This window comes from Bradyrhizobium sp. LVM 105, from assembly GCF_003957705.1.
GTDB classification, from domain to species: Bacteria; Pseudomonadota; Alphaproteobacteria; order Rhizobiales; family Xanthobacteraceae; genus Bradyrhizobium; species Bradyrhizobium frederickii.
Map to the genome: position 1 here is coordinate 1 of NZ_QZMV01000022.1, position 57671 is coordinate 57671.

General features: G+C 65.2%; 42 protein-coding genes and 4 pseudogenes (1 of these 46 running past the window's edge). 15 read left to right on the plus strand and 31 right to left on the minus strand.

Annotated features, from left to right (window positions below; all coding sequences use genetic code 11):
* Positions 1-10 precede the first annotated feature (10 nt).
* Both D6B98_RS35205 and D6B98_RS35210 read right to left on the minus strand, forming a co-directional pair.
* Positions 11-490 carry a YaaC family protein gene (locus D6B98_RS35205; protein ID WP_126261596.1) on the minus strand — a complete coding sequence of 160 codons (480 nt, stop codon included), beginning with the start codon at positions 488-490 and terminating at the stop codon, positions 11-13.
* A 200-nt stretch (positions 491-690) separates the two neighbouring features.
* Positions 691-4461: a vitamin B12-dependent ribonucleotide reductase gene (locus tag D6B98_RS35210; RefSeq protein ID WP_126261597.1), complete on the minus strand. Its 3771-nt coding sequence runs from the start codon at positions 4459-4461 to the stop codon at positions 691-693.
* 763 nt (positions 4462-5224) lie between these two features.
* Between D6B98_RS35210 and D6B98_RS35215 the strand changes: the two genes are divergently transcribed.
* Entirely contained in the window at positions 5225-6121 is an 897-nt protein-coding gene (locus D6B98_RS35215; protein WP_126261598.1) for a DMT family transporter, read from the plus strand.
* On the opposite strand, the gene D6B98_RS35220 is transcribed toward D6B98_RS35215, so the two are convergent.
* The 3 genes from D6B98_RS35220 to D6B98_RS35230 form a co-directional block, all read right to left on the minus strand.
* Positions 6087-8357 carry a CHASE3 domain-containing protein gene (locus tag D6B98_RS35220; RefSeq protein ID WP_126261599.1) on the minus strand — a complete coding sequence of 757 codons (2271 nt, stop codon included), beginning with the start codon at positions 8355-8357 and terminating at the stop codon, positions 6087-6089. The genes D6B98_RS35215 and D6B98_RS35220 overlap by 35 nt on opposite strands.
* Entirely contained in the window at positions 8354-8770 is a 417-nt protein-coding gene (locus D6B98_RS35225; RefSeq protein WP_126261600.1) for a response regulator, read from the minus strand. Before D6B98_RS35225 ends, D6B98_RS35220 begins: the two co-directional genes overlap by 4 nt.
* A 244-nt stretch (positions 8771-9014) precedes the next feature.
* Positions 9015-9713, minus strand: coding sequence for a BA14K family protein (locus D6B98_RS35230; RefSeq protein WP_126261601.1), 699 nt, complete (start codon positions 9711-9713; stop codon positions 9015-9017).
* Between the two features lie 236 nt (positions 9714-9949).
* Here D6B98_RS35230 and D6B98_RS35235 point away from each other — a divergent pair, with 236 nt between their 5' ends.
* Entirely contained in the window at positions 9950-10357 is a 408-nt protein-coding gene (locus D6B98_RS35235; RefSeq protein WP_126261602.1) for an NADH:ubiquinone oxidoreductase subunit NDUFA12, read from the plus strand.
* Positions 10358-10943: 586 nt separating this feature from the next.
* Positions 10944-11120, plus strand: a pseudogene (locus D6B98_RS35240) (IS110 family transposase); the annotation flags it as partial.
* Between the two features lie 335 nt (positions 11121-11455).
* Here the strand turns inward: D6B98_RS35240 and D6B98_RS35250 are convergent.
* Complete coding sequence (locus D6B98_RS35250; protein ID WP_126261603.1) at positions 11456-12142, minus strand: DJ-1/PfpI family protein; 687 nt, start codon at positions 12140-12142, stop codon at positions 11456-11458.
* 94 nt (positions 12143-12236) lie between these two features.
* Between D6B98_RS35250 and D6B98_RS35255 the strand changes: the two genes are divergently transcribed.
* Complete coding sequence (locus D6B98_RS35255; RefSeq protein WP_126261604.1) at positions 12237-13175, plus strand: GlxA family transcriptional regulator; 939 nt, start codon at positions 12237-12239, stop codon at positions 13173-13175.
* A gap of 71 nt (positions 13176-13246) precedes the next feature.
* On the opposite strand, the gene D6B98_RS35260 is transcribed toward D6B98_RS35255, so the two are convergent.
* The 3 genes and pseudogenes from D6B98_RS35260 to D6B98_RS35270 form a co-directional block, all read right to left on the minus strand.
* Positions 13247-13501 carry a PepSY domain-containing protein gene (locus D6B98_RS35260; protein ID WP_126261640.1) on the minus strand — a complete coding sequence of 85 codons (255 nt, stop codon included), beginning with the start codon at positions 13499-13501 and terminating at the stop codon, positions 13247-13249.
* 86 nt (positions 13502-13587) lie between these two features.
* Positions 13588-14595: a Na+-dependent transporter gene (locus tag D6B98_RS35265; protein ID WP_126261605.1), complete on the minus strand. Its 1008-nt coding sequence runs from the start codon at positions 14593-14595 to the stop codon at positions 13588-13590.
* 37 nt (positions 14596-14632) lie between these two features.
* Positions 14633-14920, minus strand: a pseudogene (locus D6B98_RS35270) (alpha/beta hydrolase); the annotation flags it as partial.
* Positions 14921-15129: 209 nt separating this feature from the next.
* On the opposite strand from D6B98_RS35270, the gene D6B98_RS35275 reads away from it, so the two are divergent.
* Positions 15130-16155 carry a DUF2155 domain-containing protein gene (locus tag D6B98_RS35275; RefSeq protein ID WP_126261606.1) on the plus strand — a complete coding sequence of 342 codons (1026 nt, stop codon included), beginning with the start codon at positions 15130-15132 and terminating at the stop codon, positions 16153-16155.
* A 27-nt stretch (positions 16156-16182) separates the two neighbouring features.
* On the opposite strand, the gene aat is transcribed toward D6B98_RS35275, so the two are convergent.
* From aat to D6B98_RS35325, 10 genes are all read right to left on the minus strand, one after another.
* Entirely contained in the window at positions 16183-16863 is a 681-nt protein-coding gene (gene aat / locus D6B98_RS35280) for a leucyl/phenylalanyl-tRNA--protein transferase (RefSeq protein WP_126261607.1), read from the minus strand.
* A gap of 56 nt (positions 16864-16919) precedes the next feature.
* Positions 16920-18023 (minus strand): sensor histidine kinase, encoded by a 1104-nt coding sequence (locus D6B98_RS35285; RefSeq protein ID WP_126261608.1) that lies wholly within the window; start codon positions 18021-18023, stop codon positions 16920-16922.
* Positions 18020-18460, minus strand: a complete 441-nt coding sequence (locus D6B98_RS35290; protein ID WP_126261609.1) for a response regulator — start codon at positions 18458-18460, stop codon at positions 18020-18022. The genes D6B98_RS35285 and D6B98_RS35290 overlap by 4 nt, the downstream gene beginning before the upstream one ends.
* Positions 18457-19983, minus strand: a complete 1527-nt coding sequence (locus D6B98_RS35295) for a sensor histidine kinase (protein ID WP_126261610.1) — start codon at positions 19981-19983, stop codon at positions 18457-18459. Before D6B98_RS35295 ends, D6B98_RS35290 begins: the two co-directional genes overlap by 4 nt.
* Positions 19984-20087: 104 nt before the next feature.
* Complete coding sequence (accC, locus tag D6B98_RS35300; protein ID WP_126261611.1) at positions 20088-21446, minus strand: acetyl-CoA carboxylase biotin carboxylase subunit; 1359 nt, start codon at positions 21444-21446, stop codon at positions 20088-20090.
* An 83-nt stretch (positions 21447-21529) separates the two neighbouring features.
* The gene (accB, locus tag D6B98_RS35305; RefSeq protein ID WP_028136676.1) at positions 21530-22018 is read right to left on the minus strand and encodes an acetyl-CoA carboxylase biotin carboxyl carrier protein; all 489 of its coding nucleotides are present in this window, start codon (positions 22016-22018) and stop codon (positions 21530-21532) included.
* 38 nt (positions 22019-22056) lie between these two features.
* Complete coding sequence (gene aroQ, locus D6B98_RS35310) at positions 22057-22524, minus strand: type II 3-dehydroquinate dehydratase (protein WP_126261612.1); 468 nt, start codon at positions 22522-22524, stop codon at positions 22057-22059.
* 227 nt (positions 22525-22751) lie between these two features.
* Positions 22752-23630, minus strand: a complete 879-nt coding sequence (locus D6B98_RS35315; protein WP_126261613.1) for a DUF1236 domain-containing protein — start codon at positions 23628-23630, stop codon at positions 22752-22754.
* Between the two features lie 211 nt (positions 23631-23841).
* Positions 23842-24609 (minus strand): DsbA family protein, encoded by a 768-nt coding sequence (locus D6B98_RS35320; protein WP_126261614.1) that lies wholly within the window; start codon positions 24607-24609, stop codon positions 23842-23844.
* 94 nt (positions 24610-24703) lie between these two features.
* On the minus strand, positions 24704-26104 hold the full coding sequence (locus D6B98_RS35325; protein ID WP_126261615.1) for a M48 family metalloprotease: 1401 nt from the start codon (positions 26102-26104) through the stop codon (positions 24704-24706).
* A gap of 191 nt (positions 26105-26295) precedes the next feature.
* Between D6B98_RS35325 and D6B98_RS35330 the strand changes: the two genes are divergently transcribed.
* The 3 genes from D6B98_RS35330 (at position 26296) to D6B98_RS35340 (ending at position 29551) form a co-directional block, all read left to right on the plus strand.
* A complete protein-coding gene (locus tag D6B98_RS35330; protein WP_126261616.1) occupies positions 26296-27483 on the plus strand; it encodes a pyridoxal phosphate-dependent aminotransferase in 1188 nt (395 codons plus the stop codon).
* Between the two features lie 92 nt (positions 27484-27575).
* The gene (locus D6B98_RS35335) at positions 27576-28133 is read left to right on the plus strand and encodes a biotin transporter BioY (RefSeq protein ID WP_126261641.1); all 558 of its coding nucleotides are present in this window, start codon (positions 27576-27578) and stop codon (positions 28131-28133) included.
* Positions 28134-28216: 83 nt separating this feature from the next.
* A complete protein-coding gene (locus D6B98_RS35340) occupies positions 28217-29551 on the plus strand; it encodes a dicarboxylate/amino acid:cation symporter (RefSeq protein ID WP_126261617.1) in 1335 nt (444 codons plus the stop codon).
* A 75-nt stretch (positions 29552-29626) separates the two neighbouring features.
* On the opposite strand, the gene D6B98_RS35345 is transcribed toward D6B98_RS35340, so the two are convergent.
* From D6B98_RS35345 to D6B98_RS35355, 3 genes are all read right to left on the minus strand, one after another.
* Positions 29627-30859: an NAD(P)/FAD-dependent oxidoreductase gene (locus D6B98_RS35345; protein ID WP_126261618.1), complete on the minus strand. Its 1233-nt coding sequence runs from the start codon at positions 30857-30859 to the stop codon at positions 29627-29629.
* 37 nt (positions 30860-30896) lie between these two features.
* The gene (locus D6B98_RS35350) at positions 30897-32393 is read right to left on the minus strand and encodes an amidase (protein ID WP_126261619.1); all 1497 of its coding nucleotides are present in this window, start codon (positions 32391-32393) and stop codon (positions 30897-30899) included.
* A gap of 104 nt (positions 32394-32497) precedes the next feature.
* On the minus strand, positions 32498-34810 hold the full coding sequence (locus D6B98_RS35355; protein WP_283810183.1) for an Rne/Rng family ribonuclease: 2313 nt from the start codon (positions 34808-34810) through the stop codon (positions 32498-32500).
* A 21-nt stretch (positions 34811-34831) separates the two neighbouring features.
* Here D6B98_RS35355 and D6B98_RS41545 point away from each other — a divergent pair, with 21 nt between their 5' ends.
* From D6B98_RS41545 to D6B98_RS35375, 5 genes are all read left to right on the plus strand, one after another.
* Positions 34832-35704, plus strand: a complete 873-nt coding sequence (locus tag D6B98_RS41545; protein WP_283810184.1) for a hypothetical protein — start codon at positions 34832-34834, stop codon at positions 35702-35704.
* A 616-nt stretch (positions 35705-36320) separates the two neighbouring features.
* Entirely contained in the window at positions 36321-37616 is a 1296-nt protein-coding gene (locus tag D6B98_RS35360) for an N-acetylmuramoyl-L-alanine amidase (RefSeq protein WP_126261621.1), read from the plus strand.
* 278 nt (positions 37617-37894) lie between these two features.
* Complete coding sequence (locus D6B98_RS35365; protein WP_126261622.1) at positions 37895-40396, plus strand: penicillin-binding protein 1A; 2502 nt, start codon at positions 37895-37897, stop codon at positions 40394-40396.
* A gap of 111 nt (positions 40397-40507) precedes the next feature.
* A protein-coding gene (gene prfB, locus D6B98_RS35370) for a peptide chain release factor 2 (RefSeq protein ID WP_126261623.1) occupies positions 40508-41639 on the plus strand; the annotation gives its coding sequence in 2 pieces (ribosomal slippage) (positions 40508-40576 and positions 40578-41639; 1131 coding nt in all).
* On the plus strand, positions 41540-42523 hold the full coding sequence (locus tag D6B98_RS35375; protein ID WP_245481525.1) for an NAD(P)-dependent oxidoreductase: 984 nt from the start codon (positions 41540-41542) through the stop codon (positions 42521-42523). Before prfB ends, D6B98_RS35375 begins: the two co-directional genes overlap by 100 nt.
* Before the next feature lie 141 nt (positions 42524-42664).
* Here D6B98_RS35375 and D6B98_RS35380 read toward each other — a convergent pair whose 3' ends face one another.
* From D6B98_RS35380 to D6B98_RS35395, 4 genes are read right to left on the minus strand one after another with little or no spacing between them, the layout of a single operon-like run.
* Complete coding sequence (locus D6B98_RS35380) at positions 42665-43036, minus strand: hypothetical protein (protein ID WP_245481524.1); 372 nt, start codon at positions 43034-43036, stop codon at positions 42665-42667.
* A gap of 27 nt (positions 43037-43063) precedes the next feature.
* Positions 43064-46183, minus strand: coding sequence for an efflux RND transporter permease subunit (locus tag D6B98_RS35385; RefSeq protein ID WP_126261625.1), 3120 nt, complete (start codon positions 46181-46183; stop codon positions 43064-43066).
* A 9-nt stretch (positions 46184-46192) separates the two neighbouring features.
* On the minus strand, positions 46193-47878 hold the full coding sequence (locus D6B98_RS35390) for an efflux RND transporter periplasmic adaptor subunit (protein WP_126261626.1): 1686 nt from the start codon (positions 47876-47878) through the stop codon (positions 46193-46195).
* A gap of 48 nt (positions 47879-47926) precedes the next feature.
* Entirely contained in the window at positions 47927-48310 is a 384-nt protein-coding gene (locus D6B98_RS35395) for a hypothetical protein (RefSeq protein WP_126261627.1), read from the minus strand.
* Positions 48311-48450: 140 nt separating this feature from the next.
* Here D6B98_RS35395 and D6B98_RS41060 point away from each other — a divergent pair.
* Positions 48451-48610: pseudogene (locus D6B98_RS41060) on the plus strand (ABC transporter substrate-binding protein); the annotation flags it as partial.
* A 16-nt stretch (positions 48611-48626) separates the two neighbouring features.
* On the opposite strand, the gene D6B98_RS35405 reads toward D6B98_RS41060, so the two are convergent.
* Together D6B98_RS35405 and D6B98_RS35410 are read right to left on the minus strand one after the other, a co-directional pair.
* Positions 48627-49979, minus strand: coding sequence for a M23 family metallopeptidase (locus D6B98_RS35405; RefSeq protein WP_205680550.1), 1353 nt, complete (start codon positions 49977-49979; stop codon positions 48627-48629).
* A 111-nt stretch (positions 49980-50090) separates the two neighbouring features.
* The gene (locus tag D6B98_RS35410) at positions 50091-50783 is read right to left on the minus strand and encodes a peroxiredoxin (RefSeq protein ID WP_126261629.1); all 693 of its coding nucleotides are present in this window, start codon (positions 50781-50783) and stop codon (positions 50091-50093) included.
* A 195-nt stretch (positions 50784-50978) separates the two neighbouring features.
* On the opposite strand from D6B98_RS35410, the gene D6B98_RS35415 reads away from it, so the two are divergent.
* A complete protein-coding gene (locus D6B98_RS35415) occupies positions 50979-54797 on the plus strand; it encodes a DUF3971 domain-containing protein (RefSeq protein WP_164719078.1) in 3819 nt (1272 codons plus the stop codon).
* Positions 54798-54865: 68 nt separating this feature from the next.
* Here D6B98_RS35415 and D6B98_RS35420 read toward each other — a convergent pair.
* From D6B98_RS35420 to D6B98_RS35430, 3 genes and pseudogenes are all read right to left on the minus strand, one after another.
* Positions 54866-56561, minus strand: a pseudogene (locus tag D6B98_RS35420) (methyl-accepting chemotaxis protein).
* 371 nt (positions 56562-56932) lie between these two features.
* Complete coding sequence (locus D6B98_RS35425) at positions 56933-57337, minus strand: DoxX family protein (RefSeq protein ID WP_126261631.1); 405 nt, start codon at positions 57335-57337, stop codon at positions 56933-56935.
* A gap of 209 nt (positions 57338-57546) precedes the next feature.
* On the minus strand, positions 57547-57671 hold the 3' portion of the coding sequence (locus D6B98_RS35430; protein WP_126261632.1) for an MFS transporter. It continues 1135 nt past the right edge of the window; the window shows 125 of its 1260 coding nt (coding positions 1136-1260); its start codon lies beyond the right edge, outside the window — the gene reads right to left on this strand; it ends in the stop codon at positions 57547-57549.

Sequence of the window (57671 nt, forward strand, 5' to 3'; positions counted from 1 at the left end):
GCACGGCAGCCTAACCCCGGCAGAGGCTCCACTTATCGACGCGGATATTCTGTTCAGACAACCGGGGCCAGCTCAGAGCGCGTATAGCATGAGCTGCAAATGACAAATCTGCTCCTCGTTTGGTGGAGCCCACAGTCATCGTGAGTCCGTGATGGCGATTTTCTTCCCTGGCTTTGTCAAGGCTGCTGTCGCCAGACTGCTTGAAGAGGATCTCTGCCAAAGCGAGACTCATGGTGCCGTAGTAGAGGAGATTGGGCCTTGTTGCTGTTGAAACGGAAGACGCGGCCGCAAAGTACTCTCGGGCTTGAATCAAGCAGTATCTGATCTGTTGGGCTTGCTTGCGTGCATCGTCATGATACTTGGTCGGGACTTGATGCATCTCGATAAGTATCTTGGCTAACAAGTCAATATTCTGGAATTTGCGAAGCGAAGACCAAGCAAATTCGGAGAGATTTCCAGTTCGGACTTTCTTTGCGCGCTGGATGATCATTTAAGGGCGATCCGGAGTCGCGTGAAGCTTCGTACTTCCATTTGGATTCTCTCGAATCGCCATGAAGTCTTGTTTGGATCGAGCGCCAAGGTCGAAGATCTTAGTGGGCTCTCCGAAAAAGGGACGGCCTCTCGGCCGCCCCCTTTTAGACGTCGGGGGGAAGCCCCCCGATATGTCGCACGTGGGCGAGAGCTAGAGCCTCACGAACACCCCGTCGTACTTCCGCACGTATCACACTTCATGCAGGTCCCATTCCGCACCAGCGTGAAGTTGCCGCACTCCGAGCACATCTCGCCCTCATAGCCCTTGGCCTTCGCCTCGGCGCGGCGCTCGGCCTTGCTGGGGACGGCGGTTGCGGCGGTGCCGGCCTTGCTCCATTGCAGCTGCTCGAGCTTCTCCGTGGGCGAGAGGTCGTGCTGGACTTCCTGCTTCAGGGCGACGGCGCCTTCGAGGACATCGCCGACGCGGGCGCTCGCGCTGTGCGAGGCCATCGCCGTGACCTTGCTGCCGCCGGAGGGCGCGCTGTCGTTTCCTTGCGTGACCGCGGCGCTGCCGCCGCGCATCACGACCAGGTTGTCGGTCCGCGAGCGGGTGAGGCCGCGCGAGACCAGGCGGGTGGCGTGGTGGCCGCCGTCCTCGTTCGGCTCCTTGCCTTCCTCGACGCCCTTGCCGAGCGCGTCAAAGCCGGTCTCGTTCGGATCGACGTGGGCGAGGTCGAACCGTGACATGTAGCTCACCGCGAGCTCGCGGAAGACGTAGTCGAGGATCGAGGTCGCGTACTTGATGCTGTCGTTGCCCTGCACCGGGCCCGCCGGCTCGAAGCGGGTGAAGGTGAAGGCGTCGACATATTCGTCCAGCGGCACGCCGTATTGCAGGCCGAGCGACACCGCGATGGCGAAGTTGTTGATGAAGGAGCGCAGCGCCGCGCCTTCCTTGTGCATGTCGATGAAGATCTCGCCGAGACGGCCGTCGTCATACTCGCCGGTGCGCAAGTACACCTTGTGGCCGCCGACGACCGCCTTCTGGGTGTAGCCCTTGCGGCGATCCGGCATCTTCTCGCGCTCGCGCATCACGATGATGCGCTCGACCAGCTTCTCGACGATCTTCTCCGAGACCTGGGTCGTGCGGGCCGCCATCGGCTTCTCGTAGAGCGTCTCGACCGCATCGTCCTCGTCCTCATCGTCAGAGATGAGCTGCGAGTTGAGCGGCTGGGAGAGCTTGGAGCCGTCGCGATAGAGCGCGTTGGCCTTCAGAGCGAGTTTCCACGACAGCATGTAGGCGGACTTGCAGTCCTCCACCGTGGCGTCGTTCGGCATGTTGATGGTCTTGGAGATCGCACCCGAGATGAAGGGCTGCGCCGCCGCCATCATCCGGATGTGGCTCTCGACCGACAGGTAGCGCTTGCCGATCTTGCCGCAGGGGTTGGCGCAGTCGAACACCGGATAGTGCTCGGCCTTGAGGTGCGGGGCACCTTCCACCGTCATGGCGCCGCAGATGTGGACGTTGGCCGCCTCGATCTCGCGCTTGGTGAAGCCGACGGCCTGGAGCAGGTCGAAGCCGGGAGCGGCAATGGCTTCAGCGCCGATGCCGAGCTGGTCGCGGATGAAGTCTTCGCCAAAGGTCCACTTGTTGAAGGCGAACTTGATGTCGAAGGCGGTCGGCAGCGCCTTCTCGACCTTGGCGATGGCTTCGTCGGTGAAGCCCTTGGCCTTGAGGGTCGAGGCGTTGATGCCGGGCGCGTTGGAGAGCGAGCCGTGGCCGACGGCGTAGGCCTCGATCTCCGCGATCTCGCTCTCGCGATAGCCGAGCGCGCGCAGCGCCGCGGGGACCGCGCGGTTGATGATCTTGAAGTAGCCGCCGCCGGCGAGCTTCTTGAACTTCACCAGCGCGAAGTCGGGCTCGATGCCGGTGGTGTCGCAATCCATCACGAGGCCGATCGTGCCCGTGGGCGCGATCACCGTGGTCTGGGCGTTGCGATAGCCGTGCTGCTCGCCGAGCTCGAGCGCCGCATCCCAGGCCGCCTGGGCGCGGCTGACGAGGTCGGCCTGCGGGCAGGAGACGAGGTCGAGCGGCACCGGGTTGACGCTGAGCGCCTCGTAGCCGTTGGACTGGCCATGGGCGGCGCGGCGGTGGTTGCGGATCACGCGCAGCATGTGCTGGGCGTTCTTCTTGTAGCCGGGGAAGGTGCCGAGCTCGGCGGCGATCTCCGCCGAGGTCTTGTAGGTGATGCCGGTCATGACAGCGGTCAGCGCGCCGCAGAGCGCGCGGCCTTCCTTGCTGTCGTAGGGCAGGCCCATGGTCATCAGCAGGCCGCCGATATTGGCGTAGCCGAGGCCGAGCGTGCGGAACTCGTAGGAGAGCTCGGCGATCGCCTTCGACGGGAATTGCGCCATCATCACCGAGATTTCGAGCACGATGGTCCAGAGCCGGCAGAGATGCTCATAGCCCTCGACGTCGAAGCGCTTGGTCTCGATGTTGTAGAACGTCAGCAGGTTGGCGGAGGCGAGGTTGCACGCCGTGTCGTCCAGGAACATGTATTCCGAGCACGGATTGGAGGCGCGGATGTCGCCGGACGCCTTGCAGGTGTGCCAGTCGTTCATGGTGGTGTTGAAGTGCAGGCCCGGGTCGGCCGAGGCCCAGGCGGCGTAACCGATCTTTTCCCAGAGGTCGCGCGCCTTCAGCGTCTTCGTCACCTTCCTGGAGGTGCGGGCGGTCAGATTCCAGTCGCCGTCGGTCTCGACCGCGCGCAGGAAGTCGTCCCGCAACGAGACCGAATTGTTGGAGTTCTGGCCTGAGACCGTGAGGTAGGCTTCGCTGTCCCAGTCGGTGTCGTAGGTGTCGAACTGGATGTCCTTGTAGCCCTGCTTGGCGAACTGGATGACGCGCTTGATGTAATTGTCGGGCACGAGGCTGCGGCGGGCGAGCTTGATCTCGCGGCGCAGCGCCGGGTTCTTCTCGGGATCGAAGCAATCATCGCCCGAGCCTTCGCAGTTCACGCAGGCCTTCAGCACCGCCTTCAGGTGCTTCTGGTTGATCTTGGATCCCGTGACGAGGGCGGCGACCTTCTGCTCCTCCTTCACCTTCCAGTCGATATAGGTCTCGATGTCGGGGTGATCGACGTCGACCACGACCATCTTGGCGGCGCGGCGGGTGGTGCCGCCGCTCTTGATCGCGCCCGCGGCGCGGTCGCCGATCTTGAGGAAGCTCATCAGGCCGCTGGAGCGGCCGCCGCCCGACAGCTTTTCGCCTTCGCCGCGCAGGCGCGAGAAGTTGGAGCCGGTGCCGGAGCCGTACTTGAACAGGCGGGCCTCGCGGACCCAGAGGTCCATGATGCCGCCTTCGTTGACGAGGTCGTCACCGACGCCCTGGATGAAGCAGGCATGCGGCTGCGGGTGCTCGTAGGCGGACTTGGACTTGGTCAGCTTGCCGGTGAAGGGGTCGACGTAATAATGGCCCTGGCCGGGGCCGTCGATGCCATAGGCCCAGTGCAGGCCGGTGTTGAACCATTGCGGCGAGTTCGGCGCGACCATCTGCATCGCGAGCATGTAGCGGAGCTCGTCGTAGAAGGCCTGGGCGTCCTCGTCGCTCGAGAAATACTTGCCCTTCCAGCCCCAATAGGTCCAGCAGCCGGCGAGGCGATCGAACACCTGCTTTGCGCTGAGCTCGCTGACATAGCGCTCCTTCTCAGGCAGCGCGGCGAGCGCCTCGGTGTCGGGCACGGAGCGCCACAGGAAGGAGGGGACGGATTCCTCCTCGACCTTCTTCAGGCACGCGGCAACGCCCGCCTTGCGGAAATATTTCTGGGCCAGCACGTCGGAGGCGACCTGCGACCATTCCGAGGGCACCTCGACATTGTCGAGCTTGAATACGACCGAGCCGTCGGGATTTCTGATCTCCGACGTGGTCAGCCGGAAATCGATCCCTGCGTAAGGTGACTGTCCTACCGTGGTGTGGCGCCGCTCAATCCGCATTGTCTTGCCCCGTCCTTAAGTTTTGACCGGTCCCGCCTCCGTTCAGGCCTGCCGGTCGACATTTCGTTTCGCGGCGCCTTCGGCCGTTCGGCCTTGGGGCACCACAGTTCAGCCGGTGGACCCGGCCCTTGTTCTCCCGACGCGATGGCTCGATGCGCGCACCGATCATCCGCCGGCATGCCTTGCTGCATCCGCCCCCAAGGGGATGAGCCCGACATGCGTTCAACGCCCCACCGTCACAACGTCTTTCCTTGCCATCCGAGCCTGTTGCCGGCCCGTTCTGGCGCCCGAAGAATCCCGCCTTTCGCGGGCAGACAAGCCCTCATCCGCTGCCTTTGGCTGGCTTGGCGGAGTGCCGATTTGCGGGACCCTTTGGGGGAGTGCCGGCGGGACGCAAACTCACTCGCGCCGAACGGACCGAAAGCTAGGACTCTCCGTTGCGCCCGTCAAGAACTAGTGCGAGTTCCTGAATCAAATACTAAATATGGTGGATTGTGGGGGATAACAGGGGTCTTCGCCGCGCCTGTTGTGGAGGCAAGTATCAGTGAGTCCTCAGGGATTCCCAACTGAAAAAATTTGCATCCGGTGCGGCTGCGCAGGCTTCATCCCGCTGTTCACAGGGCAGGTATATTTTTAGGCGAAGGGATTGCGTCAGCCGGACTCACGTAGCCCTACGGAAGGTGAGGGCAGGCATGCCCCCCGAGGTGGTGGTTTGGGCGGCGAATCCGCGCCAAGCTGACGCTCGATTTTGCCGGATACCCCCATGCTTGATTCGACTCGCCGGGATGCGCGGCCGCGCATCGCCCCGGCCGGCCTGATGTTTCTCGCCATCACCTCGATCGGCTGGGGCTTCAACTGGCCGGTGACGAAATTCCTGCTCTCCGAGCTGCCGCCGCTGACCTTGCGCGGGGTGACCGGCGTGCTCGGCGCCGTGCTGCTGGCGGCGCTGGCGGTGCTGCGCCGGCAGAGCCTCCAGGTGGACGCGGCGACGTGGCCGCGCCTGCTCACCGCCGCCGTGCTCAACGTCACCGGCTGGATGGTGCTGATGGGTCTGGCGCTGCTGTGGCTGCCCGCAAGCGAGGCGGCGCTGATCGCCTATACGATGCCGGTCTGGGCCTCGATCATCGCCTGGCCGGTGCTGGGCGAGCGGCCGACGCTGCTGCGCACGCTGGGGCTGGTGCTGGCCTTCGTCGGGCTCGCCTCGATCATGGGCGGCAACGGCATCGCCGCCAGCGTCGAGAAGCTGCCTGGAATCATCATGGCGCTGGGCGGCGCGTTCGGCTTCGCCGTCGGCACGGTGTTCTCCAAGAAGTATCCGATCCGCCTGCCGCCGATCACGGCCGCGGCCTGGCAGATCGGAATCGGCTGCCTGCCGATCTCGATCATCGGCCTCCTGGTCGAGACCACGCATCTGGACAAGGTGACGCCGCTCGGCTGGTGGCTGTTGATCTACTCGACCGTGGTGCAGTTCTGCATCGCCTATGTCAGCTGGTTCGCCGCATTGGCGCGGCTGCCGGCCTCGGTCGCCGCGATCGGCACCATGGCTGTGCCGGTGCTCGGCGTCGTCGCTTCGGCAATTGCGCTCGGCGAGCCACTCGGGGCAGGGCAGATCGCCGCGCTGGTCTTCACGCTGGCGGCGGTGGTGCTGGCGACGCGGTAGCCCCCAGCGCCTTCCGGATCATCTTGGCGAGCTGGTTGCGCCGGTAGGGCTTGGTCAGCAGCATCACGCCGTCGTCGAGCTTGCCGTGATGGACGATGGCGTTGTCGGTGTAGCCGGAGGTGTAGAGCACCTTCACACCCGGCCGCAGCTTGGCCACCTCGTCGGCGAGGTCTCGCCCGCTCATGCTGCCGGGGATGACGACGTCGGTGAACAGCAGGTCGAACGTCTGGCCGGCCGTGATCAGGTCCAGTGCGGTCTTGCCGTCGGACGCGGCGATGGTCTTGTAGCCGAGGCTCCGCAGCTGCGTGGTGACGAAGTTGCGCACAAGCGGATCGTCCTCGACGACGAAGATGGTCTCGGCGCCGCCCTCGGCCGGGGGCGCGGCGGCGACCGCGACCTCCGCCGTGCCTTCGCCCGGCGGCAGATAGAGCTTGATCGTGGTGCCGTGGCCTTCCTCGCTGTAGATCTTGATGTGGCCGCCGGACTGCTTGACGAAGCCGTAGACCATGGAGAGGCCGAGGCCCGATCCCTTGCCGACCTCCTTGGTGGTGAAGAAGGGCTCGAACGCCTTGTGCTGGGTCTCCAGGGACATGCCGGTGCCGGTGTCGCTGACCGCGAGCATGATGTAGGGGCCGGCCGTCACGTCCGCATGGGCCTGCGCATAGGCCTCGTCCAGCACGACGCGGTGGGTCTCCAGCAGCAGCTTGCCGCCGTTCGGCATGGCATCGCGCGCGTTGATCGCCATGTTGAGCACGGCGTTGGTGAGCCGTGACGGATCGATATGCGCGGTCATCGACCCCTGTTCCAGCACGGTCTCGATCTGGATCTGCTCGCCGAGGGTGGGGCGCAGCAGCTTTGCGATGTCCGCAATCGCGGCGTTGATCTCGACGTTGCGCGGCTGCAGCGGCTGCCGGCGCGCAAAGGCGAGCAGGTGCTGGATCAGCTCGGCGCAGCGCTCGGCGGCATCGTCGATCAGCCGCGCCACGCGCTGCAGCTCGGGCTGCTGCTTCAGGCCTTCCACCAGCGTCTCGGTGTTGCCGGAGATCACGGTCAGCATGTTGTTGAAGTCGTGCGCGACGCCGCCGGTCAGCTTGCCGATCGCGTCCAGCTTCTGCGACTGGTACAGCTGCCGCTCGGTCTCGCGCGACATGGTGGCGTCGTGATAGACCAGCACCGCGCCGGAGATCTCGCCTTGCCCGTCCAGCATCGGCCGGCCGCTGACCATGAGATGGCGGGGAGGAATGTCGTTGTGCGGGCGGACGATCATCTCCAGATCTTCGAACTTCTCACCCCGCAGCACGCGCACCGAAGGCAGCTCGTCGGCCTGCATCGGCGTCACGCCGTCGCCGTGGAGGACGTCCGACAGCGCGCGCAGATTGCCCAGGTTCATGCCGGTGTGATGCAGCAGCATGCGCTCCGCGGCCGGATTGGACAGCAGCACGGTGCCCTCGGCGTCGATCACCAGCACCGCCTCCGCCATGCTGTGGAACGTGCTTTGCAGCACGTTGACCGACAGGCGCAGCTCGTCATGCGCCGTCACCAGATGCTGCGTGCGATCGGCCACCGCCGCCGCTAGCGCGTCCTTGGCGGCCGTGGTTTCACTCAGCGTGCTTTGGAGCTGCACCGTGGCGCGCCGGCTCTCGCGCATCACCAGCGCGACCAGCAGCAGGATCAGTACGGCGCCAGCGACGTCGATGCCGAGCAGCACGACGCCCGTGCGGCGCGAATCCTGGGCGCGCGCGGCGAGCAGGCGTTCCTCCTCCGCGCTCAGGCGGTCGAGGTTGCCCATCACGGTGTCCATGAGGCCGCGACCCTCGGCCCTGCTGTTGAGCACGGCAATGCCGGCCTGGTCGTTCGCCGCGCGCAGCCGCATCGCTTCGGCCGCGATCTCGACCCGGCGCAGCGCCAGCGGTTCGGTGCCCTCCAGCAGCGCGACCTGATCGGGATTGTCGCGCACGCCGCGCTTGAGGTCGGCCAGCGCCGGCGCGATCTGGGCCTGCACCGCCTGGAACTCGGCGCTGAAGCCCGGGGTGCGGTAGAGCTCGTAGCCGCGCGCGGCGCTCTCGGCCCGGCGCAGCAGCACGCGCAGATCGGAGATCTTCTTCTGGACCTGAACCGTCTGATTGACCCACGCCGCCTCGGACCGCGATTTGACGTCGAGGGCGATAGAGGCCGCGGTGATGATCAGGAGGATGGCAAGTCCGGTACCCAGAATGACGCGCTGCGTTGGAATCAAGGGGATTCTTTCTGGTCCTTCGGCTGCGCGCTCTCGCTTGCGAGGCATTCCCGGATCGCGGTCAGCAACGCTTCCGGTGTGAACGGTTTGCGCAGGCAGCGCGTTGCGCCGAGCTCCAGCGCCATGCGGAGGAAATCGGGAGAGGGCGAGGCGGATGACGCAAAGGCGTAGCCGGACATCGCGATCAGCGGAGTGGCCGGTGCGCGCTCGTGAAAGATGCGGATGGACTCGAAGCCGCGCATGTGCGGCATGAAGATGTCAACCAGCATCACCTCGAATGTCTGCGTTTCCAGCGCAGCCAGTCCAGTTTCACCACCGTCGGTCAGCGTGACATCGAAGCCCTGACGTTGGAGGAGGACCTCAATGGTCGCGCCGACCATCGGATCGTCATCAACCACGAGAACACGCGGCATGAAACTTCCCAGTAGATCGAAGTCCCCACTGGGATTGGTGATATCCGCGAATCGTGTGTCGGGTCAATTTGGGATTGGATCGCGCAGGATATGCACGGTTCGGTGCATAAAGGTCCATTTGCATCGATTTGTATTTATCCGTACACGCGCGAGGTGATCGAGCCGGAGCGATGAGGAAGACGCCAGTCGCGCAAAAGGCGCCGCATCGCTGCGACGCCTTTCGCTTCTCGTCTCGGCGATCTGCTTACGGGCAAGGATGCCGCCGGCCGTCGTAGCCGAGATAGGTGCCCGAGGCCGGGTCGTAGGATTTGAAGCGCCGCGCGCAATAGGCGGGGTCGCCGCCGCCATCCTGCACCACGGCAACCGACGGCTCGTCATAGTAGCCATAATAGTAGGGATCATCGTAATAGCCGTAGCCGTAGCCGCTGCCGTAGTAGGCGTAGGAGCCGAGGCCGCCGATCGCGGCTCCAGCCGCGAAGCCCGGCCAGAAGCCGCCGTGGCGATGGCGCCAGTGGTGGCCGCCGTGCCAGTGACGACCGCTCCAGTTGCCGCTACCGCCCTGCCAGTTGCCCGCGGTTGCAGCGCTGCGGGTCCCGCTGAAGGTCGGCGAGATAGCGGCACGGTCTGCCGCGCCCCCGACGAAACTGCCACCACCCGGACGGACCGCGCCACCGGCTGCGAAATTGCCTCCGCCCGGGCGCATCGCGGCTCCGCCTCCGAAACCACCGCCACCGCCGTGGAATGCGGCGCCGCCGCCGCCCATGCGGGCGCCGCCACCGAAGCCGCCGCCTCCGCCACCGACCGCGGCACCTCCGCCACCGATTGCGGCACCACCGCCCGCTCCGACCGCGGCGGCACGACTCTGCTGCGCAAAGCTCGGGCTCGCCAAGGGAAGAACCAACGCCACCGTCGCGGCGGCACTCAACAATTTCAGACTGTTCATGGGGTTAAACTCCTTTCCCGGAAAGCAAACCCTACGAAAGCGCTGGGGTTCCTGAGATCACGCCGGTTTGCGCGCGCATGAAGCCTTGCGCTCCGGCCGCTGTACCGGCCCTGAATGAATCGCGTCCGCTTTGCGGCAGGGGGTGCGGCATTTGCGGGGGCGCCGGAGCACCTGCCGAACTGGACATTTCACCGCCCGGATGGCATCAGGACCCGACGAAGCAGGGCCCTTGCCGCATGAAACAATTCTTCCTCAAGTTCTTCACCTGGTGGAATGGCCAGACTTTTGGCACCCAACTCTGGACCAAACGGTACGGGGAGCTGGTCGGCCAGGACGAGCAGGGCAATCTCTACTATCGCACCCGCGGCGGCGCGGTCGATCCGACCCTGGGCTTCGAGCGGCGCTGGGTGGTCTATAACGGCTATGCCGAAGCGAGCCGGATCCCGCCGTCATGGCACGGCTGGATTCATCACACCGTCGATGTGCCGCCGACCGAGGACAATTACCAGCCGCGCGAGTGGGAGAAGCCGCACCAGCCGAATCTCACCGGCACGGCGAAGGCCTATCGTCCCTCGGGATCGACCCTCGCCAGCGGCAAGCGTCCGAAGGCGACCGGCGACTATCAGCCCTGGACCCCTGGCTAGTCTTTCAGCCCGCGATCTTCATCGTTCAACTGGATGCAGCCGCATCCGCCTCACGCCGCTGTGGACAACGGGAACAGCGGGGACGGCGCCTGCGCGGCCGTTGCGGCCGCGCCAGCAATGCAGTCCAATGATCCCATCTTACGGAGATGGGAGACCATCGCGTTCGGTTCGGGCAACAGTTCGCGACTGTCCCGAGATGCAGCGGCCGCCGAGTATGGACTCGATCGGGAGATAGGCCCCCGGTCTGGAAGCTCCGACATCGCTCGATGTGAATGTGCAGCCGCCGTAAGACAGGAAAGGCCGCTTGGGAAACCGAGCGGCCTTTTTCTGTCGTTATCGTCTTCTGTTGTTATCGTCCTGGCGCGTGCCCCGGACGCAGCGCAGCGCTTCCCCGGCGATGCACAGCATCGTCCGGTTCAGCGGTGCGCTGCAGAGCCGGGGCCCATCTCGCGGTGCGCCGTGTTGCGTTCTGATGGGGTGGACGGCCCCCTACGGCATCAGTTGTGCCAGAATGAGGTTGTCACACACCCATTCACAGGAGCCGTCCGTGAGCCAGATTATCCGCATTGGGATGGAGGGGAAGCACCGTCGTGGATCGCGCTGGCTGCTCGACCTGCTCCAGCGCAAAACGCCGAAGCAGGCAGCCGTGGCGCTGGCCAACAAGACTGCACGCATCGCCTGGAAGCTGATGACGACGGGAGAGGATTATGACAGCGCGCGGTTCGATGCCAAAAGCGAGGCCGAAGCGGCCGCCGCCGCGTAGGTGAGAGATTCGGCCGACCGGCGGGTTCGGCCACCGGCCGAACCGGAGCTGCAAGAGCAGAGGAGATGGTGCGATCGATCGTTCCGAGATGCGAGCAAATCCGTGGGACCCAGTGACCGAACAAGGTCGCATTTCTGATTGGAACTCGCGTCGCGAAAACCATCTTGGCCCGCGGTTCAACACGCCGCATCAACAGGCCGGACATATGGATGCAAGCGATCCGATCAAACCTCACAAAGCTCTTGTGCCACGGGGGCCGTCCACATATGGGTCCCGGCTCTGCGGAGCGTCACTGCGTGCCGCGCCGCGTCCGGGACATGAGAGCGAGGCCCGCGCTACGCCAGCCGCTCGGCTGCGAGCTTGACGGCTTCAAGCCGCCGCGCCTGGTTTTGCGCGCCGCGCTCCCGGAGCAGGGTCAACACTTCGGCCGGCGCGGTATCGGGCGATCCCGAATTGAACGGCGGTGCCGGGTTGTACTCCATCTGGAGCTGGATCGCTTGCGCGGTGGTGCGATCGATCAGGATCGACACCAGCGTCAGCGCGAAATCGATTCCGGCGGTGACGCCGCCGCCGGTGATGCGATTGCGGTCGATGCAGACGCGCGTCTTTGTTGGCGTCGCGCCGAACTGGCCGAGCATCTCCATTGCGCTCCAATGGGTCGCGGCGCGGTAGCCCTTGAGCAGGCCCGCGGCGCCGAGCGCCAGCGATCCTGTGCAGACGGAGGTGACGTATTTCGCGCCCGCGGCCTGCTTGCGCAGGAAGTCGAGCACCTCGTCGTCGCCCAGCAGGTCGTTGGTGCCGGCGCCGCCGGGCACGCAGATCACGTCGAGCTGCGGGCAGTCGGCGAATGTCGTGGTCGGCGTCAGCGTCAGCACGGAATCGCTCGGCACCGGCTCGATCCGCTTCCAGATCAAATGCAACTTGGCGCCGGGCACCATGGCGAACACCTGCAAGGGGCCGGTGAAGTCGAGCTGGGTGACGCGCGGAAATATCAGAAGACCGATCTGGAGCGGTGACGACATGGCGGATCCTCCAAACTTGAGCTTGACGGGTGAAGATTGGCATGCTGCCTTTGTGTCCGGAATGGCATAATTCCAACTATTTCGGACATGGGCTATGATCGGCATCCTGATCTTCCCGAACTTTCAGTTGCTCGATGCAGCCGGCCCGATCTCGGTGTTCGAGGTCGCGGCGCGCTGCGCCGACAAGCCGCTGGCGCTCCGCGTGCTCGCGCTGAACGCGGGGCCGGTGCTCAGCTCGTCGGGCGTCGAGATGATGGCGCGCGATTTCAAGTCGGCGAATGCGATCACGACGCTGGTGATCGCAGGCGGCGTCGGCGTTGCGGACGCAGCGCGCTGCGAAGTCACACGCGCTTTCGTGCAGCGCCTGGCGCGGCGCGGCGTGCGCATCGCCAGCGTCTGCTCGGGCGCTTACGTGCTGGCTGAAGCGGGGCTGCTCGATGGACGCCGCGCCACCACGCACTGGGGGCGGACGCGCGACTTTGTCACGCGCTATCCGAAGGTGAAGTTCGAGCCGGACCGGATCTTCACCCGCGACGGCAATGTCTGGACGTCGGCGGGCATCTCCGCCGGCATCGATCTCGCGCTCGCGATGGTGACCGAGGACCATGGCGAGGAGATCGCGCAAGCGGCCGCGCGCCAGCTCGTGCTCTATCATCGCCGCAGCGGCGGCCAGTCGCAGTTCTCATCACTGCTGGAGCTGAAAGGATCGAACGGCCGCTTCGGCGCGCTGTTGTCCTGGGCGCGTGAAAATCTCGACGCGCCGCTGACGGTGGAGGATCTCGCCGATCGCGCCGGCATGAGCGCGCGGCATTTCGCCCGCGCCTTCGCCGCCGAGACCGGCACGACGCCTTCGAAGGCGATCGAGCGGCTCCGGCTAGAAGTCGCGCGCGAGCGCGTGCAGTCTTCGCGCGAGGGCATCGAGCTGGTTGCGGAAGCAACCGGCTTCCGCGATCCCGAGCGCATGCGCCGCGCCTTCATCCGCGCCTTCGGCCAGCCGCCACAGGCACTGCGGCGCGCGGCAAGGGCGGGATAGGCGTGTACGCTTGAACTGGCGCGTGCGAAATGGCGACGTCTGCGTTGTTCAGATTTGGACGCCGCCGATGGTCACTTGTCCGGCTTTTCGCGCACGATGGCGCCGGTTTTGGGATCGGCATGGAATTCCATCTTCTGTCCGTTCTTGATGCCTTCGCCCTCCCACTGGCCATCGTCGGCTTCAAGCTTGGTCACCTGCGAATAGCCAGATTCCATGACCTTGGCCTTCACTTGCTCCATCGGCATCCAGTCCGGTCCGGGTTGATCTGCTCTTGCTGCTGAGCCCATGGCAAGGGAACCGAGAACCAGAATTGCGGCAAACCTCATCGCCAATCTCCATTCGATGAACGGCTTCAACGAGATCTCTGAACTGATGTTCCTTCACTTCGTCTGTGCGATGCAAACCCTGGAAACTAAGCGACGTTGTCTGCCGCTGTAACCTTCGACGCATCCGCGCGCCCCGTCAGCCGCCGCGCGATCGGCATTAGCATGTAGGGCGCAAGATGAATCGGAAACTGCGTCATCGCGAAATAGAGCCAGGTGGTGGGCGGCAATGCGCCGGCCGTTGCCGCCAGCATCAGGCCGAGATTGCGCTGTGACACCATCAGCCCGAGCGCCAGCGCGCGCTCGGTGCCGATGCGGCGGAATAGCAGCGTGGTGATGGCGAGCAGGGTGAAGTAGATCGCGAAGGACAGAGCTGCGAGGCTGATGGTGAACAGCGGATGCGCGAGGAGGTCGCTCGCGACGTCGCCCATGATCGCCGCCGCGAAGATGAAAAGGATGATGATGTTGAGACCGTCGATCGGCGTCTTGTGACGCTGGATCGCCTCCGCGCCGAAGACCCACCGGATGGCTGTTGCGGCGAGCAGCGATGCGGCGAGGATGCCGAGCAGTTTCAGGCCGAGTGACAGCGGCGTGATGCTGAGCATGTCGCCGAGGAAGAGGCCTGCGAACATCGAGGCCGTGAAGGGCACCAGCGCGGTCGAGGTCACCAGCGTGATCAGCACGAGGGTGGCATCGAGCCCCATCAGCGCGGCGAGGGCCGGCGAGGCCATCATCGGTGAGGCCATGCTCTGCAGCATCAGTGCGAGCGACAGCCCGGGCGCGCGGACAGTGAGGCCGGTTGCGTGCGCGATCAACCCGACGATCAGCGGCACGCCGATCGTGGTCCAGGCCGTGGCGGTCGCAACCAGGGCGGGCCGGCGCAAATGGCCGTAGAGCGCAACCAGATCGACCCGCATGAAGGAGATGCAGAGCAGGCCAAGGATGGCTTCGGTGAGATAGGGACGGAGCAACGCGCCGAGCGGCGGCACCGCGGCGGCGATGAACACGACGGCGGCGACCCCGCGCGTGCCCTGGCTGCCCAGCCAGCTCAGGACGCGCAGCGGGAGGGCGGCGATGGTTTGGAGCGGAGAAGCCATGCGGAACGACGTTTCAGCCCAGTCCCTTCAACCACGCGCCGGTCACCCGGCCGCCGCCGTGGAACAGCACCGGCGCGGGCGACAGGCCGCCGGGCCGCCGCGGCTCCCTGGGCCTATAGAAGCGGGCGGGAATCGCGCCGTGCGGGGCCGGGATCGAGAGCGAAGCTCCGCAGGCAAGCTCGGGCGGCCCGGGGTTGGTGGCTAAGCGCGCCTGCGCGTAAGAGGCGCGGGCCTCCGGCGCGGTCAGGGTCTCGCAGGCGGGGCGGCCGGCGTCCTGGACGGCCTTGTAGACGGCGGCGGCATCGGGATCGAGCACAACGGGCATGATAGGAGCGACCTCGGGGTTTCCAGTCAGGTTGGGCGTCTTATTTGGGGGGCGATGCCGGGCCCCGGGCCCCTCGGAGGGGCTGTTTGACTATCCCATTGGGGAGCCGGTCTGACCAGACGGAGCCGGGAAGGGCAGGGTTGCCGCCCTTCCCCCGCCGTATTCGCCGTGTTAACCGGATGGCCTGCGAGCGGCGGTAACCCCATAGAATGTCGAACAAGCCCGATTCGCTGTTGAAGCCGCGCGAGATGTTTCGAACCATTACCCTGACAGGTCTTGCGGCGCTTTTGGCCGCCACCGCGCTGACGATTGCGACGCCGGCTCAGGCGCAGATCGGCACGATCTTTTCCGATCCGCCGCCGCTGCGGCCGCCCGGCAATATTCCTCGCGGCCAGCCGCAGCCGATCCCCGACGACGACGAAGAGGTGCCGGAGCTGCCGCCGCAGGGCCGCGTGCTGCCGTCGCGTCCGATGCTTCCGCCGCCGGGCCGGCAGGGCAACGTGATGCCGGGGCCGGTCGAAACCCAGCCGCTGGCGCCGCCGCCGGGCTCCACCGTCGCTCCGCCGAACCAGCCGCCTTCCGCGGCGATCGCGCCGCCCGGTCCGCAAGGCGCCCCGGGCGCGCCCGGGCGTCAGCCGCAGCAGAAGGGCGTTCCGGGCGCCGTGCCGCAGGCCCCGGCAAGTCTGCAGCCGGGCGACGAGGTCGTCACCGAGCCGCCGGCGCAGAAGATCGTGAACAAGAAGGCGACTTTCTCCGGCCTCGACAAGATCACCGGCCGCATCATCAATTTCGACGAGGAGATCGGCGAGACCGTTCAGTTCGGCGCGCTCAGGGTCAAGACCGACGCCTGCTACACGCGGCCGGCGACGGAGGCCACCAACACCGATGCCTTCGTCGAGGTCGACGAAATCACCTTGCAGGGCGAGGTGAAGCGCATCTTCTCCGGCTGGATGTACGCGGCAAGCCCGGGCCTGCACGGCGTCGAGCACCCGATCTACGACATCTGGCTCACCGACTGCAAAGAGCCGCAGCAGACCGTTGCGACAGCGGCGCCGGATCCTGCGGCCAAGCCGCCGCCCCCGCCGCCGGCGCAGAAGAAGGCCGCGCCGAAGCAGGTGCAGCAGCGTCCGCCGCAACCTCTGCCGCCAATCCAGCAGCAGCAACCGGCACCACCGCCGCCCCCGCCGCCGGAGCAGCGGCCTGGTCTGTTCGGGATTCCCGGGTTTGGCCGTTAGGCCAAATCCCCGGGGCCAGGTCGCCAATTATTGCTTTGAAGCGATGATCTCGAGTGCGCGCGCGCCAGGGATAGCCTCACCGGATGAGAGCCTGAGGAAATCGCCGGGCTCGCCGGCCAGCGCCTTGTCGAGCAGCGCGGTGTAGCGCCGCCGCGAGATTTCGACCGCGCCAAAACTCTTCAGGTGCTCGGTGACGTATTGGGTGTCGAGCAGCTCGAAGCCACCATGGATGAGCCGCGCGACCAGATGCACCAGCGCGACCTTCGAGGCGTCGCGCGCGGTGTGAAACATGCTCTCGCCGAAGAAGGCCCGCCCCAAGCTGACGCCGTACAGCCCGCCGACGAGATCATCGCCCTGCCAGGCTTCGACGCTGTGGCAATGGCCGAGCTGATACAGGCCGCCATAGAGGTCGCGGATGCGCTTGTTGATCCAGGTGTCCTCGCGCCCGATCTGCGGCGCGGCGCAGCCCGCGATCGTCGCCTTGAATGCGGTGTTGATGGTCACCCGAAACACGTCCGAGCGCACCGTGCGCGCAAGCCGCGAGGCGACGCGAAATCCGTCGAGGGGGATGACGCCGCGAAATTCCGGCTCGACCCAGAACAGGGTCGGATCGTCGGCGCTTTCCGCCATCGGGAAGATGCCGCAGGCATAGGCGCGCAGCAGCACGGCCGGGGTGATTTCAGACGGAGCGGAGTCGCGAGAAGTCATGGTTCGCGATCATAGCAGGATCGCGATGCGGTTGCGATGGGGTGCGCAGCGCGAGGTCAGCCGACGGCAGCGGTGCCGGTCTTGCCCGGACTTGCGGGCACGCGAGCGAACTTCAGCACGATCCGGGTTCCGGAATGCGCGGGGTCGCGCTCGACCGAGGCGTCGAGCTTGGCGGCCATGGCCGCGACGATGCGCTGGCCCATGCCGGTGGAGCGCGGATCGGCCTTGACGGCGTCGCCGACGCCGTTGTCGGTGATCGTCAGCAGGAGATCGTCGCCTGTCGCGGTCAGCTCGACATGGATCGGGCCGGCGCCGTCGGGATAGGCGTATTTCACGGCGTTCATCACCAGCTCGTTGACGATGATGCCGACGGCGACCGCCCGGTCCGGATCGATCTCGATCGGTTCGGCCTTCAGCGTCAGGCGCGACATCCGGTTGCCTTCGGCCGAGCGGCGGAGATCCTCGAGCAGGGAATCCAGATACTGGTTCAGCACCACGCTCTTGAGGTCCTGCGAGGTGTAGAGGCGTCGGTGCACCTGCGCGACCGCGGCGACACGGCCCATCGCATTGGTCAGCGCCGCCTTGACCTCTTCCTGCGCGGCCGAGCTGGCCTGAAGGTGCAGCAGAGAGGCGATGATCTGGAGCGAGTTGCCGACGCGGTGGTTGACCTCGCGCAGCAGCAGCTCGCGTTCGGCGGCAAGAGCCGCGTAGCGGTCGCGCGAGGCGTGGATCTCGGCTTCGGCTTCCTCGCGCGCTTTCTGCAATTCGGCCTGGCGCAGCGCGCCCTCGGTCGCGACGTGGAGCAGGGGGATGAAATCGCCGGTGACGTCCTTGACGAGATAATCGGCCGCGCCCGCCTTCAGCGCGGTGACGGCGATATTGGAATCCTGCGAGGCCGTGACGAACACGACGGGCGGTGCGTCCGGGATCGCCATGATCTGCTCGAGCGTCTCCAGCCCGTCGAGACCCGGCATGTACTGGTCGAGCGCGACCACGTCGATACCGCCCTCGGCACGAGCGCGGCGGATGCGCTCGAGGCCTTCCTCGCCGCTCGCGGCATGGACGACCCTGTAGCCGCGCCGCGTCAGGCCGCGTTCGACCAGGCGCGCCAGCGCACCGTCGTCGTCGATGTAGAGCAGGGTTGGCGTGCGCTGGTTCATGGGGCGGCGGGCGGGACCTGGATGACCGAGAAGAACAGGCCGAGCTGCCGGATGGCATTGGCGAAATTCTCGTAATTGACGGGCTTGGTGATGTAGACGTTGCAGCCGAGCTCGTAGCAGCGCTTGATTTCCTGGGAATCGTCGGTGGTGGTCAGAACCACCACGGGCGAAGCCTTCAGGTATTTGTTTTCCTTGATCTGCCTCAGAATGTCGATCCCGGTCATGTCGGGCAGGTTGAGGTCGAGCAGGATCAGAAGCGCATTGCCCTTCTGCACGAGGCCGCTGCGGTCGGCGCCGAACAGGTGCTGCATCGCGTCGGTGCCGTTGGCGAACGAGACGATCTCGTTGTTGACTCCCGAGCGGCGGATGTTGCGCTCGATCAGGCGGGCGTGGCCCTCGTCGTCCTCGATCATGATGATGGTGACAGGCTGGGTCATCGATCTCTGTTCCGGTTGCTCGCGTTCCAGGCGATCGGCAGCGTGATCGTGAAGGTGCTGCCCGCGTTCAGTTCCGATGATACCGACATGGTGCCGCCGAGGCGACGCACAAGTGCACGCACATGCGCAAGACCAATGCCCTGGCCGGGCTTGTCCTGGGTTCCCGCCCGGCGGAACAGGTCGAATATCCGATGGTGGTCCTTGGGATCGATGCCGCGGCCGTTGTCGCTGATCTCGAAGATGGCGTAACCGAGCTTGGTCCGCCCGCGGATTCTGATCTCTCCGGGCACGCCGTGCTTCAGATATTTGATCGCATTGTCGATCAGGTTGGAGAAGATCTGCTCGAGCGCGAGCCGGTCGCTCACGACATTCGGCAGCGGCTCGAGGTGGATCTCGGCCTGCGCCTCGGCCGCCTGGTGCGCCAGCGTCGACACGACGGCCTCGATCAGCTCGGTCGTGTCGATCTTCGCGGGCTGGAATTCACGCCGGCCCTCGCGGGTGAGGTTGAGGATCGCCGAGATCAGGCGATCCATCTTGGCGATCGACGTCTTGATGAAGCCGAGCGCTTCGGAGAAATCCTCCTGGAGCTGCTTGTCCGGGCCTTCGAGCGCGATGTCGCCGGGCCCTGCGGGGGCAAGCGGTGCACCGTCCGCAGAGACATGGGCGAGGCCGCCGATGCGGCGGAAGATGTCGCCGCCGAGCTCTTCGAGCTCGCTGGTGAAGCCCATGATATTGACGAGCGGCGAGCGCAGATCGTGGCTGACGATATAGGCAAAGCGCTGGATCTCGTCGTTGGCCTCGCGCAGGTCCGCCGTGCGCTCATCGACGACGGACTCCAGATTGACATTGGCGTCGCGCAGGCGCGCTTCGGCCTCGTCACGGGCGCGGGCGGAGCGCCGCACCAGCCAGGTCGAGATCATGGCCAGCAGCACGACGAGGCCGGAGCCGATGCCGGTCATCGACGCAGCGAGAGTCTGGCTGTGGTCGGAGTTGGCGGTGCGCAGCCGAAACAGCCGCTCCTCCTCGCGGATCATCGCGTTGGCCTGGTTGTTGATCGTGGTCGTGGTGTTGCCGCGGGCGGCCTCGCGGACGAGCTCCATGGCCCGGTCGAGCTGCCCCTGCTTGACGAAGGTCATCTCGCGCGAGAACTGGTCGAGCCTGGTCTCGATCGCCGCGCTCAGCTTCTCGATGCTGTCGCGTTGCGCCGGATTGTCGCCGATCTGGCGCGTGAGCTTGTCGAGCGCCGGAATGATCGCGGCGACGGCCTTCTCGTGATCCGACTGGAAATCCGGTCCTTGCGTCAGGAGAAAGCCGCGGGCGCTGCTCTCGGCACGGCGGATCTCAAGCAGCAGGGCGTTGATCTGGCTCTCCGCCTCGATGGTGTGGAGCACCCATTTGCTGTCTTCCCGCGCCTTGTTGACGAGGTAGACCGAGCCGGCGCTGATCACGGTCAGCACCAGAAGACCCGCCGCGATCAGCAGGATCTGCCAAAATGCCCGCCGTCGTAGGGCCTCGGCCGTCACAACGGCCTCGCTCTGTCACATCTCGCGGAAGTCAAAACGCCCCCTTGGAACTGACCCGCGACCAGAACGCGATCGGAGCCAAAGGGTTCCACGGCGAGCGTGGATTAGCGCGGGGCTGGTTCCGCCTTGCCGGCCAAATACTGTTCCAGCCAGTGGATGTGGTAGTCGCCGTTGATGATATCGTCTTCCCGCACCAGGGCGCGGAACAGCGGCAGCGTGGTCTCGATGCCTTCCACCACCATCTCGTCCAGCGCCCGGCGGAGCCGCATCAGGCATTCGGCGCGGGTCTTGCCGTGCACAATCAGCTTGCCGACCAGGGAATCGTAATAGGGCGGGATCGTGTAGCCCTGGTAGACGGCTGAATCGATGCGGACCCCCAGTCCCCCAGGCGGATGGTATTGCAGGATGCGGCCGGGCGAGGGGCGGAAGGTCTGGGGATTCTCGGCGTTGATGCGGCACTCGATCGCGTGGCCGATGACCTGGATCTCTTCCTGCTTGGCCGGCAGGTCACCGCCGGCCGCGATGCGGATCTGCTCCAGCACGAGGTCGATGTCGGTAATGCTCTCGGTGACGGGATGCTCGACCTGGATGCGGGTGTTCATCTCGATGAAGTAGAATTCGCCGTCCTCGAACAGGAATTCGATGGTGCCGACGCCGAGATATTTCATCTCGCGCATCGCCTTGGCGCAGGTCTCGCCGATCTTGGCCCGCGCGGCCGCGTCGAGCACGGGCGAGGGGCCTTCCTCCCAGACCTTCTGGTGGCGGCGTTGCAGCGAGCAGTCGCGCTCGCCGAGATGGATCGCGCCGCCGCGGCCGTCGCCGAGGATCTGGATCTCGATGTGGCGTGGCTTCTGGAGGTATTTTTCCAGGTAGACGGAGGCATCGCCAAAGGCGGATTTGGCCTCGTTGGCCGCCGTCGACAGCGCCACCTGGAGATCCGCCTCGCTGTGGGCGACCTTCATGCCGCGGCCGCCGCCGCCAGCCGCCGCCTTCACCAGCACGGGAAAGCCGATCTTCCTTGCGATGGCCAGGGCGTCGTCGTCGGGGCCGACTGCGCCGTCGGAGCCGGGCACCACGGGAATGCCGAGCTTCTTGGCGGTCTTCTTGGCCTCGATCTTGTCGCCCATCAGGCGGATGTGCTCGGCCTTGGGGCCGATGAAATGCAGATTGTGCTCGGCGAGGATCTCCGCGAAGCGCGCATTCTCCGACAGGAAGCCGTAGCCGGGATGCACGGCATCGGCGCCGGTGATCTCACAGGCCGCGAGCAGCGCGGGCACGTTGAGATAGCTGTCCTTGGACGCCGGCGGGCCGATGCAGACGCTCTCGTCCGACAGGCGCACATGCATGGCGTCGGCGTCGGCGGTGGAGTGCACGGCGACGGTGGCGATCCCGAGCTCCTTGCACGCTCTGAGGATGCGAAGGGCGATCTCGCCGCGATTGGCTATGAGGATCTTGTCGAACATGGTGCCTCAGGGGCGAATGGGGAATAGCGAATGGCGAATAGGCAGGAGGAGCAGCTTTTCGCTACTCGCTATTCGCCACTCCCTCACTCAATGATCACGAGCGGCTCGCCGTACTCGACCGGCTGGCCGTCTTCGACCAGGATCTGCGTCACCGTGCCGGCGCGCGGCGAGGGGATCTGGTTCATGGTCTTCATGGCTTCGATGATCAGCAGCGTCTGTCCGACCGAGACCTTGGATCCGACCTCGATGAACGGCTTGGCGCCCGGTTCGGGCGCCCAATAGGCGGTGCCGACCATCGGCGAGCTCACCGCGCCTGGATGCTTCGACAGGTCGGGCCCGGCGGCGGCCGTCGCGGCGGGGACGCCCGGCAGGGCGGCGGGAGCCGCAGCCATCGGCACGGGCATGGTCGCAGCAACGCTGATGTTGCGGGCGACGCGCAGGCGCAGGCCCGCACGTTCGATCTCGATCTCGCTGAGGCTGGTCTCATCGAGCAGGAGCGCGAGCTCGCGGACGAGCGCGGAATCCTCGCTGGAAAACTTTGCGGCTGCTTTGTCGTCTGGCTGGCGCGCCATGTTGTTTGATCCGAATGTTCTGTTTTGATGAGGGAGCTTCAGGCTTTGGGCTTGATGGCAAGCTTGGCGGCAAGGCCCTGGATGGCGAGGCGGTAGCCCTCGATGCCGAAACCACAGAGCGAGGCGAAGGCCGCGCGTGCCGTATAGGAGTGGTGACGAAAGCTCTCGCGGGCGTGGATGTTGGTCACATGCACCTCGACCGTCGGGATCTGAACCGCGAGCAGCGCGTCGTGCAGCGCGATCGACGTGTGGGAATAGCCGCCGGCATTGACGATGATGCCCTTCATCTTGCGCCGATGCGCCTCGTGGATGAAGTCGATCAGCTCGCCCTCGCGGTTGGACTGCCGGCAATCGGCCTTGAGACCGAACGTCGCCGCCGTCTCCCGGCACAACGCCTCGACGTCGGCCAGCGTCGCGTGGCCATACTTCTCCGGCTCGCGCGTGCCCAACATGTTGAGGTTCGGCCCGTTCAGGACGAGGATCGTGTCGGTTGCGGATTCTGCCATTCCAATCCCGGAAGAGGTGCTTCAGCGTGGCGGGGTTATAGGTAACAAAGCGTCCCAGGGGAAGCCTTGAAGGACCTCCGAAGGGCCCTCAAGTACCTCATCCTGGCTGCAAAAATCTGTGCGGAAGCTACGGAAATTGCTTGTTAACCAGTCCGAACCATGGCTGCCGGCAACCGCAAAGGGGCGGGCATTGCTGCCCGCCCCCTGAGCTTGCCGGTGTCGCGGCCTTAGACGTTCAGGACCGCCACGATCTCGTAGGTGTCCGGATTGATGATCACGATCTCTTCCTTGACCAGGATGTACCTGTAGCTCCGCCACTCCGGATAGATGCTCACGACCCGGGACGGCAGGGCGTGAAGGGTAATGCCCTCACGCGGCACGCGGGTGCCAACCGAGATCGAGAAGTTCACGTTGGTCACCGGGGCCACGCGCTCCTCGCGGATCACCGAGGTGATCTGGGTCCGCTGCTCGGTCGAAAGCTTCGCAGCGGCGCCGGCCTGGCCGACCGTGGTCGAGGACGAGGTGCCGCCCTGCGCGTTCTGGGTGCTGCTGGTGCCGGTCTGGCCCTGAGCGTTCTGGTTTGTGCTCGTGCCGGTGCCCTTCTGGGTCTCGGCGCTGTTGGTCGAGGTGCCGCTCTTGCTGCCCTCAGCCTTCATGTCCTTCTGGTCCTTGGCGGACTTGCTGGTGTCCTTGCTGGTGTCCTGGGTCATGCTCTTGGACTTGTCCTGCTGGGACTTGTCCATCTGACCCTGCGCGCGATCGTCGGTGCGCTGGCCCTTGGTCGCGCCAGCCTTGTCCTCCGCCGCGTTCTTGTTCATCGCACCGCCAGAAGACCGCTCGTCCTTCATTGCGCCCGACTTGTCGTCGGAGGTCCGATCGGACTTCATGTTGGTGGCGCCGCCGGCCTGGCCAACGGTACCCTTGTCATGGCTCATGGAGTCGCGGCCCATCGAGCCGCCGCGCTCGGCGGCACCGCCTGACGGCTGCGAATGCTGCATCTGCTGCGAGCCAGCGCCGCTATCGCGGCCCTTGTCTTGTGCGTTCGCCAGACCGGCGCCCGCGACGAGGGCGACTGCGGCAACTGAGATCATAAAGCGGTTCAACATCGAATTCTCCTCACGTGTTTCTTTGCGTCATTGCCCGCGCCGACAACGAAAGGAGATTTGAGTTGTTCCGGAACTTCGTCTGTTCCGCGGCATTTGTTTGTTGAACGCCAGATGAATGACTTTGCACGAAGACGCCAACGTCCGGCGCAAGAAGAAAGGCCGGCTAATCAGCCGGCCTTGTCGCGTTTTCCTCGTATCGCAAAACGTGTGATCAGCAGGTTGCCTTGCCGCAGCGGGCGATGCCGATCTTTTCCCTGAGGCTTTCGACGCCGACGGCGCCGATCACGATCTGCTTGCCGATGACGTAGCTCGGCGTGCCGTTCATGCCCATCGCTTCGGCGAGCTTGAAGTTCTCCTCGATGGTGGCGCGCACCTCGGCGCTGCCGATGTCTTTTTCGATCCTCGCGGTGTCGAGGCCGGCTTCCTTGGCCGCTTGAAGCGCGCGTGCCTTGTCGGCGGCGCCGCGACCAGTGAGCAGCTTCTGGTGGAAGTCGAGATATTTCTTGCCGGTGGGATCCTGCATGCGCACGGCGACCGCGACCTGCGCCGCTTCGACCGAGCCCTGGCTCAGCACCGGAAACTCCTTCAGCACGACCTTCAGCTTCGGATCGCTCTTCATGATGGTCAGCATGTCGTCCATCGCGCGCTTGCAGTAGCCGCAATTGTAGTCGAAGAACTCGACGAAGGTGACGTCGCCGTCCTTGTTGCCGAGCACGACCTGTCGCGGCGAGTTGAAGATCGCATCGGCATTCTGCGCGATGCTGGCCTCGTGCTTCTGCGTTTCAGCCGCGGCCTGGCGCTTGCTGAGTTCGGCCATGGCCTCTTCGAGCACTTCGGGATGGCTGACGAGATAGTTCTTGATGATCTTCTCGATCTCGGTGCGCTGCGTATCGGAGAAGCTGTCGGCCGAGGCGGGTGCGGCAGCGCCGAGCATGGCGAGCGCAAACAACGCAGGAGCAAGCAGGCGCAGCGAAGGCATAGGCAAATCCTCTTATCCAAAGCAGGTTTCGGGAAACGTCCCGGGGGTGTCAAAGCTCGGTGTCGTGACGTCGTGGTGTCAGGCGTCGTTCTCGTCAGTTGCGCGGCGGTTTCGCCGCCACGATATCGTCGGCCTTGACCCATCCAGGCGTGCCGACGGCAAAGCGGGTTTTCGCGCGCGTGGCGAGCTCGCGGGCGGTCTTGTTGTCGCCGCGCAAGTAAGCGGCCTGTGCCGATGCGAGATCCGCCTCGGCATAATCTCCCTTCCGGCCATAGGCCATCGCGAGCTGGCTGTAACCGAGGATGGCCTCGGGCTCCCGCGCCACCGCGGCGCGGAGAATCCGAACGGCGTCGTCGGTGTAGGCCTTATTATCGGTTCCAACCAGAGCCTGCCCAAGTAACATCTCGATGAGGGGTGAATTGTTCGAGAGTGCGACGGCCTTGCGCAGGGCCGGGATCGCCTCGGCCGGCTTGCCGCTTTCCAGCAGGGCCTGGCCGCGCACCTCGTAGAAATACGGGTTGTTCGGCTGAACCTGGATCAGCGCGTCGATCTGGGTGAGCGCGTTGCGCAGATCGCCGTGCAGATAGGTGCTGATGGCGCGGGCATAGCGCGCCGGCATGCTGTCGTTCGACAGCGGATAGCGGCGGTACACCGTCTCCGGCCGCTCCATGAAGGCGGATATCTTGGCGCGAACCATGTCGTGGCGAAGCTGAAGCGCGGGATCGTCCTTCTTGGTCCAGTAGGGGCTGGAGCTTGCGAACTCCTGCAGCGCGGCAACGCGCTCGGCCGGCATCGGATGCGACTGGAGATAGGGATCGGCGCCTCGCGCGGCGAACAGGCTCTCGCTGGTGAAGCGCTTGAAGGTCTCGTACATGCCCTTCGGCGATTGCTGGGTCGCGGTCAGGAATCGCACGCCGGCGCGGTCGGCGTTCTCCTCCTGCTGGCGCTGATAGGACAGCAGCGACCGGCGGATCACCTCCTGGGGAGCGGCGATCGCGGCCGCCCCGGCATTGGCGAGCCCGTTATTGCCTGCGCTGCCGCGCTGGGTGCTGCCCGCGGCGATCGCGCCGGCACCGAGCAGCATCGCGATGATCATCTGGGTCTGGGCGGCGGCGAGCTGCTCGCGCAGCTTGGACAGATGGCCGCCCGCCAGATGCCCGGTCTCGTGCGCGAGCACGCCGATGATCTGGTTCGGCGTCTCCGATTGAAGGATCGCGCCGTAATTGACGAAGATGCGGCGGCCGTCGGCGACGAACGCGTTGAACGAGCTGTCGTTGAGGATCACCATCTGGATGTTCTGCTTCTCCAGACCCGCGGCGCGCAGGATCGGGCGCGTATATTCGCGCAGCAGCTGCTCAGTCTCGGTGTCGCGCAGGACCGGCGGCCCTTTGGCTTGCGCTTGCGCAGCGGAGAACGGCGTCAGCGCGATCGCCGCAGCCGTGACGAGGGCGGTGAGGGCGGAAGCCTTCTGGCGCAATGCGATCTGGAGCGACATCAAACGGTCTTGATCAAACGATCTGGAAAGCAGTTTCGTGATTGGTTTTGGCGATTGGCGGCGGACCGGATACGCGATATGCCCTTAGGAGCCGTTCCCCTTATGAGCCGCACAATGCGGCCAGTCTGGGGCGCAAGCGCCCCGTTTCCCGGACCGGACGCACCGGCCCGCCAGCGAAATAGCAGAAATCGATGCACGATGCGACTTTAAGGAACCGGTTGGGGCAGTGGCTCGAGCCCTCCCGCCGCAGCGATGTTCCCCCGTTCATGGTGATGGACGTCATGGCCGCAGCGGCCCGAATCGAGGCCGCCGGCGGCCACGTCATCCATATGGAGGTCGGCCAGCCTGCGGCCGGCGCGCCCAGGACGGCGATTGCTGCCGCCCATACGGCGCTCGAGGCCGGGCGGATCGATTATACCTCCGCGCTCGGCATCCCCTCCTTGCGCGAGCGCATCGCACGCCATTATCGCGACGCCTATGGCTGCGACGTCAGCCCCGAGCGGATCGTGGTGACCACCGGCTCCTCCGGCGGGTTCATCCTGGCGTTCCTGTCGATGTTCGAGCCGGGCGACCGCGTCGCCGTGACGGTGCCGGGTTATCCGCCCTACCGGCATATCCTGACCGCGCTCGGTTGCGAGCCGGTGTTGATCGAGACCACGAACGAGACGCGCCATGCGCTCACCGGCGAGGCATTGCTCGCCGCCCATCGCAAGGCGCCGCTGAAGGGGGTGCTGGTCGGCAGCCCCGCCAATCCGACGGGGACGATGATGTCCCGCGAAGCGCTCGCCGGGCTGATCGTGGCCGCCGAAGACGCGGGCATCCGCTTCATCTCGGACGAGATCTATCATGGGCTCGATTATGCGTTTCCGGCCGTCACCGCCGCCGCGCTGTCCGAGCACGCACTCGTGATCAACTCGTTCTCGAAGTATTTTTGCATGACGGGTTGGCGCGTCGGCTGGATGGTCGTACCCGCAATCCTGGTGCGGCCGATCGAGCGGCTGCAGCAGAACCTGTCGATCTCGGTGCCGGCACTATCGCAGATCGCGGCGGAGGCCGCCTTCGACGGTGCGGCCGAGATGGAGGCGATCAAGCATGGCTATCAGGAAAACCGGCAGATTTTGATCGAGGGATTGCCGAAGGCGGGCCTCAGCAAATTCCTGCCGGCCGATGGTGCGTTTTATCTCTATGCCGACGTCTCCGACTTCACCTCCGACAGTTTCGAGTTCGCCAAGCAGATGCTGGAGCAGGCACGCGTTGCGGCTACGCCAGGCCTCGATTTCGATCCCGTCCACGGCCGATCGTTCATTCGCTTTTCCTATGCACGCTCGCCGGGGGAGATGCGCGAGGCAGTTGACCGGATCGCTGACTGGCTTAAATAGCCGCCAGTTTCGACCAGCTCCGGAGTTCAAACTTGCCTGACCACCGATCCGTCCCGACTGCTGCTGCGCCACATTTTTCTCTCGCCGCTTTGATGTGGCCGACCCGGCCAGGCGAAACCGTCGGCGCAGTGCGTGCCGTCGTGCTGGTTGGGCTCGGCACCGCATTGATGGCGCTATCGGCCAAGGTCAGCCTGCCGCTGCCCTATGTGCCCATGACGTTGCAGACGTTGATGGTGCTGATGATCGGCGCGGCCTATGGCTGGCGTCTTGGCAGCGTAACCATGATCGCCTACCTCGCCGAGGGCGCGCTTGGCGCGCCGGTCTTTGCCGGACCGGTGGGTGGAATTGCACCGCTGGTTGGCCCGACCGCGGGCTACCTGTTCGGATTCATTGCGGCCGCTTTCGTGACTGGCTGGCTCGCCGAGCGCGGCTGGGATCGCAGCGTGGCGCTGCTGTTTGCAGCCATGGCTGTTGGCCATGTCGTCATTCTGGCCGCCGGCTTCGGCTGGCTGGCGTTCGGTCTCGGGCTCGGCGTTGCGAAGGCCTGGCAGGTCGGCATCGTGCCGTTCGTTGCGGCTTCGCTGGTCAAGAACGCGCTTGGCGCGACGTTGATGCCGGCGGCGCGCAGGCTGATCGAGCGCCGGCGATAAAGCGCCTAAGTTCGCGGTTCCAATTGACCGGGCCGGCCAAGTTGATCCTGGCTGGCCCTCTGCGTTTGAAGGGGAGTGAAGCGATGACGACCACAACGATGGTGGGGGCGCCGATCGCGTCGCCGGCAGCAAAGCCGTGGTACACGGTTCTCTACGTCCAGGTGCTGATCGCCATCGTGCTCGGCGCCCTGGTCGGCTGGCTCTGGCCTACGGTCGCTACGAATGAATGGATCAAGGCGCTCGGCGACGGCTTCATCAAGCTGATCAAGATGGTGATCGCGCCGATCATCTTCTGCACCGTCGTCTCCGGCATCGCCCACATCCAGGATGCCAAGAAGGTCGGCCGCATCGGCGTCAAGGCGCTGGTCTATTTCGAGGTCGTCTCGACCTTCGCCCTGGTGCTCGGCCTCGTCGTCGGCAATCTCGTCAAGCCGGGCGCAGGCTTCGGCAATGCTGCGGCAAGTGCGGAGGCGGTTTCCAAGTTTGCGGACCAGGCCAAGGCGCAGAAGTCAGTCGATTTCGTGCTGCACATCATTCCGGACACCGTGGTCGGTGCCTTCGCGCAAGGCGAGATCCTGCAGGTGCTGCTGTTCGCGGTGCTGTTCGGATTCGCGCTCATGAGTCTCGGCGAACGCGGCCACACCATCCGCAGCTTCATCGACGACGCCGCCCATGCCGTGTTCGGCGTCATCTCCATCGTGATGCGCGCGGCGCCGATCGGCGCGTTCGGTGCGATGGCCTACACCATCGGCAAGTTCGGCACCGGGGCTATCCTCAACCTGATCGGGCTGATCGCGACCTTCTACGTCACCGCGGCCTTGTTCGTGTTCGTCGTGCTCGGCATCATCGCGCGCCTGGCCGGCTTCTCGATCTTCAAGTTCCTGGCCTACATCAAGGACGAACTGCTGATCGTGCTCGGCACGTCCTCATCGGAGAGCGCGTTGCCGTCCATGATGGAGAAGCTGGAGCGGCTCGGCTGCTCCAAGTCGGTGGTCGGCCTCGTGGTACCCACGGGGTACTCGTTCAACCTCGACGGCACCAACATCTACATGACGCTGGCGACGCTGTTCATCGCACAGGCGCTCGGCGTCGATCTCAGCTTCAGCCAGCAGCTTACGATCCTGGTGGTGGCGATGCTGACCTCGAAGGGCGCCTCCGGCATCACCGGCGCGGGCTTCATCACGCTGGCGGCGACGCTCGCCGTGGTCGACCCGCGCCTCGTGCCGGGCATGGCGATCGTGCTCGGCATCGACAAGTTCATGAGCGAGTGCCGCGCGCTGACCAATCTGTGCGGCAACGGCGTCGCCTGCGTGATCGTCGCCTGGTGGGAGGGTGAGCTCGACCGCGACAAGCTCAACGCCAACCTCGCCAAGCAGATCGATCCGACCGACATGGAGACGGCGATCACGACGGACTGAGCCGGCACTGCAGCGCTGGTAGCGCTCGAAGTAATAGGGCTGGTCGATATCCTCGATCAGCCCTTTTCTTTGAGTCTAGAATCGCTCCGGCCGATAGGGCAGCGGATCGATCGCCGGCGTCTCGCCGCTCATGATTTCGGCGAGCAGGCGTCCGGTCGCAGGTCCCAGGGTGAAACCCTGGTGGCCGTGGCCGAAATTCATCCAGAGGCCGGGATGACGCGGAGCTTGGCCGAGCACCGGCAGCATATCGGGCGTGCAGGGGCGGGTGCCGAACCACGGATCCGGCTCGACGCGCTTGCCGAGGTCGATCAGCTCGCGTGCGGAGCTTTCCGCACTGGCGAGCTGCACGGGCGTGGCGAGCGCGTCCATGCCGGTCAATTCCGCGCCGGTGGTGATGCGGATTCCCTTCGCCATCGGGCCCATGGCGTAGCCGCCGCCCTTGTCGACGAGCGGCAGGTCGAGCGAGGCACCGCCGCTGTAATGCATGTGGTAGCCGCGCTTGCGCACCAACGGAATGCGATAGCCGAATTTGGTGAGGAGATCGGGTGACCACGGCCCGAGCGTCACGACGGCGTGGGCGGCGTCGAGGCGCCCCTGGTCCGTCACGACCGACCAGCCGCTCGCGGTCTGCCGCAGCGACTGCGCATCGCCGAGCACGATGGTGCCGCCGAGGCGCTCGAACAGCTGGGCGTAGGACGTGACCAGCGCGCCGGGATCGGAGACGGTCCAGGTGTCGAGCCAATGGATCGCGCCGGGAAGATCGTCGCGCAGGATCGGCTCGGCTTTGGCGAGCTCGCTGCCGGAGAGCACGCGAAAATTCACGCCGAAGTCGCGCTGGTCTTCCTCCGCGGCCTTGATCGAGAGATCCAGGTCGGCGGCGTTGCGGTACAGCGCCCGATAGCCGGCGCGGCGGATCAGATTGTCGGCATGAGCTTCGCGAACGAGGATGTCGTGTTCCGAAGTCGCGTAGGCGATCAGTCGCGCCCACGCCTCGATCGCCTCGCGATGCCGTTTCGGCGCCGAATGCCACCAATAGCGGAGCAGGGGCTCGATATGGCGGTGAAGCGACGACAGGCTGTAGCGCACGTCGTTGGTGCGGCCTGTCGCGATCTTCAGGAGCGTCGCAAGGTCGCGCGGCATCGGATAGGGGCGGACCGCTTCGGCCTGGATCATGCCGGCATTGCCGTAGCTGGTCTCGCGACCCGGCTCCCTGCGGTCGACGAGCGTGACGGCCCAGCCGCGCTGCCGCAGGTGCAGCGCGGCGCTGACACCGATCATGCCGCCGCCGAGAACCATTGCGCTTTGCATCGGAAGACTTCTCCTGTCGGACCGGGGCGTTCCCAAGTTATTCCCAAGTGAGGAAGCCGGGGGCAGCGGACAGCGGCGGCGCCGCGGCAAGCCGCGCCAGATCCGGGACGGGCCGGCACAATTGCGCATCGCCTGCGAACGCGGCCTCGATGCCCGCGGCGACCGAGAGCACGATGGCGTCGCCGCCGCGTGGACCGATGATCTGGAGGCCGAACGGCAGTCCGGCTTCATCGAGGCCGAGCGGAATGCTGATCGCGGGATGACCAGGGAGCGTGACGGCGTAGGCCAGCGCGAGCCAGTGGAAGTAGGACCGGGTCGGCACGCCGTCGATCTCAGCGGGATGAGGCTCCGACCACGGCCGCGGGCTCAGCGTAATGGTCGGACTGATCAGCACGTCACAGGTTTCGAAGAAGCTCTGATAGGCGCGATAGATCCGCGTCTGCGTCGCCGTGGCCCGCGCATGGTCCTCGAGCGTGTAGCCGAGCCCTTCCTCGACATTGGCGCGGACATTGGGGCCGAGCATCTCGCGACGTTCTTTGTAGTTCTTGCCGTGCATGGCCAGGAACAGGCCGGCGCGCAACACGGCGAAGGCGTCGTCCGCGCCGGAGCAATCCGGCGTCGCCTCGCGGGATTCCGCGAACAGCGGCGCCAGCTTCTTCACCCGTGCGCGGAACACGCGCCGGATCGCCTTTTCGGTCGGGGCGAAGCCAAAATCCTCGGTGAAGGCGAGGCGCAGCTTGCCGAGCTCTGCGGGGTGCGGACCGGCCCAGCGCTCGGCGCGAGCGCGCACGGGCTCGCCGGGCAGCGTATAGGCGAGCGGATCGCGGGCGTCATCGCTCGCCATCACCGACAGCATCAGCGCAGTGTCGGCGACGTTCCGCGCCATCGGCCCGTCGGTCGACAGATTGGACCAGCCGAACGCACGCTTCTCGCTGGCCACGAGGCCGTAGGACGGACGCATGCCGACGATGCCGGCGAAGCCTGCCGGATTGCGCAGGGAGCCGCCGGTGTCCGAGCCCGAGGCGAGCGGAGCCATGCCGCAGGCGAGCGCCACCGCCGAGCCGCCGGAGGAGCCCGCCGCCGAGCGCAGGGGATCGAAGGGATTGCCGGTCGCGCCGAATACGGGATTGCGGGTGTTGCCGCCCGCCGCCCATTCCGGCGTGTTGGTCTTGCCGAAGATGATGGCGCCCGCGGCGCGCAGGCGCGCGACCGAGCCCTGGTCGGCAGCCGGGACGTTATCCTTCAGCAGCGGGCTGCCATAGGTGGAGCGCATCCCGGCGGTGTCCTGGGTGTCCTTGATGAGAACGGGAAGGCCGTGCAGAGCACCGCGATCCTCGCCGCGCAGAATGGCGGCTTCGGCCGCCTTGGCGGCGGCGCGTGCGCCCGGCTCGTCCAGCGTCACGACGGCGTTGACTGCGGGGTTGATCGCGGCGATGCGGGACAGACAGGCGTCGAGCAACTCGACGGGCGAGATCGCCCGGGCGGCCAACAGGCGGCGCAGTTCGACGGCGCTGGAATCGCAAAGCTCCGACAATGCCGGTCCCCTTTCAGATTGCGACAACGGCTTAGCACATCGGCACAACGGCGAAATAAAAACGCCCGGCCGGTGCCGGGCGTTTTGCATTTGGATGTTCGGTCTTATTCGCCGCCGCCGAAACGGCGGGACCACCAGCCGGCGCGGCGCGGCGCGGCGGGCGTTTCGCTTGCCGATTGCGGCGCGGGTTCGGCTGCCGGGGCGGGCGGCGTGACCGGCTCGGCCGCCTGCACGACCGGCGTTGCCGGCTCGCTCGGGCTGCTCGACAGGAAGCTCACCTTTTCGCGCACCGTGGAGCGGCGCCGTGCGGCCTTGTCGTCGACGGGCTCTTCCTCCGCGGCAACCGCGGCAACGGGCTCGGGCTGGGCAGACACCTCGGTCTGCACCTCGGCGCGCGGTTCCGGCTGCGAGGCTTGCGGTTCAGTGCTGTGCTCGGCTTGCGCGATCGAGGGCGCAGCCTCATTGCCGAAGCCGTCGAAATCGGCGACTGCGTCGGCAGCTTCCGATGGCTGATTGGTGCCGAGTTCGTCGCTGATCGAGCCGGCGAGACCTTCCTCGCCGCCACCGCGACGGCGGCGCCCGCCGCGGCGCCCGCGCCGGCGCCGGCGTTCGCCGCTGCCCTGCTGCTCACCACGGGCCGCTTGTTCCTCGCCTTCCTCGCCGTCCTGCTCGGACTCGGCATCGTCCTCGACTTCGCCGGCCGCGACGGCCGCCTCGGGAAGCGTGGGAGGACTATCCTCGCGCAACTCGCCGTCGCGCGGGCCACCGCGGCCGCGGCGGCGACGGCGGCGCTTGCGGCGCTGGCCGTCCTGGTCGGACGCGGCTTCGCCGGACGCCTGCTCCTCGGCGAGACCTTCGGTCTCCTCGGTTTCGACCTCGGATTCGGTCTCGATGTCGAAGGCGTCCTCATCGTCGTAGGGCTCTTCGGGCAGCGGCGGCGGGCTCGCAGCCGCCTGCGCCGCAAGCAGCGCCTTGGCGGCTTCCAGCGTATGCACCTGCTCGCCGCGGTCGATCACGTAAGCCTGAGGTCCGCTGACGGACTGATCGGCAATCACCGACAGCGTCACCTTGAAGCCGTTCTCGAGGTCGCGCAGGTGGCCGCGCTTGTGGTTCAGCACATAGAGCGCGACGTCGGTGCGGGTGCGGACCACGAGATTATGGGTCGCGCCCTTCATCAGGATCTCTTCGAGGCCGCGCAGCAGCTGGAGCGCCACCGAGGACACCGAGCGGACATGGCCGGTGCCGCCACAATGCGGGCACGGATCGGTCGAGCTCTCGAGCACGCTGGCGCGGATGCGCTGGCGCGACATCTCGAGCAGGCCGAAATGCGAGATGCGTCCGACCTGGATGCGCGCGCGATCCTGCCTGAGGCAGTCGGACAGCTTGCGCTCGACCGCACGGTTGTTGCGCTTCTCGTCCATGTCGATGAAGTCGATGACGATCAGGCCGGCGAGGTCGCGCAGGCGAAGCTGGCGGGCGACCTCTTCGGCCGCCTCCAGGTTGGTCTTCAGCGCGGTGTCCTCGATATGGTGCTCGCGCGTCGATCGGCCGGAGTTGACGTCGATCGAGACCAGCGCCTCGGTCTGGTTGATCACGATGTAGCCGCCGGAGCGCAGCTGCACGGTCGGCGAGAACATCGCGTCGAGCTGGCTCTCGACGCCCATGCGCGAGAACAACGGCTGGCCGTCGCGATATTGCTTCACCGCGCTGACATTGGCGGGCATCAGCATCTTCATGAAGTCGCGCGCTTCACGGTAGCCGGACTCGCCGGCCACCTGAATCTCGTCGATCTCCTTGTTGTAGAGGTCGCGCAGCGAGCGCTTGATCAGCGAGCCTTCCTCGTAGACGAGGGTCGGGGCCTGCGACTTCAGCGTGAGGTCGCGCACCGTCTCCCACATCCGGATCAGATATTCGAAGTCGCGCTTGATCTCGGGCTTGGTCCGGGCGGCGCCGGCCGTGCGCAGGATGATGCCCATGCCCTCGGGCACGTCGAGATCCTGCACCACTTCCTTCAGGCGGGAACGGTCCTGGGCGCTGGTGATCTTGCGGCTGATGCCGCCGCCCCGCGCGGTGTTCGGCATCAACACGGCATAGCGGCCGGCGAGCGACAGATAGGTCGTCAGCGCAGCGCCCTTGTTGCCACGCTCTTCCTTGACGACCTGCACCAGCATCACCTGGCGACGCTTGATGACTTCCTGGATCTTGTACTGGCGGCGCGGGCGGAACGTGCGCTCCGGCACTTCCTCCAGCACGTCGTCGCCGCCGACGGATTCGACGACTTCCTCTTCGGCTTCCTCGCCGTCCTCGTCCTCATCCTCGTCTTCGTCGTCTTCGCCGGCTGCGTCCCCGGCTTCGGCATGCGGCGCCTCGGTGCTCTCGCCGTACACGGCGTCGGCCGGCTCAGCGGCAGCGGTCACGGCTTCGGCGAGGGCCTCGGCATGCGCTTCGGAAAGGGCGGCCTCCTGCGGCTCGGCAACAGTCCCGGTCGCGACCACGGGCTCGGCGCCGACGGCCGCGACAGGCGCGGGCGTCTCGTCGGCATGATCGTGGTCGTGATGGTCGTGCTGATGATCGTGATCGCGATGATCGTGACCATGGTCGTGATCGTGGGCGTGCTCGTCATGATGGGCATGACGATCGTCGTGATCATGCTCGCCATGATCATGTCCGGTATGGTCGTGGTCGTGGCTTTCGTGCTCGCCGTGATGCTCGGCATCGGCATGCAGATGCTCGCCTTCGTGCAAGGCACCCTCGCCATGCTCCACTTGCGCCGCGCCCTCGATCGGCTGGGCGGCGGGATCGGCACCGGCGTCGAGGCCCTCGACGATGTCGCTGCGCACGCGCTCGCCGTGACCGCGGCGGCGGGCATTGCGGTGGCGCGAACGGCGGCGCCCGTGAGAGCGGTTCTCGCTCTCCTCTTCGGCCTCGCGATGGGCCTGTTCCTCGGCCTCGATCAGCGCCTGCCGGTCGGCGACCGGGATTTGGTAATAGTCGGGATGGATTTCGCTGAAGGCGAGGAAGCCGTGGCGGTTGCCGCCATATTCGACGAAGGCGGCCTGGAGCGAGGGTTCGACCCTTGTGACCTTGGCGAGGTAGATATTCCCGCGCAGTTGCTTGCGTTGCGCGGTCTCGAAATCAAACTCTTCGACGCGATTGCCGCGGACCACGACGACCCGGGTCTCTTCCGGGTGGGTGGCGTCGATCAACATCTTGTTGGGCATGTCTTAACTCTTGGCGGCGGCGGGCGCGATTCACCGTGGGCGCGTATCGCGCCGCCGGGTGACGCGACGGTCCACCTGATTCGGGGGTGAGGGGAAGGCCGAAACGCCGTCTCTCGCGCCTTGCCGGACCGGAAGCTTCAGGACCATTGCGGCGCGCGGGATTTTCACTCCGCAGCGTCGCGAATGGTCCTTCAGAATTCGTCGGCACAGTCTGGCGCATCAAGCGTCGGCCCGTATGAAACATTGGGCGGCGAGGCCGCCCTTCAATCAGTTGCTGCTGGCCAGGCATGGCGCGAGCGCGCTCGCCTTGGGGATCACGAACCGCTCCCTTGGGATCAAGGGACCGGGTAATGGGTTACGTCGCTGTCAGAACCGTCCCGGCAACGTGAGTGGTAATCCGGGACCGTTCCGCCGCCGACGCTTGACCCGTTCCACCCGCTGCCGCGCACCGCGCTGGCCTTAGAGGGAAACGGAAAACGCTGGAATTCCCAAACCTTGAGAGTTCCGGCGCTGCACCGGGAGGCTGAATGCGACACAACCGAAAATATCGGCCGTCAGCATTCCGTACATACGAGGAATGAGCCATCCGTGCAAGGGAGCGTCGCACGGCGGTCACAGTCAGAGAGTTTCGCACTTCCGTCATTAGGGATCGATTAACCCTGTGGTTCTATTGCGTTAAAAGGGGCTGCTCGGAGGCACGGAATCGGTGGCGAGCCGCACAAATCAACGGGTTTTGCTGGGATGCGCACTGTTGTGCGCTGCAGCGTTGCCATGGGCTGATTCCTCGCGCCTGCGGGCCGCGGAAAGCCAGCCACAACCCGCTGTTGCAGCGGCGAATTTTCCAATCGCCTCGGCCGCGCGGCTGGCCGGTGACGGCAAGCAGACCCGCTTCATTCTCGACATCAACCAGGCCGTTACCTTCCGCGCCGTCACGCTGGCTGACCCGTACCGGGTCGTCGTCGACGTGCCCCAGGTCAATTTTCAGCTGCCCGCCGGCACGGGGGCCGCGGGGCGCGGACTGGTCAAGGCCTTCCGCTATGGGCTCGTCATGCCCGGCGGCTCGCGAATCGTGTTCGACCTGACGGGACCGGCCAAGATCGCCAAGTCCTACGTGGTCGAGGCGGCCAACGGCCAGCCGGCCCGGCTTGTGCTGGAGTTCGAGGAGGCCGACCGGGCCGCCTTCGTGCAGGCGCTCGCGCCCGAAAACCGCCCCGAGCTGCGGCCCACGATCGCCGAGGCGCAGCCTGCAACGGGTCCCGCGACCGCAGCCCCGGAAACGGCGCAGCAGAAGGCCGACGGCCGCCCGGTGGTCGTGATCGATCCCGGCCATGGCGGCATCGACAATGGCACGCAGTCGAGCGGCGAGAGCGAGAAGAACCTGGTGCTGGCTTTCGGGTTGGCGCTCCGCGACAAACTGGAGAAGGCCGGCAAGTACCGTGTGGTCATGACGCGGGACGACGACACCTTCATTCCCCTCAATGACCGGACCAAGATCGCCCGCAATCACAAGGCGGCGCTGTTCGTCTCGATCCATGCCGATGCGCTGCCGCGGGCCGAGGGCGATGCGCAGGGCGCGACCATCTATACGCTGTCCGACAAGGCGTCCGACGCCGAGGCCCAGCGGCTGGCGGATGCGGAAAACCGGGCCGATGCGATCGCCGGCTTCAACCTCGCCGAGGAGCCGACCGACGTCGCCGACATCCTGATCGACCTCACGCAGCGGGAAACCCGCACTTTTTCAAACCGTTTCGCCCGCCTCTTGATGGGTGAAATGAAGTCAACGGTGCGGATGCACAAGCATCCCCTGAAGTCGGCCGGCTTCCGGGTCCTGAAGGCGCCCGACGTGCCGTCGGTGCTGGTCGAGATCGGGTACGTCTCCAACAAGGGCGACCTCGAGCATCTGGTCTCCGAGGGCTGGCGGTCCCGTGCCGTGGGCTCGATGGCGCAGGCAATCGATGGGTTTTTGACCAAACGGATGGCCACGGCGGGATCGTCAAACTGACGACCCTGGGATCGTCAGATTGACGACCCCGGGGATTTTCGAACTGAAAGGGGTTTTCCGCCCCCTCGCAAAGGCCCTAGTTTGGCCACAGCGGGCGCTTTATAAAAAACGCCGCAGGGGGTTCCGGAATCGGCGAGAATCCTGTTCGGCAAGCGTCTTAAGTCCGGCACTTGATGGTATTGTGTAGCCGGCGAATTCGCGACGTGAGGTTGGTGCCAGTTTGGGGTGCCAAGGGGTCGATACTGGGCTGATCCAGACTTTGAACGGATAAACAGATAATGCGCTTGCTGGTGCGGTTCATGGGCTTCCTGTTCGCCGCGGGAACAGTGGTGTTCCTTGTCGGTGTCGGGGCCGTGGCAGGCTTGATCTGGCATTTCTCCAAGGACTTGCCTGACTACTCTCAGCTTCAGGATTACGAGCCGCCGGTGATGACCCGCGTGCACGCGGTCGACGGCTCGCTGGTCGGCGAATACGCCAAGGAGCGGCGCCTCTATCTGCCGATCCAGGCGGTACCCAAGCTCGTGATCAACGCGTTCCTCGCGGCCGAGGACAAGAATTTCTACGAACATGGCGGCATCGACTACACCGGCATGGCGCGCGCGGGTCTGGTCTACATCCAGAACTACGGCTCGAACCGCCGTCCGCAGGGCGCCTCCACCATCACCCAGCAGGTCGCCAAGAACTTCCTTCTGACCAACGAGGTCTCGTTCGCCCGCAAGATCAAGGAAGCCTTGCTGGCGATGCGCATCGAGAAGACCTATTCGAAGGACAAGATCCTCGAGCTGTATCTGAACGAGATCTATCTCGGTCTCGGTGCCTACGGCATCGCGGCCGCGTCGCTGGTCTATTTCGACAAGTCGGTGAACGAGCTGACCGTGGCGGAAGCGTCCTATCTGGCGGCGCTGCCGAAGATGCCGGCGACCCTGCATCCGGTCCGCAACCGTGACCGCGCCATCGAGCGCCGCAACTATGTCGTCGATCGTCTGCTCGAGAACGGCTGGATCAAGCAGGCCGACGCCGACAAGGCGCGCAAGGAGCCGCTCGCCGTCACCAGCCGTTCCAACGGCGCTCACACTTTCGCCGGCGAATATTTCGCCGAGGAAGTTCGCCGCGACATCTTCGAGCGCTACGGCGAGAAGAAGCTGTATGAAGGCGGCCTGTCGGTCCGCACCACGCTGAATCCGAAGATCCAGGTCATGGCCCGCAAGGCGATGGTCACCGGCCTCGTGAACTATGACGAGCAGCAAGGCTATCGCGGTGCCATGAGCAAGCTCGACGTCTCGGGTGACTGGGGCGTCAAGCTCGCCGAGATCAAGTCGCTCTCCGACATCTCGCCTTGGCGCATGGCGGTCGTGCTGGAAACCAGCGACCAGTCGGCGCGCATCGGCTTCCAGCCGAGCCGCGAGCTTGGCGGCGCCGTCAGCAAGCAGCGCGAGACCGGCATCATCACGGTCGACGGCGTCAAATGGGCGCGAGCCGCGCAAGGCGGAACCAAGGGCAAGACGCCGACGGCAGTGTCGCAGGTGCTGCAGCCGGGCGACGTGATCTACGCCGATCCGCTCTACAAGGACGGCCAGCCTGTCGAGGGCCAGTACCGCCTGCGCCAGATCCCCGAAGTGTCCGGCGCGATGGTGGCGATGGATCCCTGGACCGGCCGCGTGCTCGCAATGGTCGGCGGCTTCTCGTTCGATCAGAGCCAGTTCAACCGCGCCACGCAGGCCTATCGGCAGCCGGGTTCGTCGTTCAAGCCGATCGTGTATTCGGCCGCGCTCGACAACGGCTATACGCCCTCGACCGTCGTGCTCGATGCTCCGATCGAAATCGATCAGGGGCAGGGCGCCGGCGTATGGCGCCCGGAAAACTTCTCCTCGGGCAAATTCCAGGGACCGGTGACGCTGCGCAACGCGCTGCGGCAATCCCTCAACACGGTGACGGTGCGCCTTGCGCAGGACATCGGCATGCCGCTGATCGGCGAATATGCCCGCCGCTTCGGAGTCTATGACGAACTGCCGAACTATCTCTCCTATGCGCTCGGCGCCGGCGAAACGACGGCGATGCGCATGGTCACGGCGTACTCGATGCTCGCCAATGGCGGCCGCCGCGTGAAGCCGACGCTGATCGACCGTATCCAGGACCGTTACGGCCGCACCATCTTCAAGCACGACCAGCGCGAATGCCGCGGCTGCGACGCGCCGGGCGGCTGGAAGAACCAGGCCGAGCCGCAGCTGATCGACCGCCGCGAGCAGGTGCTGGATTCCATGACCGCCTACCAGATCACCGAACTGATGGAGGGCGTGGTCCAGGCCGGAACCGCGACCGTGGTCAAGGACGTCGGCAAGCCGGTCGCCGGCAAGACCGGCACCACCAACGAGGCCAAGGATGCCTGGTTCGTCGGCTTCTCGCCCGACATCGCCGTCGCCATCTATATGGGCTACGACAAGCCGCGCCCGCTCGGCAAAGGCAATGCCGCAACCGGCGGCCATCTGGCGGCTCCCATCGCGCGCGATTTCCTCAAGCTCGCGCTCGCCGACAAGCCTGCGGTTCCGTTCAAGGTGCCGGCCGGCATCAAGCTCGTCCGCGTCGCCTCCAAGACCGGCATGCGCGCCGGTCCCGGCGAGACCGGCGGCACCATCCTCGAAGCCTTCAAGCCGGGCACGGCGCCGCCGGACAATTATTCGGTCATCGGCGTGGCCGACGCCGACGGGCGCATGCCGGCCTCGCAGCAGCAGCAGCCCGATTCCGGCTTCTTCATGCGGCCCGGCACCGGCGGGCTTTACTAAGGCCGGATAACACACACGATCGCGGTTCCGGCGGTTGCGCTTTGCAGCCGCCGCCGCTACATCCCGATCTCAATTGCACGCGGGACCAATTCCGCGAGACCAGAGACCCACATGCGCGCCGAAATCGAACGGTTGGTAGAAGAGATCAAGCAGTCGGTCGGGCTGCTGAGGAGGCATCTTTGACGTCGAGAAATCGACGGCCCGCCTCGCTGAGCTGAACAAGCTCGCAGAAGATCCCAACCTCTGGAACGATCCCCAGAAGGCCCAGAAGCTGATGCAGGAGCGGACCTCGCTTGAGGATTCGCTCTCCGGTATCGGCAAGGTCGAGCAGGAGCTCGAAGACGATATCGGCATGATCGAGCTCGGCGAGGCCGAGGGCGATGACGGCGTCGTCGCCGAGGCCGAAGCTGCGCTGAAGAACCTGAAGAAGGAAGTGGCGCGGCGCGAGCTCGAGGCGCTGCTGTCGGGCGAAGCCGACCGCTTCGATTCCTATCTCGAGGTCCACGCCGGCGCCGGCGGCACCGAGAGCCAGGACTGGGCGCAGATGCTGCTGCGCATGTACACGCGCTGGGCCGAAACGCACGGCTTCAAGGTCGAATATCTCGAAGAGTCCGAGGGCGAAGAGGCCGGTATCAAGTCGGCGACCATCCAGGTCTCCGGCCACAACGCCTATGGCTGGCTGAAGACGGAAGCCGGCGTGCACCGCCTCGTCCGCATCTCGCCGTTCGATTCCAATGCGCGGCGGCACACCTCGTTCTCCAGCGTGCAGGTGTTTCCCGTCATCGACGACAGCATCAAGATCGACATCAAGGAATCCGACGTTCGCGTCGATACGATGCGGTCGGGCGGCGCCGGCGGTCAGCACGTCAACAAGACCGAATCCGCGGTGCGCCTGACGCATATTCCGACCGGCGTTGCCGTGGTCTGCCAGGCCGGCCGCTCCCAGCACAAGAACCGGGCACAGGCCTGGGACATGCTGCGCGCGCGCCTCTACGAGATCGAGCTGAAGAAGCGCGAGGAGAAGGCCGCCGCCGACCAGGCCGCCAAGACCGATATCGGCTGGGGCCACCAGATCCGCTCCTATGTGCTGCAGCCCTACCAGATGGTGAAAGATCTGCGCACCGGCGTGCAGACTTCCGACACATCCGGCGTGCTCAACGGCGAGCTCGACGAGTTCATGGCCGCGACGCTGGCACAGCGCGCGTTCGGCACCACGACCGGCGAGATCGAGGACGTGGACTAGCCATGCCCCGCGTCGCCTTCATCGGATTGGGGCGGATGGGGCACGGCATGGCTGGCCGCTATCTCGATGCCGGCTTCACGGTGATGCTGTGGAATCGCAGCAGGGCAAAAGCGGAAGACCTGATCGCGCGCGGCGCGCATTGGGCGACCTCGCCGGAGGATGCCGCGATCGATGCCGACGCCGTCGTGACCATGGTCGCCGACGACGAGGCCTCGCGCGCGGTCTGGCTTGGGCCGAAGGGCGCGGCCAAGACCGCCAAGTCCGGCACCATCGCGATCGAATGCTCGACCGTCTCCTATGACCATGCCCGCGAGATGGGCCGCGAGCTGAATGCGCGCGGGTTGATCTACATCGACTGCCCCGTGACGGGATTGCCGGACGCGGCGGCCGCCGGGAAACTGACGCTGCTGGTCGGCGCCGACGCAGCCGATCTCGAACGTGCGCGGCCCTATCTCGAACCGATCGGCTCGACCATTCGCCATTTCGGCGCGGTCGGCTCCGGCACCGTCTACAAGCTCATCAACAATCTCATGGGCGCGATCCAGATCGCCGGCCTCGCCGAAGGGCTCGCGATCGCCGAGCAGGCCGGCCTCGACATGAACCTGGTGCTGGAGTCGATCCAGGCGGGCGTCGCCGCAAGCCCGCAGGTCACGCGTCATTCCAAGCGCATGGTCGCCCGCGATTTCTCCGGCGCGACCTTCACCGCGGCGCTGCGGCACAAGGATGCGGCCTATGCCGTGAAGCTGGCGGAGAGCCTCCTGGCGGGCAAGCCGCTGGTCGCGCGCGCCGCGGTTGAGGCCTACGCGCAGGCCAAGGCGGCGATGCCTGATGACGACGAAGGCAGGATGATCGAGCTGGTGTCGCGGCCGAAGAGGGCACCCTAGGAACCTAGCGCGTGTACTCATAAACCCGCGCTGCATATCACGTTAGGTCCGCTCTGCCCGGATAGCGGCGCGTTTGCGCACTCAACGCCAAGTCCGCTGCGCCAGAAAACAGACCTTACGAAGTTTGACCGTGGGCACCCGCTATTCGCCTGCATACCTTGCAGTCAGTGAGTGCCCGTGCAGACTTCCCGAAAAGACGACGATCGCCTTTGGCGAAGGTTCTGCTAGAAGCTTTCCGGTCATCATGTTCGGGCTGGCGGGGGCAAGTGGAACTGTCACCGTCTTGCCACCTTCTTGAATTGTCGCGCGTCCGCGCATGTCCTTTGTCGAAAGCGGCGAGCCGTCGTCGTCTCCCACATAGAAAAGGATATCCAAACCCTTCCGCACAAACTCGATCGGGTGCCCTTGCGACTTGACGACCGGACCGCCGTTGCTGCCCCTTGTCTGTGCCGCAGCAAGTTGGGTCATGGCCGCGATCGCGGTGAAAATGGCCGGGAAGATGTACTTTCGCATTGTCGGTCTCCTTTGGTTGGCGCGGGATCAGTAGGCTTCCGCAGGGGTGAGCGTTGCAGCGCGTTCGGCCACTAGGCGGTCCAGCGGTTTCTTGCCGAGCATCAGAAACAAGATGGGGGTCACGAGGGCATCGAGCGTCGTGGTGCTCAGCAGACCACCGAAAATGGTGACGGCGACCGGATGCAGGATCTCGCGGCCCGGTTCGTCCGCGCCGATCAGGAGCGGGGTCAGAGCAAGTCCGGCACAAAGTGCCGTCATCAAGACGGGGCTGAGGCGTTCCATGCTGCCTCGAAGGATCAGGCCAGTCCCGAAACGCTCCCCTTCGTGGACGGCTAGATTGATGTAGTGGGAAATCTTGAGGATGCCGTTACGCGCAGAGATGCCTGCCAGCGTGATGAACCCGATCATCGAAGCCACCGACAGCGGCTGACCGGCGATCTTAAGACCAGCCACGCTGCCGATCAGGGCCAGCGGAATGCCGCCCATGATGATGAGCGCCAGGACAACCGATCGATACCGGCTGTAGAGCACGATGAAGATCATCGTTAGAGATGCAAGCGACAAGATGCCGATGCGCCAGGAGGCCTCTTGTTGCGCCTGGAATGCGCCCTCGAGCTTGGTGGTGTAGCCTTGCGGGAAATCCAGCTGCGAAACAGCTCTTTGGATGTCGGCGGCGATGTCGGCAATGTCGCGGCGGCCGTCGCCGTTACCGTAAACGACGATCCGGCGCTGGGTTCCCTCGCGCTGAATCTGATTTGGACCATCCGTCTCGACAACCTCAGCCAGCGCGCTCAGCGGGACGAATTCAATTCCGGCTGGTATGAGTAGGTTCTGCAATCCCGTCGTCGAACGATCCTGCTCTGAAAGGCGCATCACGACGTCGAAGCGACGATTGCCGTCAACGATCTGGGAGACCTTTCGGCCGTTTGACAGCGTATCGAGCGCCTGCGTGATCGCTGCCGGAGTCAAACCGTGAAGGGCGGCGCGGGCATGATCGACCTGAACCCGCACCTGCGGAATGAGAACCTGCTTCTCGACCTGGAGATCGACCAGCCCCGGAATTGTCGAAAGGCGCTGGCGCGAGGTTTCGGCCAGGCGGCGCAGCGTCTCGATGTCCTGACCGTAGATCTTGAGCACGATTTGGGCGCGAATCCCCGACTGCAGATGATCGAGCCGGTGACTGATGGGCTGCCCGATGGCAACCGAAGCCGGCAGTCCGGAAAGCGCTTCGCGGATGTCCGCGTAGACGTCTACCTTGTCGCGTTTCGACCGAACGACATCGACATCGACCTCGCTGTAATGGACGCCCTCGGCGTGCTCGTCGAGTTCCGCGCGACCGGTGCGGCGGCCGACGGATTTGACTTCCGGCACCTTTGCAATCAATTGCTCGGCCAGCAATCCGAGCCGGTGCGATTCAGCGAGTGAGATACCGGGATTGTACTGCAGCGACAGAACAAGCGTGCCTTCATTGAAGGGCGGTAGAAAACTGCGTGGCATGAGGCTCGCTGCGTAGAAGGCAATCACGACCGCTGCCGCGACCCAGCCGAGCACAAGTCGGCGCCGCTCGAATGCCCAGCCAAGCAGACGTTGGTACGCCTGCTTCAACCCTCGCACGACAGCACTTTCGCTCGCGCCTGAATGAGTTCGCCCGGAAAGCAGATAGTAGGACAAGACGGGCGTTACCGTCACCGAAGTCAGCAGCGAAGCGAGTATCGACACCACATAGGCAATGCCGAGTGGCGTGAACAACCGGCCTTCGATACCTGGAAGCGCAAACAGCGGCACGAATACGAGGACGATGATCATGGTCGCATAGACGATGCCGGAGCGGACTTCCTGGCTCGCTTCAGCGATCACTTCGAGAACAGGCCGCGGCGCGGTGGAGGCGGCATTCTCCCGCAGGCGCCGCAGGATGTTCTCGACATCCACCACTGCATCGTCGACCAGCTCGCCGATGGCGATGGCAAGCCCACCGAGCGTCATCGTGTTGATCGTGAGACCGAAGGCGCGGAACACCAGGGCGGTAACGAGGATGGACAGTGGAATGGCGGTGAGCGAAATGAACGCCGCCCGTCCATTCATCAGGAAAATGAAGAGAACCACCGCGACAACGATCGCCGCCTCGACCAAGACCCGCTGTACGTTGTGGATCGACGTCTCGATGAACGTAGCTTGACGAAATTGAACGTTGGTGACGCTGATCCCTGACCGCATAGTACGTTGCAAGTCCGCGAGCGTCGTCTCGATATTCCGGGTCAAAGCGACCGTGTCGGCTGCCGGCTGCTTCATCACGCTGACAATCACCGCCGGTTTCCCGTTGTAGCCGGCGTCACCGCGCTTGGTGCGCGGGGCGAAATCCACCTTTGCGACCTGCTTCAACAGGATTGGATGCTTGTCCTGTGTCGCAACGACGGTGTTGCCCAGGTCCTCGATTTGCTTAGTGAAGCCGACGTTGCGGATGAGATATTCGCGGCCATGCTGGTCCACGAACCCGCCACCGCTGTTGGTGCCGAACTTGGCCACCGCCTGCTCGACCTGGTCGTGGGTGACGCTAAGGGACTGCATAGTCGCGATGTTCGGCGTTACCCGGTATTGCCGGACTTCGCCGCCTATCGGAATGACCTGGGCCACTCCCGGAATGGCAATCAATTGCGGGCGGACGACGAAGTCCGCGATCTCGCGAACGTCCATGGCGGAGGCTCTGCCATCGCTGGTCAGAGCGATCAGCATGATTTCACCCATGATGGACGTCACCGGCCCCATCTGCGGATTGACAGCGGAGGGTAGCTGCTCGCGGATCAGCGCCAGCCGTTCTGAAACGAACTGTCGGGCCCGGTAGACGTCCGCACCCCAATCGAACTCGACATAGACAATTGAGAGTCCCGCGCCAGAGACTGAGCGGACCCGGATGACCCCGGGCATGCCGTTCATTGACATTTCGATCGGGAACGTCACGAGCTGTTCCACCTCCTGTGGGGCCAGTCCTTCGGCCTCGGTCAGGATGTTGACGGTCGGACGGTTGATATCGGGCAAAACGTCAACAGCAATACCAGGTAGGACAAACAGGCCGTAACCAACAAGCACGGCAGCAGTCGTCAGTACGAACAGGCGATTTCGCAGGCTCGCCGTGACGATGAGCTTGAACATGCGCGGCTCCTACCGGATCTGGTTGATGAGGTCGGTGCCGCGGACGACAACCCGCTCACCTCCGCTGAGGCCCGATGCAATCAGCACGCGTGCTGCGTCCACCGGAAGAACCCGTACCGGGCGTGGCTCGAAGCGCTCGGCGGCCGTGTGCAGCCAGACAATGTTCTCCCCGTTGCTGCTTCGCGCGACAGTGTCGCGTGGAAAGATCAGGCCGGAAACGGGCGCGCCGCTCTGAAGCATCACGTTCAGGGGCTGGCCGATGTTGAGGCCTGCCGGCGGCTCCTGGATGGCGAACTGAACGACGGACGCATGCTGCCGCAATGCGCGGCTCGTTCCGACATGAGACAGCGCAATCGTCTGTCCGTTCGGCGCGATCGCCGTCGCCGCTTCAGGAACCTTCAGCCCGATGTCTTCATAGGCCAGCGCTTCAACCCACAGGCTCTTGGGGTCGGCGATCTGGAAGAGAACGTCTTGCGGCTGAATCACCTGCCCTGGCACGACCTTGGCCGCGGTGATGATGCCGTCGGTGGATGCGCGCAGCTCCTCAAAGCCGGTGCGGGAATTGCGAACGGTTTCGCGGCGCGCCTGCAGCCCCTCCAGTTCGCTTTCGAGGTCGTTGACCTGCCCCTGCGGGACGGCGCCTCGCTCTGCCAACGGCCGCAGGCGGCGGAGCTTGTTCTCAGTGACCGCCATCAACTGTTCGATCTCGCCGACCTTTTCGAGAATCGTCGTGCGGTCGGCAATCGGCAAATGGGGCTCGATCTGGATGAGAACGTCGCCTTTCGCGACCGTTTGCCCGATGCGCGCTATCGCGCCAGCATTGGGAATGACGCGGCCGCCGTAGATGCTTTGCACGATGCTGCTGCGGTTCGGATCGGCAATGACGCGGCCGATCAGGTTGACGGCGGGGCGGATCGTCTGCGGTTCGGCCACCGCGGTGCGTACATCAAGCAAGCGCTGGGTCGGTTTGGCGGCAAAGGCGGAGCCGTCCTGCAGGCGCCTCGGCGCATCGCTCAGCGCCGGTGGTTCGGGTGGACGAGGGTAGTTCGCACCGGTCTGGCTTTCGCCGAACGACTTCGCGGCGAGAACAACGATTATGGTCGACGCCACTGCCGAGACTGTCACCGCAAGTCTGCTGCCCGACCGTATTGAATAGCCAAGAAGCAGAGCGAGGCCGGCAGCCCCAACGGCAAGCGCTGGCACGAGACGACTGGAGGAAAGCCAGCCATGCTCGTGCGCTTGAGGCGGGCTGGCCGGCTGCGGCGCAGCCAATGAATCAACCAGGAGATCGTCGCCCTTTTGAGCGGACACTGAGAAGATGACTTCCACGGATTGGGCCGGCTGAACAGGCAAGGCGAGTGTGTAGAGACCGCTTCCTGCCTTCGAGGCCTCGACGGCGGTGGAATCGCCGACCGTCACCTGCAAGGTCGCATCCGCGACAGGCTCGTTGGTTACGGCATCGTCTAGGTAGATCGAAAGCTGGTTGTCCCTGAGAATCCCGACGATCTCGTAAAGCTCGGATCGCGCAGCGACTCTCGGATATGCAGATGAGACCGCGTTGTTGGTCTGTCCGTGATCGTGGCCCTCATGTGCGCAGGAGCCGGCGCAGTCAAAGATCAAGCTCGCCAAGCAAGCAAGGACCGCCAGCCCAAGCCGCGCGAGCTGCCCTTTCGGGCAGGACTGTGTCGTCAACATGGAAAATCCCTTCAGGCATGCGAAACGGCGGCCGAAAGGCCGCCCGAATTACGCGATGCTGAGGGTACTTGGTGGTCGGATGAGACCTTCGGGCCTGACGCCATCGATGACCCGCACGGCCGGCAGTTCGACACCACCAAGCAAGGCGAACGGGGTTGCCAGAACGGCCAATCCGGGCGACGCGATGGAGCTGCCAAATATGCTCCAGGTCAGGTTTGGACCACCATCATCATCGTGGTCCGGTCCGTCGTGAACATGGCCTTCTGCATTGTCGCCGTCGTGCGAGTGAACGTGACCCGCGAGTTGATCGTGAAAATGCACGGAACCGCTCAAGGCGACCGCCGGTTCCGGCATGGCACCCAAGGCAGCTTCCGCCTGAGACACCGAAATGAGGGCGCCTTGAAGCACAAAGGCCGATATCGCCAGGAACATGGTCGTCCTGGCGATCTGGCGAAGGCGTTGAGGTAGGTCGTGCAGCACAGGGAACGACTAGGAGATTTTCACTGCGGTTTCAAGGCGCCCCCAGCGAGCACCGCGACCTCGGTCGCGTCGGTGCTCAAACTCGCCGGGGCGACCTGATGCTGCCGGGCATCGTGGTCAACGCCTCAACCGAACGATTTTTTCCCATTTCCCGATCGAGCAGATGCAGCTGATGCGGTTCAACGGGCAGGCGTGGGAGCGGTTCAGTGATGTCATCGCCGGGGAAGTCGCCCCCACGAGCGCAGCCAATAGTCAGCGGGCGTCGGCCCTAGCCCGCGCTCAGTCGCACGCCGGCGCGCAAGAACTTCTGCGGGTCCACTGCTTCGCCCTCAATGCGGGTCTCGTAATGCAGGTGCGGACCGGTGGAGCGACCGGTCGAGCCGACCAGACCCACGACCTGGCCGATCTTCACGATCTCGCCGACCTTGACGTTGATCTCGGAGAGGTGGCCGTAGCGGGTCGAAAGCCCGTTGCCGTGATCGACCTCCACCATGCGGCCGTAACCGCCGGACCAGCCGGCGGAAACGACCTTGCCGTTGGCGGTGACGCGAACCGGATCGCCGCTGGCGGCGCGGAAGTCGAGGCCGGTATGCATCGCAGGCCGGCCGAGGAAGGGATCGCTGCGGACGCCGAAGCCGGAGGTGAACTCGACCTCGCCGACGACGGGCTTGCGGTAGGGCACCAGCGCCAGCGTGCGGTTGAGGCGATCCATCTCGGCGCGGGTGATGTTGATGCGATTGAGCTGCTTCTCGAACGGCCCGGCGTTGGCGGTCAGTTTGATGGGAACGAAGGGTCCGCCCATTGCGCTGCGCGGCACGGCGGCTTCGAGACTGGCGAGATTGAGACCGAGATCGCTGACCACGCCGCGCATCCGGCGCATGCGTGAATCCATGCTTTCCTCGACGGCGCTGAGCGCCGCCATCTGGCGACGTTCGACCTGATCGAGCGAGGTGGTGAGCCGGACCAGGACGTTGTCGAAGCCGTGGTTCTTCGCAAATTGATTGGCCTGGGGAGCCACGACGGCCGGGGCGCGCGATTCGAGCCGCGCCTCACGATCCGGCGGCGCCACGAAGATCACGGTGTCGCTGATCGGCGAGGGCTTTGGCGTGCTCTGGCTTGAATCACCGCGCTGTGGGGTCGCACGGGGAATCGAGCCGGTCACGTCGGGCATGGCCCCGAGCGCCGTGGCCCGGGACTCCAGCGCCGTCTGGCGCTTCATGATCTGGTCGAGCTTCTGGTCGAACTGTTCCTGGTCGAGCAGCTGCCGGCTGGTGGTGCGATCGACCTTGGCGCGCAGCTCGGCGATGCGGTCCTCATAGGCGTATTGCATCTCGGCCTGGCGGGCGATCAGCCGGGTCAGGACGTCGTCTCGGAAGGCAAAATAGGTGGCGGTCGCCGCCGACCAGAGACCGAGCAGCACCACCGTTCCAACCACGATCCAGAACACCACGGGCCCGAAGCGGACCTGCTTGCCGGCATGGACGATGGTGTAGGCATCGTCGGTCGCGGGAAGGGGGATCGCTGCGGCGGCCGCGACGGCGGGACGGCGTTGGAAGCCCCGGCCATGGTCGTGCGGATGATGTTGGGGGTACTGCGAATATTGGGCAGAACTTTTCGACATCGGCACTCCCGCGCCGGTCGGATGAGTCCGTACGGCCCTAATTGCCGCAGCAATCTGGGCCGGTCATGGTTAATTTTCCGGAAACGGGAACAGGCGAATTCAAAGGACTGGTTAAAGGCTTCTTGCCGCATCCAGCACCGCGTCGGCATGCCCGTCGACCCGGACATTGCGCCAGATCCTGGCCAACTTGCCGTCGGCTCCGACCAGGATCGTGGTGCGAAGAATTCCGAGGAAGCTCTTGCCGTACATGGACTTTTCGCCCCAGGCGCCATAGGCTTCCAGCATCTCGTGCTGCTCGTCCGAGATGAGGGGGACACCGAGAGAGTGCTTGTCGCGGAACTTCTCCTGGGCCTTTAACGGATCGGCGGAGATCCCGAGCACGGCGGTGCCGGCGGCCGCGAAAGCGCCGGCGAGGCGGGTGAAGTCGATCGCCTCCCGGGTGCAGCCGGGCGTGTCGGCGCGGGGGTAGAAGAACAGGACCAGCTTTTGGCCGGCATAGTCCGCCAGTGTGACGACGTCGCCGCCGTCGCGGGGCAGGCGGAAGGCGGGGGCCTTCTGGCCCTCGGCCAGGCCGGCCTTCGCCGCCGTCGTGGGCGCGGATGCCGATTTGGAGGAATTTAACTGTTTCGATGCGGCCTTATGTGATCCTGCTTTTGCTAAAGTCCCGGTTGATTTGCTCGCCGGTGTCCGCTGCATCGTTGCGGACTTTGCTTGAGTCGATGCCCGCGCTTTCAGGGTCTTCTTTTTAGCCGTCGGACCGCCGGAGGGCGCCTTGGACGATTTCTTTTGGGATTTCTTGGACATACGCCTTCCTTTCGACGCTTTCGGCGGGTCAACCGAAGCGGTATTGCAGCTCTCGTCCGGTATGCCGGACTGGCGCCCTTGGCTGGGCAAGTCTGACGACGCCGGAGTATGGTTACAAGGAATTCCACGCACCACCCCACTGCTCGTTGAACGCGCTCCCGGGGCGAAATGACGAACAGCAGGAATATTCGAAGTATGGCTGCAGTGCCGGCGCGGGGAGCTTTGCTTCCCGGGGGCGGCTGCGGTCCCGGCGGTGCTCAATCTCACGACGGGCGCCTGTATCGAGAGGCAATGGCAAGGGATAAGTCGCCCCAGGATTACAATCGGGACTTCGATCGGCGCGGCGATCAACAGCCGCAGGAATGGGACGACGCCGATTGGGATCCGGATCAGGAGGCGGCCGCGGGCCATCGCGCGCGCCGGCTGTTGGCGCGTTCCAACTCGGGCTTTCATCGCTTCGGCGACGGGTTTGGCGCGCTGCGCCGCTGGCTGGCCGCCGATCGCTGGCTGAAGCGCCTCGTCCTTGTCGTCGGGACTCTCGCCGTCATCTTCGTCGGCTGTTTCGCTGCGCTGTGGTGGCGGCTCGGCGCCGGTCCCATCAATCTCGACATCGCAACGCCGTGGCTGGCCGCCGCGATCGAGGACAATATCGGTCACGGCAACACGGTTGAGATCGGGGGCACCCAGATCGAGCGGGCCGGGCGGGTCCGCATCGCCGTCCGTATCCGTGACATCATCGTCCGCGACCGCGATCACGCCATCGTCGCCAGCGCGCCGAAGGCCGAGGTGAAGCTGTCGGGGGCGGGCCTGTTGATGGGGCACCTGCGCGCCGAGAGCCTCAATCTCGTCGATGCCGAGCTCGCGATCCGGATCGCGCCCGACGGCACTGTCACGGTGTCGGCCGGCGACACCGCAAAGCCGCTGGCCACCGGCGTGGCCTCGAAGAAGGATGCCGGCCTGCCGCCGACATTCCCGCGCAACAGCGTCCCGCCGCCGCCTTTCGCCACGCCGCCCGCGGGCCAGGATCCGTCTCAAGCCGCTTCCCAGGCCGCGCCCCAGGCGACCGCGCAGAGCGGCATTCTTCAGGGCCTCGACTGGCTCGACAGCCTCAGCATGACCGGTCTGGACGGCCAGAACCTCAACGAGATCGGCCTGAAGAACGGCAATCTGATCGTCGACGATCAGCAGCGCGGCAGCAAATGGTCGTTTGAGAACATCACGCTCAGCCTGCGCCGGCCGAGCCGCGGCGGCGTCACGCTCAGCCTCGGCGAGGAGGGCGCGCGGCCCTGGATGCTGCGGGCCACGATCGGTCCGGCCGAGAATGGCGTGCGCTCGGTCGACATCAAGGCCGACAAGGTCTCGACCTCCAACATCCTCTTGGCGCTGCGGGTCAAGGATCTCACCTATACCGCCGATTTGCCGCTGACCGGCGAGCTCAAGGGCGAGCTCGGCCGCGACGGCGTGCCGACCTTCTTCCGCGGCAAGATCGCGGTCGGCGCGGGCAATATCATCGATACCGACACGCCCGACTATCCGATGGCGATCGACCAGGCCGAGATCAATGTCGAGTGGGATGCCAACCGGCGGGTGCTGGTCGCGCCGTTCAAGGTCCTGTCGGGCGCGAACCGGCTGACGCTTCTGGCCCATCTCGAGCCGCCCAACGGCACCGTCAACGACTGGCAGCTCGGCTTCAGCGGCGGGTCGATCCTGCTCGGCGGCATCGACAACGAGCCGCCGCTCGTCTTCAACCGCATCGCGATCGGATTCCGCTTCGACACCGACCACAAGCGCTTCCTGCTGACGCAGGCCGACATCAGCAATGGCGAGATCGGCGTCGCCGGCACCGGGGCGATCGACTATTCGGGCGAGCCGCGCCTGACGCTCGGCTTTGCGGGTACGCCGATGTCGGCTTCCGCGCTGAAGCGGATGTGGCCGACGCTGGTCGTTCCCGAGTTGCGCGAATGGGTGATCGACCGGATCGAGCGCGGTACGCTCCAGCGCATCGAGATCGGCATCAATTCGCCGACGAAGAATCTTCCGCGCAAGGGCCCGCCCATCCCCGACGACGGGCTGTCGGTCAACATCGTGGCGAGCGGCGTCGCGGTCCGTCCCGTGGACGGCATGCCGGTCGTGCACGATGCCGATCTGAAGGCGCGCGTGACCGGCCGCACCGCGACCGTGACGATCGGCCAGGGCATTGCCGATACGCCTGCGGGCCGCAAGATCACGATCTCCGATTTCGTCTTCGAGGTGCCCGACATGGCGCCGAAGCCGTCGCCGTCGCGGACCAGATTCCGCGTCGATGGTCCGGTGCCCGCGGCGGCTGAAATGCTGGCCAATGATCGCCTGAGCGATCTGTCGTCGACAATGGTCGATCCCAACACCAGCAAGGGGACATTCACCGCGAACATCCAGCTCGGCCTGCCGGTCAAGGGCGAATTGACCAAGGCTGACACCATCTATGCCGTCACCGCCGACCTCAACGGCTTTGCCGCTGACAAGCTGGTGATGAACCAGAAGCTGGAGGCCAACAGCCTCAAGATCGTCGCCAACAACCAGGGCTATCAGGTCAAGGGCGACGTCAAGATCAACGGGCAGGCGGCCTCGCTCGACTATCGCAAGCCGACCGAAGGCGATGCGGACGTCAGGCTGCAGGCGACGCTGGACGATGCGAGCCGCGCCCGCCTCGGATTTGATCTCAGCCCCGCCGTCAGCGGATCGTTGCCGATCAAGCTGTCGGGCAAGATCGCCGGCGGTCCCGACCAGACCACGAAGCTCGGCGTCGAGGCCGACCTGACATCGGTCAAGCTCGACAACATCCTGCCGGGCTGGGTCAAGCTGCCGGGCAAGTCGGGCAAGGCCAGCTTCAAGGTCGTGCCGACCGCGCAATCGACGCGTCTCGAGGACATCGTCATCGAAGGCGGCGGCGCCTCGATCAAGGGTTCGCTCGAAGTCGACGCGAACGGCGACCTCGTGAACGCGAACTTCCCGATCTATTCACCGTCCGATGGCGACAAGACCGCATTGAAGGCTGAGCGTGGTCAGGACGGCGTCATCAGGGGCACCATACGCGGCGACGTGTTCGACGGCCGCGGCTTCCTGAAATCGGCGATTTCGGGCAATTCCAAAGACGACAAGAACAACAAGATGAAGAACGTCGATTTCGACATCGACGTGAAGCTCGGTGCCGTCGCGGGTTTCAACGGCGAGGCGATGCGCAGCGTCGATGCCAAGATGTCGAAGCGCAACGGCGCCATGAAGGCCTTCAGCCTGAGCGGCAAGATCGGCCGCGATACGCCGGTGGCGGCCGATCTGCGCGGTGGGCGGGCGCAGGGCAGCCGCGAGGTGATCTATCTCCAGACCAACGATGCCGGCGCGCTGCTGCGCTTCACCGACACCTACACCAAGGCGGTCGGCGGCCAGATGGTGGTGGCGATGGAGCCGCCGACGTCCGAGCCGAACACCTCGCGCGAGGGCCTCATCAACGTCCGTGACTTCACGGTGAAGGGCGAGGCGCAGCTCGAACGCGTGGCCGCCGGCGCGCCCAACGGCACCGGCAACGGCGTCTCCTTCAGTGCTCTCCGCGCCGAGTTCACCCGGCAGAACGGCGCGCTGACGATCCGCGACGGCGTCGTCAAGGGCCCGATGATCGGCGCCACCATCGAAGGCTCGATCGACTATCCCGGCAACCAGGTCTGCATGAGCGGCACCTTCGTGCCGATGTACGGGTTGAACAACATGTTCGGACAGATCCCGGTCCTCGGGCTGTTCCTGGGCGGTGGCGATAAGGAAGGACTGATCGGCGTGACCTACGAGGTCATCGGCACGCCGGCCGCGCCCGTGATGCGCGTCAATCCGGTCTCGGCCATGGTGCCGGGTGTGTTCCGCAAGATCTTCGAGTTCAACACCGGTAAGCAGAACACGCCGTTCGAGGAATTCCCCTCGCAGTCGAACGACGGTTCGGGCGGCTCGACACGTCAGCTCTCGAGCGGTTGCAGCCTCGCGCGGCGGTAGGAGCGGGCGCGATCGTTTCCGTCGTCATGCCCGGGCATGACGACGATCGCATTGAATCTCTGCACGGCCTACGCCGCGCGCACGCCTGCCAGGAACGTCCCGACTTCGCCGGAGAGCTGCTCGGCCTGCTTGGAGAGGTTGCTGGCCGCGGCGAGCACCATGCCGGCGGCATTGCCGGTCTCGTTCGCGGCGGTCGAGACGCCGCCGATATTGGTGGTGACCTCCTTGGTCGCCTCTGCGGTCTGCGAGACGCTGCGGGCGATCTCGGCGGTGGCGGCGCCTTGCTCCTCGATCGCGGCCCCGATCGAGGTGGCGATGCGGCTGACCTCCTCGATGGTGGCGGTGATGCCGCCGATGGCGTCCACGGCCTCCTTGGTCGCGCCCTGGATCTGGGCGATCTTGTCGCCGATCTCGCGGGTGGCTTCGGCGGTCTGGCTCGCCAGCGACTTCACCTCGGAGGCGACGACGGCAAAGCCGCGGCCGGCTTCGCCAGCGCGCGCCGCCTCGATGGTGGCGTTGAGCGCGAGCAGATTGGTCTGGGCGGCGATGTTGGAAATCAGCTCGGCGACGTGCTCGATCTGCTGGGCGCCGTCCGAAAAGGGCACGCACGATCGTGTCGGTGCGGCGGGCGCTGTCGACCGCGCGTCCGGTGACCTCTGCGGATTGGGCGACCTGGCGGCTGATCTCGGTGATGGAGGAGGAGAGCTCCTCGGCGGCGGCCGCGACGGTCTGGACACGCTGACTGGCTTCGGTGGCGGCCGTGCCGACCAACGCGGCGCGGCGGTTGGTGCCTTCGGCGGTCGAGGACATCGACTTGGCGGTATGCTCGAGCTCGCCGGAGCCGGAGGCCATCAGGCCGACGAGCTGGCCGACGGAGGCATCGAAGCGGTCGGCAAGCGCGATCAGGGCCTCGCGCTTCTCCTGCTCGGTGCGCGTCTTGGTGGCGGCCTGTTCGGCCTCCAGCGCGCGGGCGGTCAAAGCTGTCTGGCGCAGGATTTCGAGGGTCTCGGCCATGCGGCCGATCTCGTCGCCGCGATCGGTCTCCTCGACCGGCTTGTCGATGGCGCCTTCGGAGATCTCCTGCATGCGGTTCTTCTGGCGCTCCAGCGCGCCGAGCACGTCGCGGGCGATCAGCCAGGACAGTGCCGCCATCAGCAGCATCAGGCCGGTGCCGATCGCGGCAAGCTCGAGCGTCAGCGCGCGCACGTCGGCGTCGATGTCGTCGACATAGAGGCCGTAGCTGATGGTCGCGTTCCAGGGCGCGAATTTGCGCGCGTACACGGTCTTGCGGACCGGCTCGGTCTGGCCGGGACGGGGGTAGAGATATGAGGTGACCCCACCCTGCGCGGTCTGCTCACCCGCCTTGACAATGGCGTCGGCGATCAGGACGCCGTTGGAATCCTTGGCCCCGGTGATCTTACCCTCGAGCTGCTGGTTGGCGCCGTTCAACAGAAGCGACGTGTCGGAATTGTAGACGACGGGGTAGCCCTGGTTGCCGTTGAAGTTCATGCGGCGTCCGCGCTGGTGGAAGTGGGCTTTGGCATCGGCCAATGTCAGCTTGCCGGCGGCAACCTCGTCCTGAAGCGATTGTGCGTAATTGTAGAGCAACTCGACAGCGGTCCGCATCTGCTGGACGCGGTCTTCCATCATGCGGCTCTTGCTGAGCACGGACGATACGCCGATGATGGCCGTGACTGTGAGGGCTGCAAGGCAGACCATGCTGGCAAGCTTGGTGCGGATCTTCAGATGGCTCAGCAGCTTCATGACAGCCCCTACGGAATGGTTATTGCTCGCCTGGGTAGCATGAAGTTCTTACCAATCATGAACGTAGGCATGCGGCGGCCTGCCGCGCGCGGCGTCCGCAGCCTCATGCGCAATCATGCAGGCGAATCGTCTTGCCGACGGGCTCAAGCCCGTCTGGGGGAAAGAATCGATCTTGGACTTTGGGAGCTAAGAGCCTGACTGGACCTGCAATGACTCGATTCGTTCATCGCATCATCATGTCTGTGCTGCTCGTCGCGGCCCTCGTTCTGATCTGGAACGTGCTGGGGGCGCGCTGAGACGGCACCGTCGGTTGCCGGTGCCGTCCTGTTTGTTGTCAAATCGGGGCGCGTCAGCGCCGCACGAAGTTTGAGCTATTTCTTGCCCATCGCCGCGTCGGCGCTGACCGAGCCGCCGCCGGCTGCCGACAGATAGAGGCAGGCGAAGCAGAACAGGATCGCCGCGGTGCCGCCATTGAGCAGCGGCAGGAACACCGGCGTCTCACCCTTGAACATGTGGCCCATGAAGTAGGCAAAGGCCATCTCGCCCGAGAGGATGAAAGCGGAAAGACGGGTGAACAGGCCGATCATCAGGAGCGCGCCAAGCACAAGTTCGAGCGCGCCAGCCGTCCAGATCAGCGGCGGGATGTTGGCGAAGTAGGGAAGCACCGGAAACTTGAAGATCTTGGCGACGCCGTACTGAAACAGCAACAGGCCGGTCATGAAGCGAAACAGGCTCAGGAGAACCGGTTGAAAGCGAGTGAGATAGGGAAAGTCCATTGGTTTGTGCCCTCCATCCAATGCGCGACTAGGATCGTATTCAGCGCCGCCTCGCAAGTCACCCCAGAGCAATTTCGCGCTGACATTTTCGTCATGTCGGACAAGACACCGCAGTTCGTCCGTTCGTGCCCGAGCTCTTGCGGATGGTGCCCGCATGTCATGCGTAATTCCCCGGTGACATCGAGGGATGCAAGTTACGTCGGGGAGACTTACTCCCGCAAGGCGGGAACGATCAGGAATGGAATCATTCCGAGAATCACGCTCGCAAGTGCGAAAACGAGCAGCAGATTGTAGCCGTGCGTGACATCGTGGATGAGGCCGCCGCTCCATGAGC

Excerpts from the sequence above, each read along its gene's own strand:
- D6B98_RS35205 (WP_126261596.1), bottom strand. The coding sequence starts at position 490 with ATGATCATCCAGCGCGCAAAGAAAGTCCGAACTGGAAATCTCTCCGAA.
- D6B98_RS35210 (WP_126261597.1), bottom strand. The coding sequence starts at position 4,461 with ATGCGGATTGAGCGGCGCCACACCACGGTAGGACAGTCACCTTACGCA.
- D6B98_RS35215 (WP_126261598.1), top strand. The coding sequence starts at position 5,225 with ATGCTTGATTCGACTCGCCGGGATGCGCGGCCGCGCATCGCCCCGGCC.
- D6B98_RS35225 (WP_126261600.1), bottom strand. The coding sequence starts at position 8,770 with ATGCCGCGTGTTCTCGTGGTTGATGACGATCCGATGGTCGGCGCGACC.
- D6B98_RS35230 (WP_126261601.1), bottom strand. The coding sequence starts at position 9,713 with ATGAACAGTCTGAAATTGTTGAGTGCCGCCGCGACGGTGGCGTTGGTT.
- D6B98_RS35235 (WP_126261602.1), top strand. The coding sequence starts at position 9,950 with ATGAAACAATTCTTCCTCAAGTTCTTCACCTGGTGGAATGGCCAGACT.
- D6B98_RS35250 (WP_126261603.1), bottom strand. The coding sequence starts at position 12,142 with ATGTCGTCACCGCTCCAGATCGGTCTTCTGATATTTCCGCGCGTCACC.
- D6B98_RS35255 (WP_126261604.1), top strand. The coding sequence starts at position 12,237 with ATGATCGGCATCCTGATCTTCCCGAACTTTCAGTTGCTCGATGCAGCC.
- D6B98_RS35260 (WP_126261640.1), bottom strand. The coding sequence starts at position 13,501 with ATGAGGTTTGCCGCAATTCTGGTTCTCGGTTCCCTTGCCATGGGCTCA.
- D6B98_RS35265 (WP_126261605.1), bottom strand. The coding sequence starts at position 14,595 with ATGGCTTCTCCGCTCCAAACCATCGCCGCCCTCCCGCTGCGCGTCCTG.
- D6B98_RS35275 (WP_126261606.1), top strand. The coding sequence starts at position 15,130 with ATGTCGAACAAGCCCGATTCGCTGTTGAAGCCGCGCGAGATGTTTCGA.
- aat (WP_126261607.1), bottom strand. The coding sequence starts at position 16,863 with ATGACTTCTCGCGACTCCGCTCCGTCTGAAATCACCCCGGCCGTGCTG.
- D6B98_RS35285 (WP_126261608.1), bottom strand. The coding sequence starts at position 18,023 with ATGAACCAGCGCACGCCAACCCTGCTCTACATCGACGACGACGGTGCG.
- D6B98_RS35290 (WP_126261609.1), bottom strand. The coding sequence starts at position 18,460 with ATGACCCAGCCTGTCACCATCATCATGATCGAGGACGACGAGGGCCAC.
- accC (WP_126261611.1), bottom strand. The coding sequence starts at position 21,446 with ATGTTCGACAAGATCCTCATAGCCAATCGCGGCGAGATCGCCCTTCGC.
- accB (WP_028136676.1), bottom strand. The coding sequence starts at position 22,018 with ATGGCGCGCCAGCCAGACGACAAAGCAGCCGCAAAGTTTTCCAGCGAG.
- aroQ (WP_126261612.1), bottom strand. The coding sequence starts at position 22,524 with ATGGCAGAATCCGCAACCGACACGATCCTCGTCCTGAACGGGCCGAAC.
- D6B98_RS35315 (WP_126261613.1), bottom strand. The coding sequence starts at position 23,630 with ATGTTGAACCGCTTTATGATCTCAGTTGCCGCAGTCGCCCTCGTCGCG.
- D6B98_RS35320 (WP_126261614.1), bottom strand. The coding sequence starts at position 24,609 with ATGCCTTCGCTGCGCCTGCTTGCTCCTGCGTTGTTTGCGCTCGCCATG.
- D6B98_RS35325 (WP_126261615.1), bottom strand. The coding sequence starts at position 26,104 with ATGTCGCTCCAGATCGCATTGCGCCAGAAGGCTTCCGCCCTCACCGCC.
- D6B98_RS35330 (WP_126261616.1), top strand. The coding sequence starts at position 26,296 with ATGCACGATGCGACTTTAAGGAACCGGTTGGGGCAGTGGCTCGAGCCC.
- D6B98_RS35335 (WP_126261641.1), top strand. The coding sequence starts at position 27,576 with ATGTGGCCGACCCGGCCAGGCGAAACCGTCGGCGCAGTGCGTGCCGTC.
- D6B98_RS35340 (WP_126261617.1), top strand. The coding sequence starts at position 28,217 with ATGACGACCACAACGATGGTGGGGGCGCCGATCGCGTCGCCGGCAGCA.
- D6B98_RS35345 (WP_126261618.1), bottom strand. The coding sequence starts at position 30,859 with ATGCAAAGCGCAATGGTTCTCGGCGGCGGCATGATCGGTGTCAGCGCC.
- D6B98_RS41545 (WP_283810184.1), top strand. The coding sequence starts at position 34,832 with ATGCGCTTCGGAAAGGGCGGCCTCCTGCGGCTCGGCAACAGTCCCGGT.
- D6B98_RS35365 (WP_126261622.1), top strand. The coding sequence starts at position 37,895 with ATGCGCTTGCTGGTGCGGTTCATGGGCTTCCTGTTCGCCGCGGGAACA.
- D6B98_RS35380 (WP_245481524.1), bottom strand. The coding sequence starts at position 43,036 with ATGCGAAAGTACATCTTCCCGGCCATTTTCACCGCGATCGCGGCCATG.
- D6B98_RS35385 (WP_126261625.1), bottom strand. The coding sequence starts at position 46,183 with ATGTTCAAGCTCATCGTCACGGCGAGCCTGCGAAATCGCCTGTTCGTA.
- D6B98_RS35390 (WP_126261626.1), bottom strand. The coding sequence starts at position 47,878 with ATGTTGACGACACAGTCCTGCCCGAAAGGGCAGCTCGCGCGGCTTGGG.
- D6B98_RS35395 (WP_126261627.1), bottom strand. The coding sequence starts at position 48,310 with ATGTTCCTGGCGATATCGGCCTTTGTGCTTCAAGGCGCCCTCATTTCG.
- D6B98_RS35405 (WP_205680550.1), bottom strand. The coding sequence starts at position 49,979 with ATGTCGAAAAGTTCTGCCCAATATTCGCAGTACCCCCAACATCATCCG.
- D6B98_RS35410 (WP_126261629.1), bottom strand. The coding sequence starts at position 50,783 with ATGTCCAAGAAATCCCAAAAGAAATCGTCCAAGGCGCCCTCCGGCGGT.
- D6B98_RS35415 (WP_164719078.1), top strand. The coding sequence starts at position 50,979 with ATGGCTGCAGTGCCGGCGCGGGGAGCTTTGCTTCCCGGGGGCGGCTGC.
- D6B98_RS35425 (WP_126261631.1), bottom strand. The coding sequence starts at position 57,337 with ATGGACTTTCCCTATCTCACTCGCTTTCAACCGGTTCTCCTGAGCCTG.